Raw genomic sequence first — 57,671 nt, 5'->3', positions numbered from 1 at the left:
CTTCTTCCGCCAGCCCGTCTGAATAAATATCCGCTGTGTCAAAAAAATTGATACCAGCGTCCATGCAAATACCGATCAGCCGTTTTGCCTCTTCTGCCTGGGTGCTGCCCCAGGCCTTGAAAAATTCAGTGCCGCCCCCGAAAGTGGCGGTACCAAAGCTCAATACCGGCACCTGCAAGCCAGATGCGCCCAATTGTCTGTATTCCATCTTCAGTAGTTTTTAAGATAACGATCTGTCAAATGTACATCAGCCAGCCGGCATATTGCGGCCTACTGTAGTCCTTTCTTCCGTTAACCGCTTAACAATTTTGTGTAAATTTGGATGACCTGTATAATTCGTTTTTTAACCACACAGATGGGCCAGATGTTAAGACCATGGAACACCACGATTGCTATTGATTTCGGGCACGAACGTGCGGTTTATCAGCAGATAGCGGACGGCATAGTGACCGAAATAAAAAAAGGCCGCCTGCGGCCCGGTACGCCTTTACCCGGCAGCCGCGTACTGGCGGCCAACATTGGCGTAAACCGCAAAACGGTAGTGTTGGCTTATGAGGCGCTGATTGCCGAAGGCTGGCTGGAAACAACCGGCAAAAGCGGCACTTTCGTTTCGGCAGAGCTGCCGCGGTTCAAAGACCAGCCGCCGGTAACGGGCCACCGGTTCGAGTTCAACCACTATGCTATCCAGCCGCTGCAGGGCCCTGTAATGGCCAACCTGATCGCCTTTAACGACGGGCTGCCGGATGTGCGGCTGGCGCCTATGGAGGAACTGTCCAGGGCCTACAAACGCATATTCCAGCAAAAGGCCCGCTGGTGCATGCTGGGTTATGGGCATGAAAAGGGTGAAGAGCGGCTGCGCGCCGCGCTGGCGGCCATGCTGGCGCATAAAAGGGGTATGAACGTAGGCACGCACAACATCTGCATTACCCGTGGCAGCCAGATGGCACTCTACCTGGCCGCACATACCCTCATTGCCAGCGGAGACACGGTAGCCATGGAATGCCCCGGCTACCTGCATGCCTGGCAGATATTTGCAAAAGCTGGCGCCAAAATGGTACCCATACCGGTAGATGACAAGGGCCTGGTAACAGACGCGCTGGAAAGGCTTTGCAAAAGCCGCCGCATCAAAGCCGTATACGTAACCCCGCATCACCAGTTCCCTACCGCGGTGAGCATGAAAGTGGAACGAAGGCTGAAACTGATCGAACTGTCTAACCGCTACGGTTTTGCCATCATTGAAGATGATTATGACCACGAGTTCCACTTTGAAGCCAAAAGCATGCTGCCGCTGGCCAGCATGGAGCATGCGCAGAACGTTATCTATATCAGTTCGCTGAGCAAGCTGGTAGCCCCTGCTGTCAGGATAGGCTATATTACCGGGCCCGCGGCGTTTGTAGACTCGCTGGCGCAACTGCGCGCTATTATTGACCGGCAGGGAGATACCATCATGGAACTGGCCGTGGCGGAGCTGATGGAAGACGGCGCCATACACCGCCATGCCAAAAGGGCTTTTGGCATTTATGCGGAAAGGCGCGAGCATATGGACCAGTGCCTCCGCGCCTATCTCTCCCGCCAGGCCAGCTACCTGAAGCCCGAAGGCGGCCTTGCATACTGGGTTACTTTCAACCAGCCGCTCAACACCGAAGCGCTGCAGCAAAAATTATTGAAAAGGGGCGTGTCTGTTATTTCCACAGAACGGTTTGCGTTTGATGGCAAGCCTCTTAATGCGCTGCGGCTGGGTTATGCATCGCTTACGCCTGCCGAGCTGGAAGAAGGTATAAGGACAATAGGGGCTGTGGTGAAAAAAACGGGTGTGTCAAAAGCCTGACACACCCGCTGTTCACCTGTACAACAGGCCGTTCCTTATTTCAGATCATTAATACCGGCACCGTAGTTGATATGCAACACATTGCCGGAAGGAGCCACCAGTGCGGGTACAGACTTCACGCCATATTTTTCCGCCTCCCCTATCCTGCTTTTGTCTTCTCCAAGGTGTACTACCTCTACATTGTCTGTACCAATCAGGGAAATAATTTCCTGCTCAGCGGTTACGCATACCGGGCAACCTGCATGATAAAATTTTGCTTTGCTCATAGTGAAAATGTTTTTAAATGCAATTGCAAATTAAATCACGCGCTACTCCGGTGGGCCATCCAGAAAAAAGTGATACGGTAAAAAGAGGCCCATCTGCCGCTACAACAAGATGCCGGCCAGCAAAGCCGTAATGGCCACGCACCAGACGGTATATTTTACCACTACCGCGCTTACACCAAAGTAGGCAATGGTGCGCTTCTTCAGCAAATAAGCCACATAGGCCACGTTAAGCAGCCCGGACGTGGCGAGCGCCGGCAGGTTGGCAAAGCGAAGCGTATCTGTTCTGACAAACGTGGTCACCAGCCCCAGCCTGAAAGCAACAGCCGCCACACAGCCAGCCGTTACCAGTATCCAGCCCCAGCGGTTCCTTTTCAGCAACAGGTAAAACAGTACGGGGATGTATGCGAATTTGAACATGTAGTCAACATACGTAACCACGTCTCCCGGGCAATTGCCGCACTGGAGAAACCGGCCAAAGGCCGGCAACGAATAATAGAGGGTCCACACATATTGCAGGCCCAACACGAACAGGAAAATGTACAGCCATTTATCAGGCCTGACAGCTGCGCCTGGCTGTATCATGGGTTCCAGCAGGTCTTTCGCCTTTTCCTTGTAGGCAGCTGCTTTTTCCTTGCGCACCTGCTTTTTCTGCCGTTCTGCTTCCACGTATGCCGAGGCTTCATCTATTTCAGCATCTGACACCCGCCGGCCTTCCAGCAGCCGCACGGCCGCCTCTACCGCCTGCGGCTGGTAGGCGTCAGGCTGCAGCGTTATTTGCAGCAACTGTGCGGTGGTGTAGTGTTTGTACTGCTCCGTAAAGTTGAAAGACATAGGTATATATTAGCTGTGATTTCACGCTATTTCCGCTGCACCACCATTTCCGCCGCCGGTATGTTGATGGTGATCCTCGGCCCCATCCAGTTGATCCAGATAATGCCATCATAAATAAGCCCGTCCACAAACTGTGCGGGAATGCCGGTAACGCTTATTCCGGCCCCTTCCGAAGCCGCCAGTTTTTTCACCGGCGCGTAATAGGTATGAGACACAAAATCGGGGTTGATCTCGCTCTTTCTGGCGCGCCGCTTCACCTTTACGGTGTCCGTAGCATCAATGCCCAGGCGCTGCATGTATTTTGCGTTGAATTTATACACATCCTTGCCCGCGCCGCTGTCTAGCGCCAGCTGCAGCGTAAGGGAATCGTTAACGGAAAAACAGGCGAATATATCCAGCGCACGGCCCCTGGACTGCTCAAGCTGCAGCGGTATCACCGTTCCTGTCTTGCGCAGGGCAGCCAACTGCGCCGGCGTTTCGAACCGAAGCACCTGCCGGTCAAAATCCATCGTGAAAGGCTGCGTTTCCAGCAACTTCAGGGAAAGGATGCCATCCAGGCCGCCGAGGTTAAAATCCAGGTAACTCACTGTTTCCTGCGCTTTCTTCAGGCTGCCCAGCACCATATCCGGTACGGTATAAAGGTCTACGTCAATACGCTCCCCCGTTGCGCGGAACGCCGTATATCCGCCGTCCTGCGGCTTTGCATGACGCAGCTTGTCAAAAAAAGTTTTGGTGAACACGGTGAGACCGGCGCCGGTGTCCAGTATAAAATTACCTTCTACCCCGTCTACCGAAGCCTTGACCTGCACATGGCCCGATGGCAGTACGGTCAGCGGTATTTCCCGCTGCGCATAGCAGCAAACGGTCATCAAACACAACAGCAAAGAAAAAAACGAACGGCTCATGACCGTGAAATTAACTGCTTTTTATATATTTAAGTAAATGTTCTTTAACACGCCCCTGCTTTGAAAAAATATCTGCCTGTTATTATACCCCTGCTGCTGGTAAAACTGGCCGTACACCTGGTTGGTAACGCCAACTACGGCTTTCACCGGGATGAGCTGCTGCACCTCTCCGCGGGGGAGCACCTGGCCACCGGCTACATGGAGTTTCCGCCTTTTATTGCGTTTGCGGGGCGGCTTTCCCACCTGCTATTTGGTTATGACCTTTCCGGCATGCGCATATTTGCCACGCTGGCCGGGCTGGGCATACTCTGGTTATGCTGCCGCATGGCCATGGAAATGGGCGGAAAAAAAATGGCGGTGCTGATAGCCGGTATCAGCATATTGGCCTTTCTGCCGTATTACCGCAACCACCTGCTATTTCAGCCGGTGGCTTTTGACCAGTTTTTCTGGACGCTGGGTTTCTTTTTCCTTATCCGCTATATCAACACCGGGGAGCCGCGTTACCTGGTGCTGCTGGGCCTTACCGCGGGCCTGGGGGTGATGAACAAATACACCATGCTGCTTTGGGTGGGGGGAGCGCTCACAGGCCTGCTGTTTCACCGGCAGGGCAACACCTTCAAAAACAAATGGCTGTACCTGGCAGGCGCGCTGGCATTACTGATAGTGCTACCCAATTTCATCTGGCAATGGCAGCACAACTTTCCGCTGGTCCTGCACGTGAAGCGGCTGGACGAGCTGTCTGCTCCCAATACCTTTGCCCGTGACCAGCTGCGGCTTCCATTTACACTGCTGCTGAGCCTGGTGGGGCTCTTTGCCTTGTTCTTCCACCAACAGCTGCGTAAGTACAGAAGCGTAGCGGTAGCGGTGCTGTTCATCTTTTTTATGCTGTGGCTCCTCAACAGCAAGGGATATTATTTTTTTGCGGCTTATCCTGTACTGTTTGCCGCCGGTGCCGTACAGGTAGAGCAGTGGCTGGCGCGGCGCCCCGCCTGGAACTACGGCGTGGCGGCATTTTTGCTGCTGCCCGTGATGCCGTTTGTGCCAGACGCTATTCCCATATTGCCCGTAAAAACTTTTGTGGAATACAAACAGCTGCAGCCCGATGCGGAGGGCCGCTACCAGCTCACCAGCGATTATGCTGACATGTTTGGATGGGAAGAGCAGGTACGGCTGGTAGACAGCCTGTACGCGTCGCTTTCTGCGAAAGAGCAGGCGGAATGCGTATTGTGGGCAAGTAATTACGGGGAGGCCGGCGCCATTAAAATACTGGGCGGTAAAGAGCCGCTGTGCCGCCATGGCAGTTTCTGGCTGTGGGGACCGGGCCGTAAAAGCGGGCGTATTGCCATCAGTATCGGCAATAGTAAAGAAGTGGTGGATAAAGTGTACGAACAGGCACAGCTTGTTAAAACCATCCGTCATCCATATGCCATTGATGAAGAAAACAACATTGGCCTTTACCTTTGCCGCGGCCCCAGAATAAGCCTGCCCATCATATGGCCCACGCTGGCCAACCAGGTATTTGAATAGCCGCTTTTACCGTGTACTGCTGCCACGGGGTATCAGCACAGACGGGATCACCATTTCAGCGCTCATGACATTGTTCCCCTTAATAGCTTTCAGCAGCAGGCTGGCGGCCGCGCGGCCCATTTCAAACGCAGGCTGGGTAATGGTGGTCAGGGAAGGATGAAGGATGGTGGCAATTTCGAGGTTGGAGAAACAAACTACTTTCACATCTGAGGGAATGCGCAGCCGGAGGTCGTTACAGGCCTGGTACACGGTAGTGGTAAGTTTTTCCACGGAGGCCACAATACCGTCTGGCCGGGGGGCTTTACGCTGCAGCATTTTTTTTACGGTCTTGTAATTCTCCGCGGCATCGTTGGTGCAGGCCACTACGTTGCCGGTGCGGAATGGCAGCCGGTGGTCTGCCAGGGCCTGGCGGTAGCCTTCCATGCGGCGGTTGCTGATAGAAAGGCTTTCCGAAATGCCGAGGTACACGATCTCGCGGCAGCCGTTCTCCACCAGGTGGGCCGTGGCGGCATAGCCGCTCTCAAAATCGTTGGTAACAATGCGGGCCGCCTGCACCTCATCCAGCACCCGGTCAAAAAACACTACCGGCACATCTTGCGCCGCCAGGTCACGGATGTGCTCTCCGGAAAGGGTTTCCCGGGATACAGATAGCAGCACCCCGTCTACCCGCCCGCTCTGGAACTCCTTCAGGATCAGCTTTTCGTTGTCAAACTGCTCATGCGTGAGGCAGATCAGCACATGGTAGCCCATCGCTTTCATCACGGATTCTATACCATTGATGGCCAGGGAAAAAAAACTGTCTGCCACCTCGGGCACCACCACGCCTATAGTACGGCTTTTTTTGCCACGTAGGCTGCTGGCATAAGGGTTGGGCGTATAATTGAGGGTAGCGGCCAATGCCAGTACCCGCTGCTTTGTTTCAGCGCTTATTTCATAACTGTCCCGCAACGCCTTGGAAATTGTGGAAACAGATAAATTCAGCTCCCGGGCCAGCGCCCTGATAGTGACATGCTTCATGGAAAAGACGAAAACGGTTTCGTAAATAAAACTACTGTTATTCTGGAAAGAATCTGCAAAAAACCTGATATTTAGGAAAGTACCTCACCGTAAATTCTCACGTCATGAACACCCGATCAAACGATTTTACTGCCAAAGAGATCAACCCGCTGAACAGTCTTGATGAATGGGAAGACGCCGTGTTGCAGCGCTACCCCGAGCCGGGTACTATTGCCAAAGAGAAAACCGAGGCTGAGTTCCGGAACTACGAATCTCCGGAAAGGGATACGGTGAAAGAGTTTTACCGCCTGAACCATACTTACCAGACATACGATTTTGTGCAGGAAAAAAGAGCCGCCTATCTTTCTTTTGATAAAAAGGAAATGCCGGTATGGGAAGCATTTGACTTCCTGAACCAGTTGGTAGACGATTCCGACCCCGACACCGACCTGGACCAGTTCCAGCACTTGCTGCAAACCGCGGAGGCTATCCGCACAGACGGGCATCCTGACTGGATGGTGCTGGTGGGCCTGATGCATGACATGGGCAAGGTACTTTGCCTCTTCGGGGAACCGCAGTGGGCCGTGGTGGGAGACACCTTCCCCGTGGGCTGCGCCTACTCCGATAAAATAGTATACCCTGAGTTTTTCCATCATAATCCTGACTTTGCTAACCCCAAATTTCAAACCCAGCTGGGCGTATACAGCAAAAACTGCGGGCTGCGCAATGTGAACATGTCATGGGGGCACGATGAATACGTGTACCAGATGATGAAAGACCATTTGCCGGAACCGGCCCTCTACATGCTGCGGTACCACTCCTTCTACTCCTGGCACCGCGAGGGCAGTTATGACTACCTGCTGGATGACCACGACCGGGAAATGCTGAAGTGGGTAAAACTGTTCAATCCTTACGATCTTTATTCAAAATGCCCGGTGCCCCCGGATTGGAAGCAGCTGCGCCCGTATTATGAAGACCTGGTGGCCAAATATCTTCCCCGTAACTTAAAATTCTGACCTTTATCAGCCAGGCTAACTGATTCCACTGCGTATGAATAAACTGCAAGCTGCGGATTACATTGTATTCTTCATATACTTCATTGCCGTTGCAGCCTACGGGTATTACGTATACCATAAAAAAAGAAATGCCTCCGCCAGCGCCAGCGAATTTTTCCTGGCAGAAGGCTCTCTTACCTGGTGGGCCATTGGGGCCTCCCTGATAGCTTCCAATATTTCCGCGGAACACTTTATTGGCATGTCCGGTTCCGGCTTTGCACTGGGCCTGGCCATTTCCACCTACGAGTGGATGGCGGCCGCTACACTGATCATTGTGGCGATATTTTTTATCCCGCTCTACCTGAAGAACCGCATCTTCACCATGCCCCAGTTCCTGGCCAAACGGTATAACGACAAGGTAAGCACCGTGATGGCCGTATTCTGGCTGCTGGTATACGTATTCGTGAACCTGACCTCCATCATCTACCTCGGCGCGCTGGCCATTGCTTCCATTTCTACCATTTCATTTGAATGGTGCATTGCCGGCCTGAGCATATTTTCAGTGATCGTAACGCTGGGCGGCATGAAGGTGATAGGCTACACAGACGTGATACAGGTGCTGGTACTGATCATTGGAGGCCTGGTTACCACCTACCTGGCGCTGTCTCTGCTGGCAGACCATTTCGGGTTTGACGGCAACATCCTGAAAGGCTTGTCTGTATTGAGAAAGGAAGCCCCTTCTCATTTCCATATGATATTCGACAAAAGCAACCCTTACTACAAAGACCTGCCGGGCCTTTCCGTATTGATAGGCGGCATGTGGATCAACAACCTGGCCTATTGGGGTTGCAACCAGTACATTACGCAACGGGCTTTGGGCGCCGACCTGAAAACAGCGCGGAAGGGCATCCTGTTTGCCGCATTCCTCAAACTGCTGGTGCCTGTTATTGCGGTGCTGCCGGGCATTGTGATGTTTGTGCTGCACAAGAACGGCCTCTTTGCGCAGGAAATGCGCGATGCCAACGGGGTGCTGAAGCCTGACCATGCCTATCCCACCCTCATGAACCTGCTGCCTCCCGGCCTCAAAGGCGTGGCCTTTGCCGCGCTCACGGCCGCCATTGTAGCCTCCCTGGCAGGTAAGGCCAACAGTATTTCCACCATTTTTTCGCTGGATATCTACAAAAAGTATTTCAATAAAAATGCTACCGAACGCCAGCAGGTGCTCACCGGGCGGTGGGCCGTTGTTATTGCCATGCTGCTGGCGGCCATTGTAACGCCGGCCCTGCGCTCGCTAGACCAGGCTTACCAGTTCATACAGGAATATGTAGGGTTTATTTCTCCCGGGGTGCTGGCCATTTTCCTGATGGGCTTCTTCTGGAAAAGGACCACCGCCGCAGCCGCCATGACGGCAGCATTGCTGACCATCCCTATTTCCACGGTACTTAAATTTTTACCGGCATGGACAAGCGGCGCGTTCCCTGATTTTCCTTTCCTTGACAGGATGAGCATCACCTTTGGCCTGCTCATTCTATTGATGATCATCATCAGCCTCTCCAGGCCCTACAAAGCGCCTGAAAAGCCCATTATAGAAATAGACACTTCCATGTTCCGCACTTCGCCCGGATTTATTGTTGGCTCCGTGATCATTATCGGTATTCTGACGGCCCTGTATACGGTATTCTGGTAACCGGTCATGCTTTCCTGAGCAACGCCCTGATGGTGGCCAGGTGGCTGAAAAGCACCAGCGGTACAATGCAGCCCGGCAGCCATACAAAGGGGAAATACAACACCGCCCTGTTAGGCTGGTCAAATGCCAGCTGTTGAATGGGCGTGGGCGCGGATAGTATGGCATGTATCACCACGTTGAGCAGCAGGCCCAGGCAAACCAGGTTCCAGCCGATCAGCACTCCCTTTGGCAGCCGCGGGCGCATATAACCGTACCAGGCAATGAAAGGCGCTGTGAGCCCGCTTAGGATGTCAAAGTTGCGGCCTTCAAAAGTGATGATGGCCGGTACCAGTTGCCGGCCGTACAGCCAGAACAGGATCAGCTCCACGGGTACCCGCACCACATGCAGCCAGGTAAGCCGCTGGTAGTCAAGCCCGTTCATCCACGCCCGGCCGGCGCCGGTAAGAAAAATAAGGAGAATGCCCAGCACCGGCGGCAGTACCAGCAACAGGAACCTGAGCGGGCGTGTATCCGTTACCGCATAAAAGCCGTTACGTGTCAGAATACCTTGCAGCGCCAGCCACAGCAGCAGGATGTACAATACCGCCGCACTTTGGCCCGCGCGGTAAAAGAAGAACAGCGCCGCAAAGGTGGTAAGCATGAAAGTGAAAGGTATGTAAAAAGGAATATCGAGCATGGCGGTGCATATTTTTGCAGGTTGAAAGTACGGCTTTCGCGTTCTTTTTCCCGCCTTTGGCCACAAAAAACCGCCCGCCTGTTGCATGCCTGTAAAATTGCTGCTAACTTCCCCCTGCTAAAAAATGAACCTAATCCACTTTCCATGATACTACAGTTCTTCAGGCGCAGGCTGCGCCCGGCGCTGCTCTTGTGCGCCACCCTGCTGGCTTTCTCCGCAACGGCCCAGCAGCCATATACCGCCCCGGCCCTGAGCCGGCCAGACTCCTGGTCTATGATACTGGTGCCTGACCCGCAGACTTACAACAAATTCAGCCGCAACCAGCCCCTGTTTGAGCTGATGACGCAATGGGTAGCGGAAAGCATCGACTCCCTGAAGATCAAACTGGTGCTTTGCACCGGCGACCTGGTGGAGCAGAACGAATTTATCAACCCCGATGGCAAGGTGGGCAACCAGCCCAGCAAAAACCAGTGGGAAGCGGTAGCGCGCGCATTCAGCCACCTGGACGGGAAAGTGCCCTACATAGCGGCCACCGGCAACCATGACTATGGCTACAAAAGCGCGGAGATACGCATTACCCGCTACAACGAATACTTTCCGGTAGACAAGAATTTCCTCACGCAAAAAATGCTGCGCGAGGTAACGCTGAACGGGCAAGGCATTCCAACGCTGGAAAACGCGGCTTTCGAATTTACGTCTCCCCACGGCAAAAAAATGCTGGTGCTCAACCTGGAGTTTGCGCCAAGAGATACGGTACTGACCTGGGCTGCCGGTGTGGTGAACCAGCCGAAGTATAAAGATCATTTTGTAATAGTGCTCACCCACTCGTACCTCAACGCCAAAAATGAGCACATTGTCAGGGAAAAATACCTGCTGAAAGACCGCAACTATGGCGCGGCTATTTTTGAAAAGCTGATCAAGCCGTCAAAAAATATCCGGATGGTATTTGGCGGTCACATTGGCGCGCCAGACGATCCCAGGGCCCACATTGCTTTCCGGACAGACCTGAATGCCGCGGGCAAAAAGGTACACCAGATGGTGTTCAACGCCCAGGCGCTGGGCGGCGGCTGGTTCGGGAACGGCGGAGACGGGTGGTTGCGCATACTGGAATTTACCGCCAACAATACCGTAAAGGTGCGGACCTTCTCCCCGCTGTTCGCCATTTCTCCCACCACGCAGCAATTTGCATGGAGAACGGCAGATTATGACCAGTTTGAGATACAGCTTGACTAAAGGGCTGCTTTGCAAGCAATTGATAACACAAAAGGCCGGACATCCGGCCTTTTGTGCATTATTCCCCGCCCGTAAACAATTTGGCCCTACTGTTGTTTAAACTGCAACCAAACCTCAATCTACATGGAAATCAAGTCTTCAACAAAGTACTTCGCCGAAATGGTGGGAACTTTCTCCCTGGTATTGTTTGGCTGCGGAGCCGCAGTGGTGGCCGGCGTTAACGCAAGCGGGCCGGCCGGCCTGGGGCTGCTGGGCATCTCTTTTGCCTTTGGCCTGTCTGTAGTGGCCATGGCATACGCCATAGGCGGCATTACAGGTTGCCACATCAACCCTGCTATTACCGTTGCCATGCTTACTGCCGGCAAGATCAAGGCTAATGAAGCGCTGGGCTATATTGTTGCCCAGTTTATCGGCGCTACCATTGCCGCCGGGGTGCTATACCTGATCCAGTCCGGCCACCCTGACTGGTCACTGGGAGAATATGCACTGGGCGCCAACGGCTGGGGCGAAGGCTATGGCGGGGGCTACAACCTCACTTCCGCTTTCCTGGCTGAAGCAATATTTACCTTCCTGTTCCTCTTTGTTATTTTCGGTACTACCTCCAAATGGGGCAATGGTACCATGGCCGGCCTTGCCATAGGCATTACGCTGGTATTGATCCACATGGTGTGCATTCCCATTACGGGCACCTCCGTAAACCCCGCCCGCAGCTTTGGGCCGGCGCTGTTTGCAGGCGGCAAGGCATTGCAGCAGTTATGGCTGTTCATTGTTGCCCCGCTGGTGGGCGGTATTGCCGCCGCCATTGTGTGGCGCATGCTGGAAAAGAAATAAAGTCAATAAAAAAGGGGCGGGCCAACTTCATGGCCCGCCCCTTTATAGCTTACACCTTTACATTTGCCCCTATTCTCAATCTTGCTTCCCTGGCAGCGGCTACCATGTTCTCCAAAGCCGCCTTTGTCTCCGGCCACTTTCTCGTTTTCAGCCCGCAATCAGGGTTCACCCACAGGTTCCGCACCGGCAGCAGCTCTGCCGCTTTTTGCAGCAGCGCCGTCATTTCCGCAACGGCGGGTACACGCGGGGAGTGAATGTCATACACGCCCGGGCCTATCTCATTGGGATAGCGGAAACCCGCAAAGGCCTGCAGCAGCTCCATCTGCGAGCGAGACGTTTCAATGGTGATCACGTCCGCATCCATATCGGCAATATGGGCTATTATATCATTAAACTCGCTGTAACACATGTGCGTGTGTACCTGCGTTTCGTCTTTCACCCCGCAGGCCGCTACCCTGAAGGCCCTTACGGCCCATTGCAGGTACGCCTCCTGGTCTGGTTTACGAAGGGGCAGCCCTTCCCGGATAGCGGGTTCGTCTATCTGTATAATGCCAATACCCGCCTGTTCCAGCGCCAGCACTTCATCCCTGATGGCCAGCGCTATCTGGTAAGCGGTATCTGAACGGGGCTGGTCATCCCGCACAAAAGACCATTGTAAAATAGTAACCGGGCCGGTGAGCATGGCTTTCATGGGGAGCTTTGTCTGCGCCTGCGCATACTTCGTCCACCGTACGGTCATATCCTCCGGGCGGCTCACATCTCCGTATATTACCGGCGGCTTCACACAGCGGCTGCCATAGCTCTGTACCCAGCCGTTTTGTGTAAAAACAAAGCCGTTCAGCATTTCGCCAAAATACTCCACCATGTCGTTCCGCTCAAACTCGCCATGCACCAGCACGTCCAGCCCTATTTCCTCCTGCCAGCGGATGGCATCCAGCGTTGCTGCTTCAATAGCAGCATCGTACTGTGCGGCCGTGATGGCGCCTTTACGGCGCTGCGCCCGCAGCTGGCGCACTTCATCTGTTTGCGGAAATGAGCCGATGGTGGTAGTAGGCAGCAGCGGCAGTTTCAACCTGGCCGCCTGCACATGCTGCCTTTCCGGGAAGGGGCTGCGGCGGCACGCATCCTGGTCTGTAATGGCGTGCGTGCGCGCCTTTACCACCGGCACATGTACCCTGGCAGAGGCCCGGCGCAAGGCAATGGCCTGCCTGTTTGCTTCCAGCAGGGCGGTATTGCCGGCGCAGATCTCATCCAGCTCAAATACTTCCTGCAATTTCTGCTTTGCAAAAGCCATCCAAGACCGGATGTCCGCATCAAGCGCCGTTTCGAGAGAGAGGTCTGCCGGAGAATGCAGCAGCGAACAGCCCGGCGCAATCATCACCCTGTCCTCTCCCAGTGCCCGCACCGCTTTCCGTATGTGCAACAGGGATTGTTCGTAGTCATTCTTCCAGATATTTCTTCCGTCTACAACCCCTAATGACAGGGATGTTTTAGGCGGCAGCGCCTGCAGTACTGCATCCAGCTGCTGCGCATCCCGGGTAAGATCCAGGTGGAGGCAGCATACCGGCAGGCTTGCGGCAAGCGCCGCATTATCCCGCAGCCCTTCAAAGTACGTGGCCACCATTAGTTTAAGGCCCTTGCATTGCCGCGCAATTTCCGCATAGGCGTGGCGGAAGGCCGCCGCTTCCGCTTCGCTGAGGTCCATGGCCAGGAAAGGCTCATCCAGCTGTACCCATACCGCGCCCGCCTCCTGCAGCTTTTTAAGGGCGGCTATGTATACCGGCAATAACCTTTCCAGCAGGGTGATCCGGTGAAAACCGCCGCCTTTCTCCTTGCCCAGCAACAGGTAAGAAACGGGGCCTATCAATACAGGTTTGGGAATAGTACCCAGGCAATGACGGGCGGCATCAAACGCGTTGAACACTTTGTTGGACAGCAGGCGGAATTGCTGGTTGGCCGTAAATTCAGGTACAATGTAGTGGTAGTTGGTGTCAAACCATTTGGTCATTTCCATGGCGGTAATGTCCAGCCCATGTTGCTGGTAGCCCCTGGCCATGGCAAAGCAGAGGTCTATTTCCGCATTGCCCGGAATGTCTGTGACCACGGGGGCATAGCGGTCCGGCACGGCGCCCAGCAGCAGGCTCATGTCCAGCACATGGTCATAAAAACTGAAATCGTTACAGGGTATGAGGTCCATCCCTGCCTGTTGCTGCAGCAGCCAATGGTCTTCCTGCAGCCGTTTGGCGGTCACAAATAATTCTGTACGGCCAATACGGCCCTGCCAGTACTGTTCACAGGCTTTTTTAAGCTGGCGGTGTGCTCCCATACGCGGGTAGCCAAGGTTGTGTTTAAGCATACGCATCAAACTTTTTAAGTGAAACATTAATGTGCATTAATGTTCCTTACAGTTTCCGGTACGCTTTCAGGAATTGGGTAGAAGATAAGGAATGATGGGCACAGCGGGGCATGCCCTTCCGTTCCCGACTACTGCTTCAAATCGCGAAAGCATTGGTCTTACACAGCGGGGCAAGTATCCTGGCTTGTAACATTACCGCCGTTCTTCTCGTATTGTTCAGGTCAATACAATGAACATGTATGGCAGTAACCGGGAAGTTACTTACAGTTGCGCGACAGCCCGTGATTTGCACACGGTTCCTTATTAAAGACGGCTTTCACCGCCTACCACGCTGTGGAAAGAAAGAAATAAGTAAAGAACTCGGGAGCAAATATAACAAGTTCCGTATAAAACAAGCAGCCGGCCTCAAAGTAGAGACCGGCTGCTTGTTGATGGCATGCTTTTGTTACATCGCCTTAATGTCGTCTATCAGCTTCTGCGCCAGCCCCTGTATTTTAGATGTTTCTTTCAGGGCCAGCTGGTAAGATCGCTCTGCCGCCTTCAATGCTTCCTCTTTATAGCCCATCTCCTGGCAAACCTTTGCAAAGGTGCTCTGGTTGCTGTATTCCTCCGGGTTGATCTCTACCGCGCGTTTGGCCATTTTGTAAGCCTGTTCCAGCACGCGGCGGTTTTTGCCGGCTTCGTACTGGCTTCTGCGGGCAATGAAGCTCAGGCCCATGTCATCGTTCTTCAGCAGGTCTGCCAGACCTTTGTCTGTAACCCGCACAAAACCGTCTATGTTCCCGCTGCCCAGGTAATAGTCTGCTTCCATTTGCAGGGCCCTTTTTTGCAGCTCCCGTTCTCCGCTCTGCTGCCAGGGCGCCAGCCGTGTAAAGAAGGCCAGGGAATCTTTTTTCCGTATAAGACCGTACAACGTGGAAGAGGTCAGCCTGTCCTGCACCTTGCGCACAGCCGCCTCACCGTACAGCTTTGCATAGTCTGCCCGGTGCTGCAGAAAATAGGCGCCCAGCCTGTCTGTTTCGCTCCAGGCAAACTGCTGTATCGTTTTCCAGCCGGTTTCCTTCAACAGGTCCGCATCCGTCATCTGCGCAATCAGCAGGCGGCTTACGGAGTCTGATTTCTGCCGGTTAAACTTGCTTACGGCTATGGCATACTCCAGCATCACTTCGTTGCTCCGGTCCCCGTTCTCGAATTTCTTTTCCAGGGCAAAAAAGGAACGTTTGGGATCAAGCGCTTTATGCGCTTCTTCCATGAACTCGGCCACTTCCATACGGGAGGTAGACTTGTGCACCACTTTGCCCTTCCCGTTCAGGAACAGGTAGGTGGGGTATACCTTTACGCCATAACGCTTTGCCAGCTCCGGCCCTTCGCCCTTTTCCATGTCCATTTTATAGTTCACGAATCGGACATTGTAAAAATTGGCCACGGTGTCGTTCACAAACACATTTTTCTCCATCCATTTGCAGGGAGCGCACCAGGAGGTGTAGCAATCCATAAACACCAGCTTGCCGGTTTTTTCGCTTTCCGCCAGTACCTTTTTAAAAGCACCCTGGCTGTTGAAACGGATACCTTCCTGCGCCCAAGCGTTCGCAAATATGCAAACGCTCAGGATGGCAGAAAGAGAGATGGTTTTCAATGATCGGTTCATACGTTTGGTTTTTTAGTACCCGGGATTTTGTTCCGTAACGCCGTTTGACAAACGCACAGTTTCAATCGGCAACGGCAAAATGTAACGGGTCTCATTCAGTACATTGGGTTTATAGTCAGATACTTTCAGGTCTCCTTCAGTGGCGTAGCGCACCAGGTCATACCAATCTTCTCCGCTTTCAGCGCCCAGTTCCAACATTTTCTCCAGGCGGATGGCTTCCAGCAGGGCCGCCTTGTCTGTGGTAGTTACTTCCGGCATGTCTGCACGTTTGCGGATGGCATTCAGTGCGGCCAGGGCATCATCCGGCAGGTTGAGGCGGGCTTTGGCCTCAGCCAGAATGAGGTACATTTCGTCCAGCCGCAGGAAATATTCGGTGTCTGCGGTGAGCGACTGGCCACCAAAAGTGGAGCCGTTGTACTTGTTATTCCGGAAAGTGCCGTTAGACTGCACGGCTATGGCCGCGGCATACCGCTTATCGGTTTTCATCAGTTCCGCATAGTAATCAGACGGGAGATAATATGCGCGAAGCATAAAAGCCTTGTTGTTACGGTCTTGCTTGTCGTCAAACGGTAACTGGAATATTACTTCTTTGGTGCCGATGATCTTTTTAACGAAGATGTCCGCATAGCTGGCCTCCAGCGCATACTTGCCTGATTTGATCACTGCCTCCGCAGCAGCAGCGGCCTCCGCATACTGGCGGTTATACAAATGCACCTTTGCTTTCAGCGCCAGCGCCGCCTGGCGGGTGGCATAAATAGCCACACGGGTTTTGGATGCAGAATCCGTCATCTGCGGGCCTTTTTCCGCTGCGTAGGCCAGGTCTGCCAGTATATGCGCATATACGGATTTGACATCCGCACGCGGTTCCGCCTTCACTTCTTTCAGCGGCACATCCCGCAGCGCAATACCGTATTTTGAATCCTGCTTGAAAAACTGCCCGTAGCGGCGCAGCAGGTAAAAGTGGCTCAGGGCGCGGATGAAGCGGGCCTCCGATACGATCTCTTCCTTGCGCGGCTCATCAGACTCCAGCTTTTCCGTTTTCTCGATAATGTGAGCCGCATTGTTGAGTATTTTGTAAGACGCGGTGTACAACTGGTCTACATGATAGTCTTCCGCATCCACGTCATTATTGAAATAATTCTGCTCCGAGCTGGCGCTGGGGCCGGGTTTCATGGTAAGGCCCAGCAAAGCGGCATCGCAGCCGAAGTACGTCAGGTACTCCGTTCCTTTCAACTGGCCGTAAGTGCCGTACAGCACGCTCTGAGCTTTTTGTACGCTGGTAATGGCATTTTCTTCAAATATCTTGTTAACAGGCTCCACGTCTGTTACATTCACCAGGTTGCAGGCGCCGCAAGCAACCAACAGCCCCGCCGCGATCCATATGTTATGATATAATGTTCTCATGGTTCAGTTTTAAAAATTCAGGTTAAGGCCCAGGGTAATTGTTCTTGTTTGGGGGTAGATATTGCTGTCAAAACCCTGTGCAAAAGTATTGGCCGCAGCAGTGTTCACTTCCGGGTCAAGCCCTTTGTAACCCGTAAAAGTAAGCAGGTTGGTCACTGAGGCATATGCCTTGATGTTATTGAGATAAGCCCTGCGCAGGAAAGGTTTGCGGAGTACATAGCTGAGCTGGATGTTCTTCAGGCGGAAGAACGAAGCGTTCTCGATAAAATAATCAGATGCGCGCCTGTTGTTATTCGGGTCTCCATATACTACGCGCGGTAATTCCGCTCCCGTATTGTCTGGCCGCCAGGCATTCAGGATGTCCGCTCCATAATTGGAAGTATTGGAATTAAATACCAACAAGCTCTTCCGGCCGCTATTGTCAAGATAGTTGCCCACGCTGAAATTGAAAAACAGCGAAAGCTCCAGATCGCGGTAGCGGAGAATATTGTTCCAGCCGCCGTAGAAGTCAGGTTCCGCCTGGCCCAGGCGTACATAGTCAGATGAGTTGATGGTACCGTCTCCATTCACATCTACAAACTTGAAATCACCGGGAGCGGTACGTGCAGCCTGGTAGAGGCCATTCGGCGCTTTGTTGTTCAGGGCGTCTATCTCAGCCTGGTCCTGGAAAATGCCGGCTACTTTATAGCCTTCAAAATAACCGATGGGCTCGCCTACTTTCATATTCCTGTACTCGCCGCCGTTCAGGCTCGCCACCTTGCTGCGGTAGCGGGTAATATTAAAGTCCGTCAGCCAGGAAAAGTCTTTGCCGGTAACCACATCGCTACCTATCTGCAGCTCCCAGCCTTTATTGGAAAAATCGCCGAGGTTGAAAGCCTGCGTGCTCATACCGCTTTCACGGATCACATCGCGGTTCAGCACCTGGTCTTTCGTGAACTTGGAAAAATAGCCGATGGAACCGCGCAGCTTGTTGCGGAAGAAAATGAAGTCTACCGCTACATCCAGCTGGTATGTAGATTCCCAGCGTGCATCCGGGTTAGGGATGCCTATTGTGTACACGCCATTGTTATTGTTATAGAAGCTGCCGGTCTCAAACATACTGGCATAAGGGAAATCAGCAAAGTTGGCGGACCCCGTTTTACCGTAAGAAGAACGCAGCTTGAGGTCTTGCATCCACTTCACATCCCTCATAAAGTCCTCTTCAGAAATACGCCATGCCAGCGCACCGGAGGGAAACAGCGCCCAGCGGTAGTTGGGGCCGAACTTGGTAGACTCGTCCGCCCTGCCGGTAAATGTTGCATAATACTTGCCGGCCCAATTGTAGTTGGTACGCAGGAAGTAAGACTGCAAGCCGCTATTGGTACCGCCGCTGCCGTATTTCTGGATAGATGCGGCGCCGCCCAGGTGGTTCAGCACATCATCATTCTGGAAACCGGTAGACTCAATGGAACTGAAGCGGCTGCGCAACGTGGTGAAGCTGGCGCCGCCCACAATGTTCAGGTTGTGTTTGCCAAAGCTGTTAAGGTAAGTAAGGGTGTTTTCAAACAGGCGGGAAAAAGAGCTGTTGCTGTTGTCTTTTCTGCTGCCTGTTCTGAAGTTGCGCGCCTCAAAGGGATCGTAACTGGGCGTATAGTTCTCGTTCTCGCCTTTGTTCATGTTGAGGGCAATGCTGCTCCTGAAACGCAGGCCTTTCAGCAGTTCCAGCTCGCCAAAAAAGGTGGTCATCAATTGCTGGCTGGCAATGGAAGAAAGGTAACGCGTGCGAACGTAAGGGTTGGCCGTTACGCTATCCGGCGCGGCGCCGTATTTACCATCTTCCTGGTATACCGGTACATCAGGGCGGTACTGCATGATGCTGTAGAATTGGCTCTGGCTGCTGCCGTTATTGTTGAGCGCACTGAAATTGATGTTGGTACCAATGCGGATCTTGTCAAACAGCGTAGTTTCCAGGTTGGTGCGCAGGTTATACCGTTTAAAGCTGGAGTGCCGTATTACACCCTGCTGGTCTGTGATGCTGCCGGAGAAGGAATACAGGGTATTGCCGTCGTTGGTGCCCCCGTTGATGTTGAGGTACACGTTCTGCGAGCTGCTGGTGCGGGTGGCGGTTTTCACCCAGTCTGTATTGGCGCCGGGGTAAGCAATGTAGCGTTCGGGCAGGGTAGCATTGGCATTTTTATAGGCCTGCTCTACCACGCTGTGATACTGGTCCGCATTCAGCAGGTTGTATGTTTTGGTGAAATCGTCAAACGCAACGTTATAGCCCGCGGTAATATTGGGTTTAGGCCCGGCCTTGCCGCGCTTGGTAGTGATGATCACTACACCGTTGGCGGCGCGGGAACCGTAAATAGCGGCAGAAGAGGCATCTTTCAGGATGTCTATTCTTTCAATGTCTTCCGGGTTAAGGGAAGAAAGCGGGGAAATCTTGCTTGAAAAATCGGAGATGTACCGCTCGTTACCGTAGCCATCTCCCAGTTCTACCGGAATACCATCAATCACGTACAGCGGTTCATTGGTACCAAACGCAGAGGTACCGCCCCTGATGCGGATGGAAGCTACGGCTCCCGGCGCGCCGGAAGATTTCACCACCTGCACGCCTGGCGCACGGCCTACCATGGCTACATCAAAATTGGAGGCATTCAGCTTGTTCATTTCTTCCGGGTTGATGGAAGACACGGAGCCGGTGAGGTCTTTCTGCTTCACCGTACCATACCCTACTACCACTACGCCTGAAAGCGTTTTGGTATCTTCTTCCAGCGCTACATTCATTTCCGTTCCGGTGATCACTACTTCTTTCGTTGTCATGCCAATGGCAGAAAAAACCAGCGTGTGGCGGTCTGCTGGTACGGCCAGGCTAAAGGTGCCGTCTGTGCCGGTGCTAACACCCTTGAAGGTGCCTTTTACCAGTATGGACACACCCGGTATAGGCGTCTTTTCCTTACTGCTGGTTACCACGCCCTTAATGAGCTGGTCTGGCGCTTTGGGCTTCTGCTCCTGCAGTTTGGCGAAAATGGCTATCCCCTCCGGCATGGTACGGTAGGCCAGGTTGGTGTTCCTGAACAGGTCATCCAGAATACCGGTGATGGTGGTTTCGTTAAAACTTAGTGTGTTAATGGAATACTTCTTCACCTCATTCTCGTTGTACGAGAGGTTGATGTTGCTTTTCACCTGCAGTTTTTTAAGGCAGGAAGCAATTGTTTCGTAACTGAAGGCAATGGTCACGCGCTTGTCCAGGTAATCCTGTGCGCGCACCTCCATGTTGAAGCCTGCCACCAGCAGGCAGGCCATGATCCATAGTTTCACCGGCATACGGCGGAGCTTTAGGTTGGTTGATTCAGATGCTTTCATCAGCGGGATGTGTTGATTTTGATTTTGGAAAAAAAGAGGGCATGCTTAGCATCCGCTGCCCTGCAGTGTGATTTCTTTGTCTTTTATACGGTACTGCACTTTGTTGATCAGCTTCAGCAGCTCCAGCACTTTGGTAACGGGCTCTTGTTCGGAAAAACGGAGACTGTTCACACAGTTCTTAAGCCCTTTATTGGCAAATATGACCTTGTAACCGTAGATTTGCTCCAGGCGGATGGCCAGCTCTTCCAGGCTGATGTTGGTCAGGTAAAACTCCCCTTTGCGCCAGCTGTCTGTTTGCTGCCCGTTGGCGGCCTGTTTTATGAAGTTGCCAGCGCCGCTGTACACAATTTCTTCATTGGCCTGGAGCGTTACATTGCAGGCGGCGGAATCGAGCACCTGCACCTTGCCGCCGGTCACCGTGATCTTTTCTTTCTCTAGCTGGCTGTAGGCGGCTACATTGAAGGACGTACCCAATACTTTAATGGACAGGCGGCTGGTGAATACGGTAAAAGGATGCTGTGCGTCCGGCACCACGTCAAAAAAGGCCTCCCCTTCTGTAAGGCGGCACTGGCGGTTCTCTTCAAAATTGCTGCTGTAGGTAAGCCTGGCGCCGCCGTTCAGCCAGATGGAAGAGCCGTCAGGCATGGTCACCTTCATTCTTTTGTGCGGGGGGCAGTCTACCACCGTCCAGCTTTCGGCGGTGGCGGTTACCGGGGCCGGCCGGCGCAATAGGGCGGCGGCGCCCAGCAGCAGTATGCAGGCAGCGGCGGCAGACAGCGGCCAGCGCAGGCGGCGCAGCAGCGGCCTGGGCCGTATCTCTTTTTCAAGGTGCTCCCAGCTTTCCAGCTGCAACATGGCGGCAGCAGGCACCTCTTCCGCCGGCAGGGCGTCAAGGCTCTGGTACCACGCGTCCACTACGGCTGTTTCTTCCGGCGTGAGCGGCTGTTCCTGCTGCTTTTTAAGCAGGTATTGAATATATTTTTCGTTGAGCATATACAAGGCTATGCCTTAAGTACAGGCTGCATGCCCGAACGTACCATGCTTTGCAAAAAAATAATTTCAGGAAGCGGCCACCGCGGGCAATACCAGCAGCAGCAAGGAAGGGTTAACGTGTATGCCCACCATCCGGCGCACTTTTTCTGTAGCGCGGTTGAGCTGGTTCTTAACGGTTTGTACGGAAAGCGACAATTGAGCGGCTATCTGGGCGGGCGCCATCTGCTCTTCGCGGCTCATGCGGAAAATCAGCTGCATTTTGGGCGGCAGCTGCTGTATGGCTTTTTCAATCAGCTCCTGCACCTCCTTGAGGGCAAGCGCCTGAGAGGTGTTTTCATGGGCCATAGCGGAGCCTTCCTGTATTTGCAGGATATATTTCAGTTTTACTTCGTTGCGGGCGTATATGTTGAGAATGCGGTTCTTGAGCAGCACCTGCAGGTAGGGAAGCAGGGATTCCCGCGGTTCCAGCCCAGGCAGTTGTTTCCAAAGCGTCATAAATACCTCCTGCACCACATCTTGCGCCTCCGCCGCATCCTGCAGCCGTTTTACCGCCATATTGAAAAGCAACGCCCAGTATCTGTCATATATCAGTCTGAAGCCGGCCACCGGTTCCTCTCTTGCCAGTGCCACCAGGTCTCTGTCCGTTTGAGTAGCCATAACACGCACAAATGTACGGCAGATAAGCTGAAAGCGCAAGCCAGGTGGGCTTTCGTTAACAGGGGCATTAACATTTGCAGGCGGTTATTTACCCAGCCACTCCTTGAAACCGGCTACCCTGTCCCGGCTCACCTCCAGCTCTACCGCAGGGGCGGGCTGCAGCTCCAGCTTCAGCCGGCCGCTGAACCAGGGGTGTATGCGGCGCACGCTTTTTACATGCACCACCAGGTGGCGGCTCACCCGGTAAAAATCCCTGGGCGGCAATTGTTGCTCCAGGCCGGCCAGGTTGCCGTCCATCATATGCCGTTTGCCGGCAAAGTCAAGCCCATATACGAGCTTGCCGTCTGCATATACGCAAGCCAGGTCTGCCGTGTTCACATAATACAGCTGCTGCCCGGTTTTCACCAGAAAGCGTTCTTTGTAGGCGGGGGGCTGCACCTGCTGCAGCAGCAGGTTTATTTTTTCTTCCCATCCTCCGCCGCCACCCTGCGGCCGGCAAAACTGCCTGAACTTGGCCAGGGCCTGCTGCAGCTCCTGGGCATCCAGCGGTTTCAACAGGTATTCTATGCCATTGTTCCTGAACGCATGCAACATGTATTGGTCATACGCGGTGGTAAAGATCACCGGGGCGCTGATCTTTGCGCGACTGAAAATTTCCAGGCTCAGGCCGTCTGCCAGCTGCACGTCCATAAACACAAGGTCCGGGGGCGGGAACAGGTTGAACCACTTCTCAGACTCCTCCACACTGTCCAGCACCGCCAGCACTTCAATTTCTTCCTCCTGCTTTTCCAGCATGGCCCGGAGTTTTCTGGCCGCGGGGGCTTCATCTTCAATAATAACCACTTTTATCATGTTGCCGGGAATAATGGTAATGTAACAATGTAATGGTCTGCTGTAACAATATACTGCATTTCAGGATGGTGCAGCAGCCTGATGCGGCCGTTGATATTTTCCAGTCCTTTGCCGGTAGAAGCCACGGGCTGGAGCTTGCGCTGCAGGTTATTGGTCACCACTAGGCGATCCCCGATGGTTTCTATGCGTACGGTGAGCGGTTTGGCGGTGGACACAATATTGTGCTTGATGGCGTTTTCCACCAGTATCTGCAATGCAAAAGGAATGATCTTTTTTTCATGGCAGGCGTCCGGCACATCGAGGCTCACGCGCAGGCTTTCGCCAAAGCGTGTCTTTAAAAGATAGATGTAGGCCTGCAGCAGGTCCAACTCTTCCTTCACGGTAATAAGCGTGGTTTCCTGCATTTCCAGGATGTGGCGGTACAATTTAGAGAGCTGCTGGATGAACTGCTCCGCCTTCTTCGGATCATCATGCACCACAGAGCTGAGCGTGTTGAGATTGTTGAACAGGAAATGAGGGTCTACCTGGCTTTTTAATGCCCGTATCTGCGCCTGCAAACTTTCATGCCGCAATTCTTCCTGCCCTTGTATGGAAAGGCGCAATTGGGCCTGGTAGTAGATCACCTCGTAAATACCTGCTATTACCAGGGTATTGATAACGCCCAGTACGTTCAGGTCCGGATAGGGCACCGGCTCCGCTTTCCAGAAAGGCGGGCTGATGCCGTTGAAATTAGCTACTACCATTACAAACAGCAACATCAACACGGCGGTAAGCACTATGCGTTTACGTGACTGGGTAAGCTGCGGGTATTTGCGCCGCAGGAGGATAATGATCCACCGGTTGCCCAGCCAGAAAACAGTGGTGATACCAATGGAAAACACCAGCGCCTGCCAGGGGTAGTAAGGCTCCCGGTGCAACCGCACGCCCAGGTAAATAATAGGCGTCAGAAAGCCCAGCAGCGGGATGCCCAGCAGCACAAACCATTTATCGTTGAAACCCAGTTCCGCATAATTTTTACGCATAGGCCGGCAGTATGTTAGAAAGTAAACTGGTAGTTAACATTCGGAAAGAGCCCCATCTGGTTAACACGGCTGATAACACCTGTTTCCGTGTTGATCCTTCTGGTATAGATATTCTCTCTCCCTGTCAGGTTCTGTAAATCTATAAAGAATTTCTGAGTGGTTTTTCCCAGTTCCCAGGTAAATGAAAATTTCAGGTCCCAGCGGAAGTAAGCATCGTTCCTTTCGGAAAAAGCCTTGTCTTCCTGGTACACGGCGTAGTTGGCCGCCACCGTGGCCGGCACGTCAAAAGGCGTGTACCACTGGCCGCCGGCGTAACTCAGCTTGCTATCCAACCCGATATTAAAGCCCGGCTTCAACGTCCACTCCTTGCCGGCCAGTACATTGGTAACATATTGGGAATTGAAGGGGGTATTGCGCCATATATGATCGCTGCCCCGGTATTTTGAACTGAACAGACTTTGGGTGAAAAGGAAATAAAACCCTTTGTGGAGGTATTTCTCCAAGGTAAGTTCTACACCGTAGTTCCGGCCCAGCCCGGCATTTAACAGATTGGCCTCATTAGGGAAACCAAAGCCCTCCCCGGCGGTGAGCAGGCTGAAAGAAGAAGGGGTCTGCTCCACTGCCGCATTGAACAAATGCTGGTAATAGGTTTCCGCTTTCAGGCGCAGCTTTTCCGCGAGCTGCACATCATAGCCCAATACAGCATGCCAGGCCCGCGTGGCGGTGAGGTTTTTGTTGGTAAGTTTGTCTTCCGTTTCATAAAAGTATATTTCAAGCGGCTGCAATTGGCTATGGAGGCCTACGCCCAGGCTCAGTGCCTGTCCCGGCAAAAAGGCATACCGCATGCTGAAACGGGGCTCTACGTTGTAAGTGCCATTCAGCGCAAAGTATTGCGTATATACGCCGGCGTTAGTAACCAGCGTATTGCTGAAGCGATGCTGCCAGTTGGCCCAGCCTTTCAAAAAGCCGGCAGACGCTTTGGTGTTGACGAGCGTTGACCGTTGCGTATCTCCATTCCTGATCAGCTCCTTGTGCAGGGCCAGTTGCAGCTGCTCCGCAGATACGCCGCCGCTGAGCTGGTTGCGTGCGCTGAAGCGGTGTACCAGTTGGTAGCCGGCGCTGGCTTTGGTGAGTTTGTAATTCACCAGCAGGGTACGCTCGTCACGCTGGGCGTCTTTCACCGTAAATTCATCCAGCTTGCTTTCTGTAGACGAGATGGCCGCAAACGCACGGCCATAGGTATTGGGTGAAAGGTTATAACTGTGTGTAAGCCCCACTACCCCCGTATTGGAAACAGAGTTCAGCTCACGGTCTCCCGTATTATAAAGACTGGTAGAATCTTCTCCGGGCATGAAATTGATATTGCTCAGGCCGCCCATGGCAAAGAGGTTAAAGGTACCGGTGCGTTTGGTGGGCAGGTGTATTTTCATATTCAGGTCCTGGTAATTGGGTACGTTGCCGCCGGTACCTACGCTGAGGCCCAGTGCCTGCACGGCCGCCAGCAAGGAATAGCGGTAATCTACCATAAAGGAGGCCTTGCCGGGTTTGCCCAACGGCCCTTCCGCGGCCGCCTCAAACCCGTTGAAACCTACCTGTGCCAGAAATTCATATTTGTCTTTGTTACCGTTGCGCAGGGTCAGGTCAAAAGCGCCCGCCAGGGCATTGCCATAGCTGGCGGGGAACGCGCCGGAAAGGAAATCGGAGTTGCGCAGCGTATTGGTATTGAGGATGGTCACCGGGCCGCCGGTAGCGCCCAGGGTACTGAAGTGGTTGGGGTTGGGAACGTCTACGCCTTCCACGCGCCAGAGCACGCCGGTGGGGGAATTGCCGCGGATGATGATGTCGTTGCGGGCATCGTTGGCGCCGCTCACCCCGGCAAAATTTTGAGCCATGCGGGAGGGGTCGTTACGCGTGCCGGCATACCGCATGCCTTCTTCCATGTTCAGTTGCCGCGCGCTCACCTGCGCCAGGGGATTGATGGCGCCCTGCTTGCTATTGCCCACTACCACGGCATCCGCCAGCTTCACAACCGTTTCAAGCAGGGTAATTTCCAGCATGGTTTCCTTGCCGGCATTCACTTCTATATTGGGCAGCAATACCACCTCATAACCCAGCATACCGGCTCTGATGGCATGGCGGCCTACGGGTACGGCCGCTATCCTGAACTCGCCCTTTTCGTTGGTAACGGCGCCCATGGCGGTGCCGGGAATGGAAATGGTAACGCCTGGCAGCGGCCGGTGCGTGGTATGGTCCATCACCAGGCCCTTCACCGTCTGGCCCGGCAAAGGCTGGGCCATAGACGGGAGGGCAACAAACAGGCAGCAGCAAAGTAAAAACGTTCTCATTGGGGGTTTTTCTGCAAAAATGCCGATACCGGCGGCGGCGGGAAAGGAGAACGGACTGAATGGTTGTAAAAGGCGGCTGAATGGTGCGCGTGAAATACCGGCCGGGGCGTGTGCTCTGCAAACGCAAAGTCCTCTGAATGCCATAGCACCGTATCTTTGTTCTACATGGAGCCGTTTTCAGTAACAATAGGAGACCATACATACGAAGTACAACCGTACGCCAGGGGCTACAGCGTTTCTTTTCACATCACCTGCGGGCCTTCCACCATTATTTTTGAGCTGGATGAAGAGGACAACCTGCGGGCCCGCAGCAGCGGCGAACCGGCAGATGCTGCGCTGGTAGGGCAACTGGCCGAAGCCATTACCCGGCATTACGGCGGTGCCATATAACTTAACAGGCGCCTTCGGCGAGCGCTTCATCCAGTACAGCGCTGCTGAAATATTTGTCTATCACCCTGCGCAGCTCGTCAAACTGCACAGGTTTGATGATATATTCGTTCACGCCTTCCCGTAAAGCCAGCTCCTGCTGTTCCCGGAAGGCATCTGCAGAAATAACGATCACCGGTACATGTTGCAGCACAGCGTCTTGCCGTATGGCGCGGATCACCTCGCGGCCATCCAGCCGGGGCATATGCATGTCAAGAATGATCATGTCCGGCAACTGCCGGCGGGCCATCTGCAAGCCTTCTTCGCCGTTGTCTGCCATCAGGAGGGGCAGGCCCAGGTACTGGAAAAATTCCTGCATCACCATACGGTTTACCGCACTGTCTTCCATCAGCAGCACTTTTTTATTGGCCTGCGGGCGCTTTTCGCCGGTTGCCGCCGGCTCGCCGCCGGGAAGTTGTGCCGCTATGCCCTGCCGCAACGGAAGGGTAACGGTAAATGAGGTGCCCAGCCCTTGCTGGCTCCATACGGCAATCTGTCCGCCCAGCAGCTCCGCTATGCGTTTGGAAATGGTCAGCCCCAGACCGGTACCGCCAAAGCGCCGGTGAATGGACGCATCTGCCTGTTCAAAAGGCTGGAAGATCAGCGCCTGTTTTTCTCCGGGTATGCCCTCTCCTTCATCCGTTACCCTGATGCACCAGGCGTCTGCCCCTTCCCGGAAACAGGAGAGCGTTACTTTTTTATGTGCCGGGGTGAACTTGATAGCATTGGCCAGCAGGTTGTTCACCACCTGGGTAAGGTGTACACGGTCTCCCAGCAACTGCGCGGGCAGCTTGTGGTCTACCTGCACGTGAATGCTCACTTCCTTCAGCCTGGCCGCATGCTGGTACACGCTGGCCACGCTTTGCACCCACTCCTGCAAGACAAAGGGCGTTTCGCAGATATTGTCTGTTTTGCCGGCCTCTATCCGCGCCAGCTCCAGCACGTTATTGATGATCTCCAGCAGGTTATGCCCGCTGGTGCTGATGTTCTCTATATAGTTCACAATGCTCAGCGGTATCTTGTTGCGGTTATGCTGATCGTTCAGCAGCAGGTAACTGATCCCGATAATGGCATTGAGCGGGTTCCTGATCTCATGGCTCAGTTCCCGCAGAAATACGGATTTGGCGGTATTGGCCCGCTCTGCTTCATCCCGGGCCTTTACCAGGCTGGCTTTCAGTGTTTCCAGTTCCCGAACGTAACTTTCCAGCTCGGCATCTTTTTCCCGCAGCTGGTCCATGCTCCGGTTCAGGTCTACCAGCATTTTTTCCTGTATGAGGTTGTTAGCTTTCAGCTCCCCGGTGCGCTGCTCCACTTCCCACTCCAGCTTTTCATTATAGTGTTCCAGCATACGGTTGGCGGCTTTCAGCTCGTTCTCCTTCTGCAGCACTACCTGGTTCCTCCTTTTCAGCGACTCATGCCGCCGGTGCAGGCGGTGCAACAGGTTGCTGATGTTTTGCTGATGAAAGGTGATCACCATAAAGTTCAGTATCACCACTACCGTCATGATCAGCCAGCGGAACATGTAGGTGGTATTTCTGTCCATTTCCATGGGCGTAAGCACCTGGTAGTAATAGTTGGTTTCCAGCAAAAACAGGGTGAGCAACGGCATTGCCAGGCACAGGCAGCGCAAGGCATGCTCCTTTCGGGAACAAATGAGCAACGGCACGCCTATGAGGAATAACCCCAGGAAATGTACCTGCGTGCTTTCCCCGAAAAGGCAGCCGTAATAAAGCATAACGGAACAGAATACGAACTGGAGGCCGAATTTGGCCGTGGCAAAGCGCCCCCTATAATTGAAGAGCAGAATGGAAAGAAAACCGCATACAAAGGCCATGGCCGTATACAGGATCATCCAGTAACCGGATATAACAGAAAGGGATACGCCGCAAAAAGTACACAACAAGGCCGTCAGGAAGCTGAAAGAATTGACCACCATGATCTTCCGGGCATCGTCCTCCCCTACCGCGGTGGTAAGCCCCGTTCTCTTGATCCTATTTAAGCTGTGGCTGAACATATTCCTTCTGTTTTAAACCGCTGCGCAACAATTGATTAACAAAATTCAGGAGGGCCGGCACAAGAAAAATTGAGCAGGTAGTGGCTGCCATACTATCTGAAACACTGAACTTTTCAGGTGATTGGTTTTGGTTGACCGGGCGTAATGCCCTGCCTAAATTAATAACACAGCATGGATGGAATTGTTAAATACTCGTTAATGAAAGATGGCCTTGCAAATGCAAAAGGGCCCGGGGAGAACCCCAGGCCCAACAATACGCTCCAATTTAATTCATTGCCGCCCTTGCGGGGTGGCAATTGTTCCAAATTTATATGCGCCCGCACCGGATAGGTGTTAAAAATTTGTTATTGATCGTAAATGAAAAGGCCGCGGCAGCCTAAAAAGAAGCCCCGGCAAAGAATTGCCAGGGCTTTACCATTTAACCTAACTATATGCTGTAACAGCAACTAGTACTTTACAACCGTTTAACGGGTTGAATATCTTTGAGAATGGTTGTTTTTAATGTTAGACGCCATACTTCGCAAATACATTCGTGTTGAAACATGTTTTTTTACCGGGTCACATAGTTAGACAGGTGGCCACCCGGCAAGTTTAAATACGAAGAAAAAAAAGGCGGCGTTTGCTCTAGCCGGGGAAAATGTACATTTGGCATATGAATCGAATTGACCGGCTTACAGCCATTCTGATACAGCTCCAGGGCAAAAAAATAGTGAAAGCCCAGGAAATTGCGGACCGTTTCAGCATCAGCCTGCGCACGGTATACCGCGATGTGAAGGCGCTCACAGAAGCCGGCGTACCCATAGGGGCTGAGGCCGGCACGGGGTATTACATAGTGGAAGGCTATCACCTGCCGCCGGTAATGTTCAACCGTACGGAAGCCGCGGCCCTGCTGACGGGAGAAAAACTGATGGAGCAGCACAGTGACCATTCCAACCGCCAGCAGTTCAGCAACGCCATGCAAAAAATACGGGCGGTACTGCGGGGCAGCGATAAAGACTTCCTGGAGTCCCTGGATGAAAATATTGCCGTATTGCGCGGCCGAAGGGGAGATTCACAGTTCCCCAACCGCTTTTTGAGCGATATACAGGATGCCGTGGCCCGCCAGCGGGTGCTGTCTATCGAATACTATTCTTTTTACAGTGACTCCATAAGCCGCCGGGAAGTGGAGCCCATCGGCATATTCCACATGCACAGCAGCTGGCACCTTATCGGCTTTTGCCGCCTGCGTAATGATTACAGGGATTTCAGGGCGGACCGTATCAAATCCCTGTCACTCACAGAGCAGGGGTTTGACAGGAACAACCGTATCAGCCTGCAGCAATATATTGCCAACGAGTTTCAGGCTGACCCGGACCAGCCAACGCTTATCAGGGTGCAGTTCCGGCACGATGTAGCCCGCTACCTGGGAGAGCAGAAATATCACTACGGCATGGTGCAGGAACAAACGCACGATGAGTACGTGGAAATGACATTCATGTACAACAGCCTCGGCTACTTCTCCCGTTGGCTGCTGATGATGGGCAACCGGGCCACCGTTGTGGAGCCGGAAGACCTTAAAATAATGGTGCGCCAGCATATTGAAGAATTGCGCGGCCATTACTCCTGACATAGGGCTGTCATACCCGGCTGTTTACTTTGCTTAAAAATGCAAACAGTCATGCAAAAAACAGACCTCTCCAAAGAACAGAAACATTACTACCGCTCCAAACCCAACCCCGAGCTGGTTACCATAGCTGCCGCCAATTACCTGGCCGTGGAGGGCAGCGGAGACCCCGCCGCCGCGCCGTTCAGCGCAAAGATCAAGGCATTGTACGCAGCGGCCTACAATGCAAAAAAGATTTGCAAACTACAGGGAAACGACTTTAAGGTGCCTGCCCTGGAAGGCCTGTGGTGGACACCCGGTGGAGAACAACTGACGGAGGTGCCGAAACAGGAATGGTACTGGAAACTGCTCATCCAGCTGCCGGCCTTTGTAACGGTAAACGACTGCAAGCAGGCCACTGCCCTGGCCGGCAACAAAAAGCTGCCTTACCTGGACCAGCTAGGGTTTGAGCGCTTCCCTGCCACCCTGGCCGTACAATTGCTGCATACAGGCTCTTACCACGACGAAACGCCTTCCCTTCAAAAACTTTACGGCTATATTGACCAGCATGCACTGGAGGCAAGCAGCCCTCACCGCGAGGTATATATTACAGACCCCAATAAAACGCCGGCAGAGCGGTTGAAAACGATCTTAAGAGTGGATGTGAGATCGAAGTGAAAGCACGGGGTTATTTCCCGTCATCAGACCCTATGCCCAGCAGCTCTATGGCCTGGGAGGCGGCTATCTGGCTGGCGTCTTTCTTGTTGAAGGCCTTGCCGGTGCAGATCAGCTCGCCGTTCAGCATGGCGCCTACGGTAAAAATGCGGCGGCCGTTGTCCATTTGTTCTTCTATCAGTTCAAACTCAAGGGTTTTGCCGTTTTTATTGGCCCAGCCATAGAGCTTGTTCTTGTGGTTCATTTCCACGGTCTCCAGCGCCTCCAGGTCTATATACGGCACCAGTATGCGCTTGTGAACGAACTGTTTGGTCTGGTTATACCCCCGGTCAAGGTAAACGGCCCCTACCAGCGCTTCCAGCGTATTGCCGAATATCTGGCTGATCTTGAGGAAGGAATTGTATTTGTCGTAAATAGTGAGCTTGCGCAGGCCCATTTTAATGGCAATATCGTTCAGCTGCTGCCGGTTCACTATTTTGGAGCGCATCTCTGTAAGGTAGCCTTCTGTTTTGTAGGGGTATTTTTTGAAGAGGTAGTCCCCGATAATAGCGCCCAGGATGGCATCGCCGAGGTATTCCAGCCGCTCGTTGCTTTCCAGGAATTTTTCCTTGCTGGAGCGGTGGCTCAAGGCTACTTCATACAATGCCAGGTTACCGGGGTGAAACCCCAGCAAGTTGTAAAGGTCTTTGTACAATTGCCTTTTGCCGTAGATGAGCTTATATAAATATCCTGGAAGTATTTTCACACCGTCAAGGAACAAATTTTTTGAAAACTACAGAAGCGTTGTGCCCGCCAAACCCGAAGGTATTGCTGAGGCCTGCCCTTACTTCTCTTTTTTGTGCAACGTTGAAGGTATAATTCAACCCGGCATCTAGTTGGGGATCGTCTGTGAAGTGGTTGATGGTAGGCGGAACAAGGCTTTCCAATATACTTTTGATAACTGCAATAGACTCTACAGCGCCCGCTGCTCCAAGCAGGTGCCCGGTCATGGATTTGGTGGAACTGATATTCAGCTTGTAAGCCGCTTCGCCGAAAACCTGCTGTATCGCCTTCACTTCCGCTATATCACCCAGCGGTGTAGAGGTTCCGTGAACGTTGATGTAATCAATGTCTTCCGGCCGCAAACCGGCATCGTTCAGTGCCTGCGTCATTACGCTGCGCGCGCCCAGCCCTTCGGGGTGGGGTGCCGTAATGTGATGGGCATCTGCCGTTGCGCCTCCGCCGGCCAGTTCTACATAAATTTTTGCGCCGCGGGCTATGGCATGTTCGTAGCTTTCCAGCACCAGTGCGCCGGCGCCTTCGCCCATTACAAACCCGTCCCGGTCCAGGTCAAACGGCCTGGACGCCGTTTTGGGATCCTCATTCCGCTCACTCAGGGCCTTCATGGCGTTAAACCCGCCAACACAAGGCTCGTTAATGATGTTTTCAGACCCCCCGGTAATGATCATGTCCGCCTTACCATAGCGGATGGTGTACATCGCTTCAATAATGGCATTGGTAGCAGATGCGCACGCAGACACCACCGAGAAGTTTGGCCCCCTGAACCCATGCCGCATGGATATATGCCCGGCGGCTATATCCAGTATAAGGCGGGTGATCAGAAAAGGGCTGAAACGCGGGGTGCCGTCTCCGGAATGGAACTCTTTTAACTCGTTCGTGAAGTTGATCATCCCACCAACGCCGGTTCCCCATATCACCCCCACCCGGTCCACGTTAATGGAGTTCCGGTCCACTTTAGCGTCAGCCACTGCCTGGTCTGCCGCTATAACGGCTGTTTGGGTGAATGGGTCCATTTTGCGCGCGTCCTTCTTGTCCATATACTGGGCAGGATCGAAATCTTTCAGTTCGCAGGCAAAACGGGTCTTGAACTTGGAGGCGTCAAACTGCTTGATATAATCAGCGCCGGATACACCGCTCGCCAACCCCTGCCAATAAGCATCAACGGAATTGCCGAGCGGTGTCAGCGCGCCTAAACCTGTAACGACTACTCGTCTTGGTTGCATTAAAACAGTTCTGGTTTGTTGGATTATTTTACGTGTTCTTCCAGGTAAGCTACTGCCTGGCCAACAGTGGTGATGGTTTCTGCTTGTTCGTCAGGAATGGAGATGTTGAATTCTTTTTCGAATTCCATGATCAGTTCTACCGTATCCAAAGAGTCAGCGCCTAAGTCGTTGGTGAAGCTGGCTTCAGGAGTTACCTCGGCCTCGTCAACGCCTAATTTGTCAATGATGATCTTTTTAACTCTTGATGCAATGTCTGACATAATTTTAAGTGTTTTTGGTTTAAAACTTGACTGCAAAAATATAATTTTTATTCAATTGCCAAGGAGATCGCCAAATTTTAACCCAGATTTTCCAATCCAGTAACATATATATTTCCCCTGCAAATCACGCGCATAGCGGGTTACAACCTTATTGGCCGCTCCCCTGGCATGCCTAAAAAACATCATATTTGGCCCCTTTTTCACACCTTTATATATATAAGCCCCTTTTGCGGCCCCCATATTCCATGTTATGACATGTAAGTTGACCATTCAAACCCGTATTCAGCCACTTAACCATAAATAAAACCGGAACGGGAGCGGCTTAACGTCCAATTATTAAATTTGTCCGCCCGCGAAATCACGTAATTTGCAATAGTCTTTATATACACACGAAACATGCGCAATAAGACCTTTAGAATCGTTCTGCTATTCCTGGCGCTGGCCCTTGCCGGCTTCCTTATTTATAAAATGACGGCCAAAAGCGGCCCCAATGAACCCGATGCCGCTACCCCGGCCAAAGCTCCCGCCCGTGGCGGCCGCAGCACCCTTTCCGATGCCTATGTGGTAAAACCTGTTAAGCTGGACCAGGCCATTGAGGCCAGCGGCACCCTGCAGGCCAACGAAGAAATTGAAGTAAAGCCCGAAATTTCCGGCCGTATCACCGGCCTGTATTTTAAAGAAGGCACCCAGGTGAGCAAAGGCGCACTCCTGGTCAAGATATATGATGAAGACCTGAAAGCCCAGCTCCAGAAACTGCAGCTGCAGCAGCAGCTGGCCAAAACCACCCTGGAGCGCCAGGAGAACCTGTTGAAAATAAACGGCATCAGCCGGCAGGACGTGGACGTGACCCGCAACCAGGTGAGCGCCTATGATGCGGATATTGCCTATACCCGCACCCAGCTGCAGAAAACCGAGCTCCGCGCCCCGTTCAACGGTCGCCTCGGCCTCCGGAACATCAGCCTGGGCGCTATTGTGGCCCCCACCACCATTATTACCACCCTGCAGCAGATAGACCCCCTGAAGGTAGATTTTTCCATCCCTGAAAAATACCGCACCATCGTAAAACAGGGAGATGCGGTGATGTTCAGGGCCGCGGGAGACACCAATACCTACAAAGGCAGCATTTACGCGCGGGACCCGCAGATTGACGTGGCCACCAGGACCATCCGCATCAGGGCCATGGTGCCCAACCCCGGCAATCTGCTGCCCGGCACCTTTGCCAGGGTCACTATTTTCCTCAAGGATATGCCTGACGCCATCATGATACCCTCCCAGGCCGTTATTCCCGGCACCCGCAACAAAACCGTCATCGTGGCAGACAGCGGCAAGGCCAAAATGGTGGTGGTGGAAACCGGCATCAGGGATGAGAACAACGTGCAGATCACCAGTGGCCTGAATATTGGGGATACCATTATTACCACCGGCATTATGCAACTGAGAGCGGGCATGCCCATCAAATACAACAAGGTACAATAGACTGTAGAGAACAGAATGCTATTTGCGGACCAGAGAATTATCGGATCTACAATCTTAAAAGACTAACTAATGAGCTTACCTTCCATATCTCTTAAACGGCCGGTGCTGGCCATTGTGATGAATATCATCATTGTGATCTTCGGCCTGGTGGGGTTCTACTTCCTGGGGGTGCGTGACTTCCCGGCCATTGACCCGCCTATTGTAAACGTGCGTACCGCCTATGCCGGCGCCAACTCCGACATCATTGAAACACAGATCACGGAACCGCTTGAAAAATCCATCAACGGCATTGCCGGTATCAAGAACATATCTAGCTCCAGCAGCCAGGGTACCAGCAGCATTACGGTAGAGTTTGAGCTGAACATAGACCTTGAAGCGGCGGCTAACGACGTGCGTGACAAGGTATCCCAGGCGCAGCGCAACCTTCCGCCAGACCTGGATGCACCCCCCGTTGTATCCAAGGAAGACGCCAACTCGGACTATATCATTTCCATGACGGTGCAAAGCAATACCCGCAACCAGCTGGAAGTGACCGAATATGCCAATAACGTACTGCTGGAAAAACTGCAGACCATTCCCGGCGTTAGCTCCATCCGTATATGGGGCGAAAAAAAATACGCCATGCGTATCTGGATGGACCCGGCCCGGCTTTCCGCCTACAGCCTGGCGCCTACAGACGTACGGGATGCACTCCTGAAAGAAAACGTGGAGCTGCCTTCCGGTAAAATAGCGGGCAACGCCACGGAGCTGACGGTGCGCACCTTTGGCCGGCTCGATACAGAAGAGGAATTTAACAACCTCATCATCAAGAACGTGAACGGCAACGTGATCCGGCTGCGAGACATCGGCCAGGCAGTGCTGGGCCCGGAAAATGAAGAGACCATCCTGAAGGAGTCCGGCGTTCCCATGATCGCCCTGGCGCTCACCCCTCAGCCCGGCTCTAACTACGTGGCCATTACAGACGAGTTCTACAAGCGGTACGACCAGATCAAGAAAGACATGCCGGCTGATATTACCACCAACATCGCCATTGACAATACCCGGTTTATCCGGAAGTCTATTTCGGAAGTGGAAGAAACGCTGGTGATCGCGCTTACGCTGGTGATCCTCATCATCTACCTGTTCTTCCGGGACTGGCTCATGGCCTTCCGCCCGCTGATAGACATCCCCGTGTCTCTCATTGGTGCATTCTTTATCATGTACGTCTGCGGGTTCACCATCAACATCCTGACGCTGCTGGCCATTGTACTGGCCACGGGGCTGGTGGTAGATGATGGTATTGTGGTAACGGAGAATATCTATAAAAAAATAGAAGCGGGCATACCGCGTATGCGCGCGGCCAAAGAGGGTTCGGAAGAAATATTCTTTGCGGTAGTAGCCACGTCCATTACCCTCGCCTTCGTATTCCTCCCCATTGTATTCATGCAGGGCTTTGTAGGCCGCCTGTTCCGGGAGTTCGGCATTGTAGTGGCCGGCGCGGTATTGATATCCGCCTTTGTATCCCTTACGCTCACGCCCGTGCTCAACGTAAAACTGGGCCGCAAAACACATTCACATTCCTGGTTCTACACCAAAACAGAACCTTTCTTCAACTGGATGGACAACGGGTATAAAAACTCGCTGGCCAAGTTCATGAAGGTGAGATGGATAGCCATTGTGATCATTTTTGGCTGTCTGGGCATCATCTACATCATATTCAGGAACCTCCAGTCTGAGCTGGCGCCTATTGAAGACAGAAGCCAGTTCCGCCTCACCGTAACAGCGCCCGAAGGTACTTCGTTCGACTATATGGATAACTATGTGGACCAGCTTGCGCAGTTCATGATGGATTCCATTCCCGAGAACAGGATCGTGCTCACGGTTACATCTCCGGGCTTCAGCGGCGGCGGCGCCGTAAACAGCGCATTTGCCAACATTGCGCTGACGGAACCGAACGAACGTACCCGCTCGCAGAAACAGATCGTAGACATGGTGAACCGGAACATGTACCGCTTCCCGGAAGGCAGGGTGTTTGCCATTGAGCAGCAAACCATACAGGTAGGGCGCCGCAGCGGCCTGCCGGTAGCCTTTGTACTGCAGCATATCAATTTTGACAGCCTGGCCACGGCCCTGCCCGTTTTCCTGGAAGAAGCCAATAAGAACCCGGCTTTCCAGGCGGTAGACGTAGACCTGAAATTTAATAAACCGGAACTCCGTATCAGCATCAACCGGGATAAGGCCAGCGAACTGGGCGTTTCCGTAGGGGATATTTCCTCCACGCTCCAGCTGGCGCTCAGTAACCTCCGGTACGGCTACTTCATCCGCAACGGTAAACAATACCAGGTAATGGGCCAGGTATTCCGTGGCGACCGGGATGACCCGAACGACCTGCAGAACATCTATGTGCGGAACAACCGCGGCGAAGCCATCCAGCTGGATAACCTGGTAACCATTCACGAAGAAACGAGCCCGCCTATTATCTACCACTTTAACCGGTACAAGTCCGCCACCATTTCGGCCAGCCTTGCTCCCGGTAAAACGGTGGGAGATGGTATTGACGCCATGTACGGTATATTTGCGAAGCTGAAAAAAGACGGCGTGCTGGATGATTCCTTCAACACGGCGTTGAGCGGCGCCTCCCGTGACTATGCGGAAAGCGGCTCCAACACTTCCTTTGCGCTCATTCTTGCTTTGCTGCTTATTTACCTCATCCTGGCGGCGCAGTTTGAAAGCTGGGTAGACCCGCTCATCATCATGCTTACTGTGCCACTGGCATTTGCCGGCGCGTCGCTTTCCTTGTGGTTATTCAACCAGACCTGGAATATCTTCTCGCAGATAGGGGTGATCATGCTCATAGGCCTCGTTACCAAAAACGGTATCCTTATTGTGGAATTTGCCAACCACATGCGAGACGCCGGGAAGGAAAAAACGGACGCCGCCGTGGAGGCCTCTGCCCTGCGCCTCAGGCCCATTCTCATGACCAGCCTGGCCATGGCCCTGGGCGCATTGCCCATTGCCCTGTCACTAGGCGCGGCCGCCACCAGCCGTATTCCGCTGGGTATCGTAATTGTAGGCGGTATCGTCTTTTCATTGATACTGACGCTATATGTGATACCCGCCATGTACACTTTCCTCAGCCGCAGAAAAAAAGCCACGGACGAAGAAGAGGCAGGTTTAGAAAACCCGGAAGCTGCAGCCGCTGCAGCCCACGCATAACATATTTAATACAATGACTTTGACAGGAAGAATTTTAACAGGGCTTTTCATCTTGCTGGCTTCCGGGGCGCAGGCGCAACAGGTGCTTACGCTGGAGCAGGCAATAGACCTGGGCTTGAAAAATAACTACGACATCCGCCTGGCCCGCACCGATGCAGAGATTGCGGCCAATGATTTTGACTATGCCAACTTTGCTTTTGCCCCCCGCCTGAATGGTACTGCCACCAAAACCTGGAGCAACAACGCCACCAAGCAGGAGTTCGGCAACGGCAGCAAACGGGATACCAGCGGCCTCAAGAACAGGCAGGTGCAAGCCGCTATCAACCTCAACTGGACACTGTTTGACGGTCTCAAAATGTTTGCCACACGCCAGCGCCTCCAGGCCATTGAAATACTGGGTGAGCTGGGCGTAAAAAGCCAGGTGGAAAATTCCATAGCAGACATCATCAACGCCTATTACAATATTGCCCAGCAAAAACAGCAGCTGCGCGCTTTTGCAGAGCAGATGTCCATTTCTGATGAACGGGTAAAACTGTCAGACGCCAAGTTCCAGACAGGCCTGGCGCCCAAAACGGATTATCTGCAGGCCAAGGTGGACTATAACGCGCAACGTGCCATGTGGCTGCGCCAGCAAACGGTCATAGAGCAAAGCAAGGCCGCGCTCAACCAGTTATTGGCCATTGCGGACGAAAGCACCAATTACGATGTGATGGATACCATTCCCGTTAACCTGTCCCTGGCTTTCGGAGATGTGATAGCAGACATCCAGAACACCAACCCGCAGTTGCAGGTGGCGCGTCAGAACGTGGAAGTGTCCCGGCTGACCGTCAAGGAACGGAAAGGTGATTTTTACCCGGTCCTTTCCTTCAATTCCGCCTACAACTTCAACCAATCACGCGCCAGCGCGGCCGTGAACCAGTTCAGCCCCGTGTTCAACCAGAGCCGTGGCTTTAACTACGGCTTTTCCGCTACAGTGCCCATTTTTAACGGCCTCAACGCTCACCGGGAACTCAAAAATGCAAAGCTGAACATGGCCTACCAGCAACTGTCTCTGGAAAACCAGCAGAGCCAGGTAGACCTGCTGCTGAAAAATGCCTTTAAAGATTACGAGTATTATAAAACGGCGCTCAACCTGGAAGAAGAAAGTGTGGAGCTGGCCCGTGAAAATACCATGGTGGCGCTGGAGCGTTTCCGCGAAGGGGTGTCTACCACGCTGGAGGTGAAAGAGGCCCAGCAAAGCCTTGAACTGGCCGTTACCCGCCTCATCCAGGCCCGCTATAATGCCAAAATAGCTGAAACGGAGCTGCGCCGCCTGAAGGGCGACCTCCTGAAATAATTAACAGGAAAGTATCAACGAACTAGCCGGTTGCAGTATGTGACCGGTTTTTTTTCTTTATGGAGCAAGCAGCAGTATGCTGATCGGCCGCCGTTGTGTCACTCCCTTCAGCGGCAGTGCGGGGCCGGGCGGTGATTATTGTTGCGGTTCCGCAGAATCTTTCGGCAACAGGCCCTTCTGCCGGGCAAATTTTTCGTATGCCTGTTTGATGAACAGCATCAGGTCATATTCTGAAGCATTGGTCAGGAAGGCGTAGCTGGGCCGGTAGGCATACATGAAAGAGTCCAGCATAGGGCTTTCCAGCTTGGTAATACGGGCCACCAGGTCCGGGTTATACCGGTAATCAATATGTTTTTCCGCTTCCCAGTAACGCAGTTGTTCCCCAAATTTTTCCCTCCGTTTGCGCGTTTTGCTGGGGATCAGGTAACTGAGCGCGGTAATAGGGTTGCTGGGCAAGGTTTTCAACACGTCCATAGCGCCGGGCCGCTTGTAGTCAAATATCCTTCCGTACTCGTCACGCATGGCCAGCGAGTCTCTCCGGTAAATACGGCCCTTTACGTTAACGGCCTGCAGGCCAAATACATGCCGCTTCAGCGCCACGTTCTGCGTGGTAGACACAACGCCCACCACAATGTGCGTGCGTACATAGCTGATCATGGAAAACTCAATAGTGTCTCCCGGCTGGGCCTCAATATAATAACGGCCGGTTTCATTGCTTACAGTGCCATAACCGGAGCGTTTGTTCCAGATACTCACAGAAGGCAGGCCCGTACGGGTATCCGCATCGGAGACCATGCCTGATATGCGCACCTGTGCCGCAGCCTCCTGGAGGGCGGGCACAACAAAGAACAAAAGTGCAACAGTGTATCTGAACAGAACATGCTTCATACTAATCTCTCAAAATTAGCGTTCCAAGCTCAAAAAAAACGTTAAATAATTTCCTAAAGCAACCCAAACATCCAGAAAATTTATATTTTTTATTTCCTACGGCAGTTTTCTCTATTTTCGGGTACTTACACCCGAAAATAGTGCTCATGCCTCAAAAGATACTGTTTTGCACCCAGCGGTACCAATACCTGAAAGACAGGGTGCTGGCCCTGGCCAACTGGGAAAATGGCAACATTACCATCCGCGATTTCCCTGACGGGGAACACTACCATCGTATAACCAGCAACGTTAGCGGAAAAGAGGTGGTGCTGATTGGCGGCACTATAGACGATAAGGAAACCCTGGAGCTGTTCGACATTGCCAACGGCTGTATCCAGAACGGGGCGCAGTGCCTCAATATCGTTATCCCCTACTTCGGCTACTCCACCATGGAAAGGGCCGTCAAAACCGGGGAAGTGGTAAAGGCCAAGAACCGGGCCATATTGTTCTCCGCCCTGCCTACCACGGCCGCCGGCAATAAAGTGATCATGATAGACCTGCATGTGGACGGCATTACCTACTATTTTGAAAGCAATGTGCGCCCCGTACACCTTTATGGCAAGCTGATAGTGCGCAATGCCGCGCTGGAGCTATCGCAGGGCCGGCCTTTTGTAATGGCCAGTACAGACGCGGGCCGCGCCAAGTGGGTAGAGTCTCTCGCCAATGACCTGGGCGTGCAGGCGGCTTTTGTGTTCAAACGCCGCCTCTCCGGCGAGGAAACACAGATCACCGCCATCAGCGCCAATGTGGAGGATTGCATGGTTATCATTTATGACGATATGATACGCACCGGCGGCTCCCTGCTGCACGCCGCCCAGGCTTACGCAGACGCGGGCGCCAGCAGCATTGCCGTTATCACCACTCACGGTATTTTTGCGGGAGACGGCTTTGAAAAGATCCGCAGCAGCGGTCTTGTGCAACAGGTAGTGTGTACGGATACCCACCCTAATGCGCTGCAGATCAATGATCCCATGCTCACCGTAAAATCCGTGGCGCCGCTGATCGTGGATTATTTTCAAAGCATTCCATAGTACATTTGCCATATGAGCACCCTGCGTACCATTGAATTTGGCAGTTGCGACTACCAGGCCATGATTGCCCTGCGAGACAAAATACTGCGCCAGCCCCTGGGCCTTACCTTCTCCCCGGAATACCTGCAGCAGGAAATCAACGATGTGCTGATCGGCTGTTTTGAAGGCGATGTCCTGCTGGGCTGCTGCATATTAAGCCCCCTGAACGAAGCAACCGTACAATTGCGCCAGATGGCCGTAGACAATGGCTTGCAAGGTAAAGGTACCGGCAGTGGCATATTGGCTTTTGCGGAAGGACAGGCGCGGGCCGCAGGCTTTACAGAACTGATGATGCATGCCCGCAAGGAAGCCCTGCCTTTTTATGCCAAAAACGGGTATCAGGTAAGAGGGGAAGAATTTGTGGAAGTGGGTATTCCACATTACGAAATGTACAAGCAGCTTTAACCGGCCTCAGGCGCCGTTCAGCCGCCGGTAATCACTAAAAATGGACTGCATCAGCTTGCTGAACCCGTTCAGCGCTTCTTCATTCTCAAAAGCGCTGGTAGGTATCAGGAAAAAACTCCGCTTGTCACGATACAGGAAAAAGAAAGATTTTGTTTCAATGATCTGGGAGAATTTTTCCCAGGGCACCGCCCGCTCTCCCTGGCCGGTGGCAATGGCCATGCCTTCTTCATTGTAGCGCAGGCGTATATTGTCTTTAAATGTAGCAGCTTTGTTGTAAGTGGAAACGGGCAGCAGGTACCAGAAGGCCCAGCCCAGTATCACCATCATGAGCGCAATGCCCAGCAAGGCGTTGAAGTTCACTACCCTGAACAGGTAACCGGCTACGGTGGCTATCAGCAAAATAATAAGGGTATTACGAAATACCTTTATTTCGCCGCGCCGCAGAAAGTGGAAACGTAATGCATGAATAACCTCTTCCTTGTTGTAAGTGAACTGCAGAAAATGCATTCAACGAACTTACGAAATTATTTTGAAGCGCTCAAGGATACCGGTGCGTCCAGGTCAGGAGAATAAGACACCGGCGCGGCTTTACGGTTAGCGGAAGCAGCATTGCTTTTATCCATCAGGTCCTCTTCATTCAGCCCGGGGAAATTCTTTTTGATGAATTTCAGGTACTGTTGTAACACCTTGCGGTCTACCTTGAAAGGAGCAACTATGTTATCTTCCTCTTCGCCATTAACGGAGGGACTATTATTGATACGGGTTTCGTTCTGCAAATACCATTTGTACAGGTCTACAATAGCTTTTTGTACGTCAGACTCATCCACTTTTTCAACCCTGCCTCCTTGCGGAAGGGTCCATATGAACTCTTCCAGCCTGTTGGCAGTTTTGGCTTTAGCCCCTTTGTCGGTTTTATCGCCGTTGTTAAATCCTTTTTCGCCATTATTGGCGAACGCTGCAGTAGTGGTTACCATACCCAGTACCATCAAAAACAACAGCTTTTTCATAAGGGTAAATTTTAATGACCTAAAAATACAAAATAAATAATATAAAATACTGTCAGCGTTACAAACAGGCGTTTTCACGGTACCAAATGCTGATTTTACAATGTTAACCGGAGCAGTATACTAAAAAGACGAGCCGGTTGCCGAAAAGTTGCAAATTTCAGCAAAAATCTTTCGGGGTAGGGCCGAAAACCAGGCGGACAACACTTTTTTTGCTGCTGAACGCCGCTTACTGCCCGGGGTATTCGCTTCCGGAAGGCACTACCGTGCAGGCCTATCCCCTGCCTGGCCCACGTTCTTGCCCCTGCTGCGCCATCTGCCAAAGGCCCGGCCACGGGGCAGCCGGCGGGAATTGGCCTTTTTATGGCCCTTTCCTTTATTTTTACGGCAATGAACGCTTACATAAACTGGAGCGGGGGAAAAGACGCCACTTTTGCCCTCTGGCAGCTCCAACAGGAAGGCAGCTGGCAGGTCCGGTACCTTTTTACCACCCTTAGCGGGGCTTTCCGGCGCGTATCCATGCACGGCGTGCGGGAGGAACTGCTGGATGAACAGGCCCGGCAAACAGGCATTGCCCTCAAAAAGGCGTACCTGCCGGAAAACGCTTCTATGGAAGATTATGACCGCATCATGACGGAAGAACTGGCCGCCCTGCGGGCGGAAGGCATCCGCCACGCCGTTTTCGGGGATATTTTCCTGGAAGACCTCCGCGCCTACCGGGAAAAACAGCTCGCCAAAGCCGGCATGGAAGGGGTTTTTCCCCTGTGGGAACGCAATAGTGCAGCCCTGGTGCGGGATTTTATCAGGGCCGGGTTCAAGGCCATTATTGTATGCGTCAATGCGCGGTACCTGCCGGCTTCTTTTGCGGGGCGGCTGATCGATGAGGCCTTTCTCGCCGATCTCCCGCCCGGGGTAGACCCTTGCGGCGAGAACGGCGAGTTCCACAGTTTTGTGTTTGACGGCCCCCTCTTTGCCGCACCTGTGCCATTCCAGGTAGGTGAAACGGTTGAAAGAGCGTACACCCCGGCCTCCAGCCAGGGAGGTAATTGCTATAAAGATGATGGCAAAGAAAACAATACGGTAAAAGACGAACCGGCCCATTGGGATACCCGGTTCTTTTTCTGTGATCTGCTTCCAGTCTGAGGGACTTCGTTTTAGGGTTTCGTTTAATTCCTTCCTTCAGTTTACGCCTCTTTCTAAAAAACAAAAGCAATGGAAAAATCCATTGCTTTCGAGAGTCATTTACTTTGCAAGAAGATTCTCGCGGTGTAGGAATATTTGGTTTTTCATAGGACAGTAACCATATAAAAAATTAATACTTTAACAAATATAAAATAAATTGAATAAATAGTACAGGACTGCTATGAATATTCAAAAACATCAAAATAAGCCGCCGAAAATTAAAAACAACAAATTAAAAGCGCATTTTTTAAACAAAATCGAACTAAAACGTAAGTTTTGGTAGTGCTCTGCCACAAAAAAACAGCTCATCGCCCTGTTCTTATTAACAAATGAAAGATCCGGAGGCCGCCCCGGCCGCGGCAATCTTATCTGCCTGCCAGGGAGGTACGTACTATAAGACAGCCGGGTAAGGTTGCCGGGCCGGGGAGCCAAACGGGGAGCTGCTACCTTCCCGGCAGAGTAAAAAGACCATTCAGAAAGAACCTGTAACGAAGCTCCCCACGGAGATGGACGAACAATTGCCAAAAGTTTGATTGTTCGTTGCAGGTTTGTTCAGAACGGCCTAAAGTCCTTGCTGTAGCGGGATACTTCCCAAAAAGCCCTGTAGTAGCGGGAAAAGGCGTAATTTTCCGGGTATTAAAGCTGCTGAAGCTGCGGATAAATTCTGCAAAACCGGTTCAGGTAAAATAGACGCCTTATCCGGTGTTTCAATTCACGTCACATTCTTCCGGAAAACAAATGATACAGACCTGTTGAAGAGCACGTTTGCGCAGGCCGAAGGGCATAAAAAAAGGAAACATCCCTGTTTCCCCAAATCCTTTACCATAGCGTAATTAAAAAGAGAAAGGGCACTTAGAAAAGCGCCCTCAATTTGTTACTATCCTATGAAAACCCTATTTGTATACAAAGGTATATCAGTGTTAACTTTATTTGAAATTTTCAGGGTTGAATAACAAATAATTAACAAAGTAATTGCTTGCTTCAATCCCCAGAAACTCCCTGCCACCGCTGCTTTCAGAGAAGCGGTCTTTTGCTCTTTCCGCGCGGCGTTTGTTAAGCACTCCTAAACACATCAGCTACAACCCATGCTGTTGCCGCAATTCAGGCATTTGTAGCAGGTACCGGAGCGCACTGTGATATGGCCGCAGGTGTTACAGGCCGGCGCATCGCTCTGCATGCTGCGCATGTAATCCTGCGTGCTGCTTTCTCCGCTGGATGCCGCTACTGCCTGCGGTTTGGCCGCTTTGGGAGTAGCCGACGCCGGAGCCTGGCTAACCACCCTTATGTTGGAAAGCTCGGGTTTTACTACCGGCTCGTCCCATTCTTCTTCACCGGTATTGCCCGGTGCGTCCAGGATGTGTACAAGATCAGTTCGCCCCAGGTATTCATAACCCAGCACCCTGAAAATATAATCTATCAGCGAGGTGGAAGAACGGATGTTGGGATGGTCTACCATACCTGCCGGCTCAAACCGGGTGAACACGAACTTGTCTACAAACTCTTCCAGCGGCACGCCGTACTGCAGGCCAACAGACACTGCTATGGCAAAGCAGTTCATAAGGCTGCGCAGAGTAGACCCTTCCTTGGCCAGGTCTATGAATATTTCTCCCAGCGTACCGTCATTATACTCCCCGGTGCGCAGGAAGATGGGCTGGCCGCCTACTTTTGCCTTCTGGGTAAAGCCCCTGCGCTTGGCCGGCAGGGTTTTTCTCTCCACAATGCGGGAAAGCGCCCTTTTCAGCGAAGTGTCCGCGCTGGCAATCATGCGTTTGTTCAGCTCTTCCAGCAGCTCGTCTATGGTGAGCTTGTTCATGTCAATGATCTGGGCCGCCGCTGCTTCAGACGCAGTGTCTGCCCCTTCGGCCGATTTTTTCTTTTTGTCGCTTTTGTTGCTGAGCGGCTGGCTCAGTTTGGACCCGTCCCGGTAGAGCGCACAGGCTTTCAGGCCCAGGTCCCAGCTCAGTTTGTAGGCATCCGTAATTTCTTCCACTACAGCCTCGTTGGGCAGGTTGATGGTTTTGGAAATAGCCCCGGAAATAAAGGGTTGCGCGGCGGCCATCATGCGGATGTGGCCATGCGGATGAATGTAACGCTCTCCATGCTTGCCGCATTTATTGGCGCAATCAAACACCGGCAGGTGCGCCTCCTTCAGGTAGGGCGCTCCTTCTACCGTCATGGTACCGCACACGTAATCATTGGCGGCCTCTATCTGCTCATCTGTAAAGCCCAGCTCGTGCAGCAGGCTGAACTCGAGGCTGAAGTACTGTTCCGGTTTGAAACCAAGCCGCTGCAAGCACTCTTCACCGAGGGTGTATACGTTGAACACAAAACTGATATCGAAAGAAGAGGCCACGGCCGTATCCAGCTTTTTCAGTTCTTCCGAAATAAAGCCTTTTTCGCTGAGGGACTGTGTGTTGATGTAAGGTGCGCCGGCAAAGTTGCCGGTACCTTTGGCGTAATCCACAATGGCGCGGATCTCGTTCTCCTTATACCCCAGGTTGCGCAGGGCGGTGGGAATAGACTGGTTAATGATCTTGAAATAACCGCCGCCGCTCAGTTTTTTGAACTTCACAAGGGCAAAATCCGGCTCTACGCCAGTGGTATCGCAATCCATTACCAGGCCAATAGTACCGGTGGGGGCAATTACCGTGGCTTGCGCATTGCGGTAGCCATGTTTTTCACCCAGCTGCACGGCATCGTCCCAGGCCTTGGTAGCGGCAGACAGCAGGTAGTCAGGGCAGAAACGGGCGTTGATGCCCTGTGGTTTTATTTCTATGCCTTCGTAGGCGTCTGCTGCATCATAGGCGGCCGCGCGGTGGTTGCGCATTACCCGCAGCATGTCTTCCCGGTTTTCTGCATACCGGGCAAAGGGGCCCAGATGGCTGGCCAGCTCGGCGGAAGTTTTGTAAGAAATACCGGTCATGATAGCGGTGATGGCGCCGGCTATGCCGCGGGCCTCATCACTGTCATACGCAATGCCGCTCACCATCAGCATGGAACCGAGGTTGGCATAGCCCAGGCCAAGGGTACGGTAGTCGTAGCTCAGCTGCGCTACCTCTTTGGAGGGGAACTGCGCCATGAGCACGGAAATTTCCAGCACCACCGTCCACAACCTCACCGTGTATTCAAAACCGGGCACGTCAAAACGGTTGTCTCCCTCGTTGAAAAAGCGCCGAAGGTTCACAGACGCGAGGTTGCAGGCCGTATTGTCCAGGAACATGTATTCGGAACAGGGGTTGGAGGCGTTGATGCGCCCGCCCTGCGGACAGGTATGCCATTCATTGATAGTGGTATCGTACTGGGTACCGGGGTCTGCACAGCGCCAGGCGGCGTACGCGATCTGGTTCCAGAGGTCGGTGGCCTTTACCGTTTTAACAGTTTTACCGTTCATACGGCCCTTCAGCTCCCATTCGCCATCTTCGGCCAGGGTGTGGAAGAAGCTGTTGGGTATTCTCACCGAGTTGTTGGAGTTTTGCCCGGAAACGGTGCGGTAGGCCTCCCCTTCGTAGTCTGAAGAGTAACCGGCGGCAATAAGGGCGGCCACTTTCTTCTCCTCCTCCATTTTCCAGTTAACGAACTCCAGTATTTCGGGGTGGTCCAGGTCCAGGCACACCATTTTGGCGGCGCGGCGGGTGGTGCCGCCGCTTTTGATGGCGCCGGCGGCGCGGTCCCCTATTTTCAGGAAACTCATCAGGCCGCTGGAAGTACCGCCACCGCTGAGTTTCTCTCCTTCCCCGCGTATCTGGGAAAAGTTGGTGCCCACGCCGGAGCCGTATTTGAAGATCCGGGCTTCCCGTACCCAAAGGTCCATGATACCGCCATCGTTCACCAGGTCGTCACTCACACTTAATATAAAGCAGGCGTGCGGCTGCGGCCTTTCATACGCGGAGGTGGATTTTTCCAGCTTGCCGGTGTTCTGCTCCACATAATAATGCCCCTGCGGCTTGCCTTTAATACCATAGCTCTCGTGCAGGCCCGTATTGAACCACTGGGGGGAGTTGGGCACGCAGGCCTGGTTAAGCATGCAGTACGCCAGCTCTTCGTAAAACACCTCGGCGTCTGCCTTGGAGGCGAAATAATCGTACTTTTCGCCCCAGGCGCGCCAGCAATTGGCCATACGGTGTACTACCTGTTTCACAGAGGTTTCGCGGCCCAGGGAGCCGTCTGCCTGCGGCACACCGGCTTTCCTGAAATATTTTTGCGCAAGTATATCCGTCGCTATCTGCGACCATGCTTTGGGCACTTCCACATTATTCATCTCGAACACCACGTCTCCACCGGGGTTCCGGATCACTGACGAACGCATTTCGTACTCGAACTGATCATATGGGCTCACACCATCCCGTGTGAAGTGACGGGTAAAGGCGAGGCCGCCAGCCTTCTTAACTTGATTTTTCATATGCCCTAGAAAATTTAACAGGATTAAACAAATTGAAAATATTCCTACTCTCGATGCGGGATTACTAAAATAATTTTTAATGACGTCCGTACCCATTTTTATTATCCACAGCGTGTGCATAATGGCGGCAGTCAGCTTCATTAACAAATGGCCCCTTTTTTGCCCTCTTTTTCCTCTCTATCAGTTGCAAAATCAATACCATGCATATTTATTTCACACTGTGGCTTATTAGAAAAAAATTTATACATTTGCCTCAACCGGAACAATGCATAATTAATGTACAGAAAAATATACAGTTCCTTTATTGACAGAAAGGCAAAAGGTACAAAGTCATTCGCAGTTCTGATCGATCCGGACAAGGTAACCCCTGTCGGTATTGCCGATCTCGCTGCTAAATGTACTGAGGCGAAGGTGGATTATATTTTTTTGGGCGGCAGCCTGGTGATCACTGACCATCTTGACGAAGTGGTGCAGCAGATCAAGGCCAGTTGCTCCATACCGGTGATACTCTTTCCCGGCAGCCCTTCGCAGGTTTCCCGGTACGCCGATGCCTTGCTGTACCTTTCCATGATCTCCGGCCGCAACCCCGAGCTGCTCATTGGCCAGCATGTGGTATCTGCCGCGGCCGTTAAAAAAAGCGGGCTGGAAGTAATTTCCACCGGCTACATGGTGATTGACGGCGGCGCCCCCACCACTGTTTCCTACATCAGCAACGCCACGCCCATACCAGCAGACAAGGATGATATTGCTATGTGTACCGCCATGGCGGGAGACATGCTGGGCATGAAGGTGATCTATATGGATGCCGGCAGCGGCGCCCGCAAACCGATCACCGAAAGCATGATCCACCGCGTGGCCAGCCAGGTGGATGTGCCTGTAATTGTTGGCGGCGGCATCAGGGATGCTGAAAAAGCATACCTGAACTGCAAGGCCGGTGCAGACATCATTGTGGTAGGCAACGCTATTGAAAAAGATATTTCGCTCATCAAGGAAATTGCAGACGCCGTACACCGCGCACCGGTTACAGCCAGCCGTTAACCCCCGTCCAGCGGGCTTTTTGCGCCGCATCCACCTAAATTATCCTGTACGGCCCCTTCAGCCCGAAAAAATACCTATAAATAAGTATTTCTGCACCTTTGCCCATAAAGTTGTATGAAAAAAGGAAACCGTTGCATATCTTGCAGCGTGCTTGAACGCAGCTTATTCCGGCACACCAGAAACCAACCAAAACCAAAGTATCCCTGGTATACCGTGTAATATGATGTTGTGAACAACGATTCCATCCCAGCGGCTTATTTTCCGTTTTGTACCACTATTGCTTTTCTTCCAGGCTACCATTACCGAAGACATGGACAGAGTTGCCGCCGCATTGGCATGCCCGGTAAGAAAGGTCTATTTACATTGGTTAATTGGCCCACAAGGCCTTTTTTCATAAGCATAATTTAGCCGGGCCGTCCTTTCCAGGACGGCCCCTTTTTCTGGGCTTCACGGCTAAAAAAAACAGGGAACATGGAAGCGCCGCCTCCATTATTCCCTGCCTTCCGATATTGTACAATGGCCCTTAAAGGCTCATCATTTCCTTAAACTTCACCGCCTGCCTGCGGCTCACCTCAATTTTTTCCCCTCCCCGCATTTCCAGCAGCAACCCCCCGTTGAAATAAGTGTCAATCCGCTCAATCATCCGGAGGTTTACAATGTGCTTGCGGTTGGCGCGGAAAAACACCCGCTCGTCCAGCCGCTCTTCAAGAGCATTTAAAGATTTGAGTATCAACGGTTTATTAGTCTCGAAATACACCCTCGCGTAGTTCCCCACGCTTTCAAACAGCCGTATCTCCTGCAGTTTTACGAACCAGCAGCGGTCACCGTCCTTTACAAACACCTGGTCATTTTCCCCCAGTATGTTCCGGATGCCGGATGCGGCGGCCAGGCGTTCTTTCTCCTCTACCTGGTGCAGCTTGTGAATGGCGTCTGCCAGCCGCTTGGGCTCTATGGGCTTCAACAGGTAGTCCAGCGCATTATATTCAAACGCCTTCAGGGCATACTCGTCATAAGCAGTGGTGAATATCACCTGCGGAGATCTTTCCAGCTCCGCCAGGAGGTCAAAACCCGTTTTGTCCGGCATCTGGATATCGAGGAACAGCAGGTCTGGCCGCAATGTTTCGATCTTCTCTATACCGTCTTTCGCATTCACCGCCTCTCCTACCACCACAATTTCCGGATGGTCTGCCAGCAGCTTCTTCAACTCGCTTCTGGCCAGTCTTTCATCATCTATGATCAATGCTTTTTTCATACTGACTTTACGTTATTGGTTGATGACATTTATGGATTACAGCAAGGGCATCTGCACTCTGGCTTCTACCGTTGCCTTGTCAAAATTGTATATTTCAAAAAAGGCGCGGCTGCCAAACAGCAGGCTCAGCCGCTGCCGCGTGCTGGCCAGGCCCAGGCCCAGCCCGTTCATATCTTCCACTATCTGCCCCGTATTCCGGATGGTGATCTCATGTTGCATATTGTGCACATGGGAACTGATCACGATCAGCCCGCCCCTTACCTCCCGGGAAATACCGTGTTTAATGGCGTTTTCTACCAGGGTTTGCAGCATCATTGGGGGTACGGGCAGTTCCAGCGTTTCCGGGTCTATATCGTACTGCACCTTCAGCCGTTCCTCAAACCGGATATTTTCCAATGCAAGATAATCTTTTACGATGCTCAGTTCGTTTTCCAGGCTCACGGTCTCCGCCTTGTCTGCCTGCATGGAATTGCGGAGTATGTTGCTCAGTTCCGTAATGGCCGTACGCGCCCGCCGGGGGTTTTCATCCACCAGCGCCCTGATGCTGTTGAGCGCGTTGAAAATGAAGTGCGGGTTCAGTTGGGATTTGATGGTTTTCAGCTCCAGCGTGCGCACGGTGGCTTCCAGCTTTAATTGGCTCACCTGGGAGTTACGGCTCTCCTCCACATAGTGCCAGAGGAAATAGATCACCGCCCAAAGGGCCATAAACACGGTCTGCGAGAAAAAAACCCTCAGCCAGCTATCCCTGAAATCCGTTTCCGGCGGCCCTCCCGGCAGCAAAAAATGCGAAATGCACGATAGCAAAAACGAATCTACAATGGAACATACCAGGATACCGAAGAAAAAATAAACCGCCACGCTCTCGAACGGCTTCTGTATCCATCTATATTTGACGATAACTGTTCTGAATCCATGTGTGATGAGTATCCCGAAAAGGGAGCTGAACAGGATGTACTGCACCTGGGAGGTCTCTATCTTGTAGAAGAAAAAGCCGAAGAACAAGAAAAGAAAGGCATAGGCTCCCCACCCCAGTATCTGGCACCACCAATATTTTGATATGCGTTTAAACATCCCTATAAGTTAGCAAAGTCCTCCGACTTAAAAAAAACCTTGCGATTGCTCCAAAAATACCACCTGTGTGGGATGGCGGCCAGCCAATTTTTATCAATGGCCGTATAGGCGGTTAAATGGGGGGCTTCAAATAGCGTAAAAACATGTATTTTTGGGCATTAAACCCTAATGCTGATATGGAAATTACGGCCGGTCAATTACTGAGTCAGATCGAATACCCATCAGATCTGCGAAAACTGAGCAGGGAGCAACTGCACCAGGTGTGCGACGAGCTGCGCCAGTTCATTATTGACGTGGTGAGCGTGCATGGCGGCCATTTCGGGGCCAGCCTGGGGGTAGTGGAACTGACGGTAGCCCTCCATTACGCCTTCAATACTCCCTATGACCAGTTGGTGTGGGACGTAGGCCACCAGGCATACGGCCACAAAATTCTCACCGGGCGTAAAAATGTGTTCCATACCAACCGTAAGTACAAGGGAATCAGCGGTTTCCCCAACCGTGGCGAGAGTGAATATGACACCTTTGGGGTGGGGCACTCCAGCACCTCCATCGGGGCAGCCCTGGGCATGGCCATTGCCTCCAAGAACAAAGGCGAGCATGACCGGCAGCATATTGCCGTAATTGGAGATGGGGCCATGACGGCCGGTATGGCTTTTGAGGCCCTCAACCACGCGGGCGTGTCCAACGCCAACCTGCTGGTGATCCTGAATGACAATTGCATGTCTATTGACCCCAACGTGGGCGCACTGAAAGAATACCTCACAGACATCACCACCTCCCATACCTATAACAAGTTCAGGGACGATGTGTGGAACCTGCTGGGCAAGCTGCCCGTGGGCAAAAAATTTACACGGGACATGGCTTCCAAGCTGGAAGCCAGCGTAAAAGGCATGGTGTCCAAATCCAGCAACCTGTTCGAAAGCCTCAATCTGCGCTATTTTGGCGCTATAGACGGGCATAACATCACCAAGCTGGTAGATACCCTGCAAGACCTTCGCAATATTCCCGGGCCCAAACTGCTGCATATTGTCACCACCAAGGGCAAAGGCTACGCGCTGGCGGAAAAAGACCAGACCAAGTGGCATGCGCCGGGCCTGTTTGACAAGATAACCGGCGAAATATTCAAGAAAAATATTGAGGCCCCGCAGCCTCCCAAATACCAGGACGTTTTTGGCCATACCATCATTGAGCTGGCCGAACAGAACAAGACCATAATGGGCATTACGCCCGCCATGCCTTCCGGCTCTTCCCTCAAGCTCATGATGGAGAAAATGCCTGACCGCGCCATAGACGTGGGCATCTGCGAACAGCATGCCGTAACGCTCTCCGCCGGCCTGGCCACCCAGGGTATGACGGTGTTCTGCAACATTTACTCTTCTTTCATGCAACGGGCGTATGACCAGGTGGTACACGATGTGGCCATCCAGCACCTGCCTGTTATTTTCTGCCTTGACCGGGCCGGCCTGGTAGGGGAAGACGGGGCCACCCACCACGGGGCTTACGACATCCCGTATATGCGTTCCATTCCCAACATGATCGTGAGCGCGCCCATGAACGAGGAAGAGCTGCGCAACCTGATGTATACCGCACAGCTGCCAACCAACAAATCTCCCTTTGTGATCCGCTATCCTCGCGGAGAAGGCGTGATGCCTGACTGGCGCAAACCTTTCAGCGCCATCCGCGTAGGTACCGGGCGAAAGGTGCAGGACGGGCGGGACCTCGCCATCCTTTCCATAGGCCACCCCGGCAACTTTGTTACCGAGGCCATGAAAGAGCTGATGACAGACGGGCTGCAGCCGGCGCATTACGATATGCGTTTTGTAAAACCGCTGGACACCGAGATGCTGCACGATATTTTCCAGCGCTTTGACCGCGTGATCACCGTGGAAGACGGTGCGCTGCAAGGCGGCTTTGGCAGCGCCGTACTGGAGTTTATGGCAGATAACGATTACAAGGCGGACGTAAAACGGCTGGGCATACCGGACCGCCTCATTGAGCACGGCAAACCCGCCGAGCTGCAAAGAGAATGCGGGTACGATGCGGCGGGCATTGCCGCCGCAGTCAGGGAAATGCTCCGGTCAAAAATTACCGTTACCGCCAGTTAATAAAACACTTTCCGCCGCAGCCATGGTCAGAACAGGCCATGGCTGCGGCTTTTCTACCATGCGCGATCTCTACATACAATTACGCATCACTGACATCATTCCGGAAACACCGGACACCTATACCTACCGGCTAGAGCCCGCAAACGGTCAACCTGTTCCCTACCAGGCAGGGCAGTTCCTCACCTTTCTGATCACCCTGCACGGTACAGAGTACCGCCGCTCCTATTCCTTCAGTTCCACTCCCGGTGTTGACCCGCAGATGTCTGTTACCGTAAAACGGATCGCCAACGGGGAAATATCGCGGCATATTCACCGCACCTGGCAGGTGGGGCACATTGTTACGTCCCTCCTGCCCTCCGGCCGCTTCACGCTGGATGCAGCGCCAACCGAAGAAAGAGACCTTTTTTTCCTGGGCGCGGGCAGTGGCATTACACCCCTGTTCTCCCTCCTGCAGCATGTGTTGTATTTTGAGCCGGCGGCCCATGTTACCCTCATCTACAGCAGCCGTAACGCACAGAACACCATTTTTTACCAGCGCATACTGGCACTGCAACAGCAGTTTCCCCAAAGGCTGGTCATACTCTGGTTCTTCAGCGACCCCGGCAATGAGCCGGTGGCCTACCGCCGCATGAGCAACAGCCTGCTGGAAATGCTGGCCCCCAGGCACCTGCAGCACCCGCAGGAAAAAGCGCAATTCTATATCTGCGGCCCGGCAGACTATATGCGCATGGCGCAGTTTACCCTTACTTTCATGGGTTTCAGGCCAGATCAGTTGCACAAGGAAAACTTTGTGGTGAACACCGCCGCCAAAATTGCCCGCATACAGGTACCGGACGATACTGGCATCAAGCAGGTATTGCTGAAACATGAAGACAAAACCCATCTACTGCCGGTACCCGGTAACGAAACCATACTGAACGCCGCCCTGCGCCAGGAGGTACCCATGCCCTACAGCTGCAAGGGCGGGGTATGCGGCTCCTGCATTGCCCGGTGTACCCGCGGCAAGGTCTGGATGACGGTGAACGAAGTATTGACAGACAAGGAACTGGCACAGGGCCTTGTGCTCACCTGCACAGGATACGCACAAACAGATGAGGTGACGCTGGAATGGTAAATGAAATTGGCCGTTAACCGGAATTTCCATACATTCATTTCAAATTATGGCTATGAGCGCTACTGCTCTGAAAGCAGCAGGCCTGTACCTCCTCCTGGGTTGTGTATGGGCCGGCACTTACAGCTCGTTGTGGCTTTCTCTCGCAGCACATTTTCCCCAGGTTAATCCCGCTTTGCTACCATACATCATGCATGCGGCCTTTGTTACGGTATCTGCCGTACTTGTTTTCGTGCTCGTAAGAAACAACAGCAGGCAAAACAATTACCGGTTGCTATTTTATGAGCACCCGCTGCCCATGTGGATCTACGAATGGGGCACCCTGAAATTTCTGGCGGTGAACAATGCCGCCATAGAAAAATACGGTTACAGCCGCAAGGAGTTTTTGGGAATGACCATTCTTGACATCCGCCACCCCTCTACTGTGAACGAAGTGCTGGAAGATGTACGCAAAACCAGCAAACAATCCGTTTACCGCGGGGTATGGCAGCACCAGAAAAAAAACAGGGAGATATTTCCGGTTGAGTTGTACGCGCATACTACGCGCTACCGCGGGCATGAAGCCCGGCTGGTGATGGCGGTAGATATTGATGCGGAAATAAGGTCTACAGTTATGGCAAAAGATATAGGCACCCGTTACGAATTGCTGGCGCAGGTCACGCCAGATTATATTTACTATTGGGATATGTCAGCAGACCATGTAACCCGTAACCACGGCCCTTCTTCCCTTTTTGGCTACAAAGAGGAAGAGATCATGCCGCATGGCAACTGGTGGTATGAAAAAATACATCCGGACGATGCGGAAACCGTGCAGCAGCGTTTCCAGGCCGCATTGCGCAGCCATACGGTGCAATGGAGCGCGGAGTATCGTTTCCGTTGTGCAAACGGGCAATACAAGTTTGTGCATGACCGCGGGCATATCATCTACAACGAAGAAGGACAGCCGGTCAGAATGATCGGCGCCGTGCAGGACATTACGGAGAAGCAGCAATACGTACAGCAGTTACAACAGCAAAACGCGGTGCTGCAAGACATTGCGCGTATCAATTCTCATGAAATACGAAGGCCCGTGGCCTCCATCCTCGGCATTATGTCTATGTTTGACCTGGATAAAAATGAACCGGCGCTCAATAGCCGCCTGCTGGGGCTGTTGCAGCAAAGCACAGCCGAACTGGATGGCCTGTTGCACCAGATCCAGCATAAACTCAGGTCACTCAATAAACAATAAATAAACGTTACCGGTAAGATTCGAACCGGTTAAATTCTCCTTTCAACTCATCGTGTAATTTGTGGAAAACCTGCATACGGTCATGCAGGGTATCGTAATCATCCACCGGCCTGTCCAGGTGAACTATAGCCGGACGCCCATTGGCGAAGGTTTTCGCAGACTGTTTTAAATCGTGGAACATTTCGTCTGCTACTTCCAGCTGTCTGATAAACTGGTTTTGAAAGTGCTCAATTTCCACCATTCTTTCATGGTTGGTATGCCGCCCCGCGGCCATTTCTTCTAACCTGCCCCGCATCTGCCGCAGACTTCCGCGTACCTGTTCAACCTCACTTTTCCATAAACTGCACTGTGCCTGCAGGTCAGTAGACTGTGTTGGTACTTCCATGATATATTGATTTAAGTTAAATGATGACGATAGCTGTAGGGAAGCTGTATCTATCATGCATTCCATGCTTTTGGTCAATATGCCTTGTCCCCTCCCTTCTAATTTACGACACTTTTTAATACTACCGCGCAAACGGGCGGCAGAAATTATCCACCGCCCCCGCTGTTTTTCAGTTATTGAGAAAGAGGGTTTGGGTAGGATGTGCAAAGCGGATACCTTCCTGTTCAAACCGCTCCATCAGCCGCAGGTTGATCTGTTGCTGCACGTCCATATACAGCAGGTAATCACTGGTGGCCACAAAATATACGCATTCAAATTCAGGCCCGTGATCCCCGATAGTGGCCATATGTGCCCGGTCAAACGTAACGTGCTCAATATTGTTAACGATCTCCTTCATCATACCTCCCACGCGGGCCAGCACGCCCGCAGGGGTCTGGAAGGTAACCCTCACTCTGAACACGATACGGCGGCGTTCCATGCGCTTGTAGTTGTGAATGCGGGAATTGGTCAGGTCCGTGTTGGAACAGATAAGCTGCTCGCCGGTGAGGCTGCGGATGCGGGTGGTTTTAATACCGATATACTCTATCCCCCCTATTTTATCTCCCACAATGATAAAGTCACCCACTTCAAAAGGCCGGTCAAACAGTATCACAAAGTAGCTGAACAGGTCTCCGAGTATATGCTGCGTGGCCAGCGCAATGGCAATACCGCCAATACCAAGCCCCGTGATGATGGTGGTCACGTCAAACCCCCAGTTGTCCAGCAGGAATACCGCGCCAACTACCCATATAACAATAGACACAATGACCATTACGCCACGCACCTGCTTTTGTTTTTCCGCACCGTTCTCCTGCCGGGAGAGGTATTGCATCAGCATAAAACGCAGTAGGTCCGTAATGAGCCGCACTACAATGAAGGTGAGATAAAGAAGGGAGGCCACGTCTATCACCCGCGCCGCTTTGGGGTGAAGATTGAGATATTGTACCGCCCCGAAAAATACACCGTAGTACAACAACGGGATGATAGAGCGCTGCATTTGCCTCACAATAAAATCGTCTGTTGTACCGTCTGAATTGTCTGCCCAGCCTTTCAGCCTGGCCAGCAATACTTTTCTCAATGCCATGATCAGC

The 57,671-nt window shown here is 52.7% G+C and carries 46 protein-coding genes and 1 riboswitch (2 of these 47 running past the window's edge); of the genes, 19 read left to right on the top strand and 27 right to left on the bottom strand.

Features of this window, described 5'->3' with window-relative positions:
• On the bottom strand, positions 1-208 hold the beginning of the coding sequence (locus D3A97_RS09135) for an aldo/keto reductase (protein ID WP_119078055.1). It extends 833 nt beyond the left edge of the window; only the first 208 of its 1,041 coding nucleotides appear in the window; its start codon is at positions 206-208; the stop codon falls past the left edge of the window.
• Positions 209-364: 156 nt separating this feature from the next.
• Between D3A97_RS09135 and pdxR the strand changes: the two genes are divergently transcribed.
• Positions 365-1,828, top strand: a complete 1,464-nt coding sequence (gene pdxR / locus D3A97_RS09130) for a MocR-like pyridoxine biosynthesis transcription factor PdxR (RefSeq protein ID WP_198673906.1) — start codon at positions 365-367, stop codon at positions 1,826-1,828.
• Between the two features lie 35 nt (positions 1,829-1,863).
• Here pdxR and D3A97_RS09125 read toward each other — a convergent pair whose 3' ends face one another.
• The 3 genes from D3A97_RS09125 to D3A97_RS09115 form a co-directional block, all read right to left on the bottom strand.
• Positions 1,864-2,094 carry a thioredoxin domain-containing protein gene (locus tag D3A97_RS09125; protein ID WP_119078053.1) on the bottom strand — a complete coding sequence of 77 codons (231 nt, stop codon included), beginning with the start codon at positions 2,092-2,094 and terminating at the stop codon, positions 1,864-1,866.
• Positions 2,095-2,193: 99 nt separating this feature from the next.
• Positions 2,194-2,925 (bottom strand): hypothetical protein, encoded by a 732-nt coding sequence (locus D3A97_RS09120; protein ID WP_119078052.1) that lies wholly within the window; start codon positions 2,923-2,925, stop codon positions 2,194-2,196.
• A 26-nt stretch (positions 2,926-2,951) separates the two neighbouring features.
• Complete coding sequence (locus tag D3A97_RS09115) at positions 2,952-3,830, bottom strand: retropepsin-like aspartic protease (RefSeq protein WP_119078051.1); 879 nt, start codon at positions 3,828-3,830, stop codon at positions 2,952-2,954.
• Positions 3,831-3,890: 60 nt separating this feature from the next.
• On the opposite strand from D3A97_RS09115, the gene D3A97_RS09110 reads away from it, so the two are divergent.
• Positions 3,891-5,357 carry an ArnT family glycosyltransferase gene (locus tag D3A97_RS09110; protein WP_119078050.1) on the top strand — a complete coding sequence of 489 codons (1,467 nt, stop codon included), beginning with the start codon at positions 3,891-3,893 and terminating at the stop codon, positions 5,355-5,357.
• Positions 5,358-5,363: 6 nt separating this feature from the next.
• On the opposite strand, the gene D3A97_RS09105 is transcribed toward D3A97_RS09110, so the two are convergent.
• A complete protein-coding gene (locus D3A97_RS09105) occupies positions 5,364-6,374 on the bottom strand; it encodes a LacI family DNA-binding transcriptional regulator (RefSeq protein ID WP_119078049.1) in 1,011 nt (336 codons plus the stop codon).
• Positions 6,375-6,478: 104 nt separating this feature from the next.
• Between D3A97_RS09105 and D3A97_RS09100 the strand changes: the two genes are divergently transcribed.
• Positions 6,479-7,369 (top strand): inositol oxygenase family protein, encoded by an 891-nt coding sequence (locus tag D3A97_RS09100; protein ID WP_119078048.1) that lies wholly within the window; start codon positions 6,479-6,481, stop codon positions 7,367-7,369.
• A gap of 34 nt (positions 7,370-7,403) precedes the next feature.
• Positions 7,404-9,035, top strand: coding sequence for a sodium:solute symporter family transporter (locus D3A97_RS09095; RefSeq protein WP_119078047.1), 1,632 nt, complete (start codon positions 7,404-7,406; stop codon positions 9,033-9,035).
• A 4-nt stretch (positions 9,036-9,039) separates the two neighbouring features.
• Here the strand turns inward: D3A97_RS09095 and D3A97_RS09090 are convergent, their stop codons facing one another.
• Positions 9,040-9,711 carry a hypothetical protein gene (locus D3A97_RS09090; protein ID WP_119078046.1) on the bottom strand — a complete coding sequence of 224 codons (672 nt, stop codon included), beginning with the start codon at positions 9,709-9,711 and terminating at the stop codon, positions 9,040-9,042.
• A 144-nt stretch (positions 9,712-9,855) separates the two neighbouring features.
• Between D3A97_RS09090 and D3A97_RS09085 the strand changes: the two genes are divergently transcribed.
• Together D3A97_RS09085 and aqpZ are read left to right on the top strand one after the other, a co-directional pair.
• Positions 9,856-10,944 carry a metallophosphoesterase gene (locus D3A97_RS09085; protein WP_119078499.1) on the top strand — a complete coding sequence of 363 codons (1,089 nt, stop codon included), beginning with the start codon at positions 9,856-9,858 and terminating at the stop codon, positions 10,942-10,944.
• A 123-nt stretch (positions 10,945-11,067) separates the two neighbouring features.
• Complete coding sequence (aqpZ, locus tag D3A97_RS09080; RefSeq protein ID WP_119078045.1) at positions 11,068-11,775, top strand: aquaporin Z; 708 nt, start codon at positions 11,068-11,070, stop codon at positions 11,773-11,775.
• A 49-nt stretch (positions 11,776-11,824) separates the two neighbouring features.
• Here the strand turns inward: aqpZ and metE are convergent, their stop codons facing one another.
• The 9 genes from metE to D3A97_RS09035 form a co-directional block, all read right to left on the bottom strand.
• Positions 11,825-14,131: a 5-methyltetrahydropteroyltriglutamate--homocysteine S-methyltransferase gene (metE, locus tag D3A97_RS09075; RefSeq protein WP_119078044.1), complete on the bottom strand. Its 2,307-nt coding sequence runs from the start codon at positions 14,129-14,131 to the stop codon at positions 11,825-11,827.
• A gap of 152 nt (positions 14,132-14,283) precedes the next feature.
• Positions 14,284-14,477, bottom strand: a riboswitch (cobalamin riboswitch).
• Positions 14,478-14,576: 99 nt separating this feature from the next.
• A complete protein-coding gene (locus D3A97_RS09070; RefSeq protein WP_119078043.1) occupies positions 14,577-15,779 on the bottom strand; it encodes a thioredoxin family protein in 1,203 nt (400 codons plus the stop codon).
• 12 nt (positions 15,780-15,791) lie between these two features.
• On the bottom strand, positions 15,792-17,183 hold the full coding sequence (locus D3A97_RS09065; RefSeq protein ID WP_119078042.1) for a RagB/SusD family nutrient uptake outer membrane protein: 1,392 nt from the start codon (positions 17,181-17,183) through the stop codon (positions 15,792-15,794).
• A gap of 9 nt (positions 17,184-17,192) precedes the next feature.
• Positions 17,193-20,489 carry a TonB-dependent receptor gene (locus tag D3A97_RS09060; protein ID WP_157986439.1) on the bottom strand — a complete coding sequence of 1,099 codons (3,297 nt, stop codon included), beginning with the start codon at positions 20,487-20,489 and terminating at the stop codon, positions 17,193-17,195.
• 84 nt (positions 20,490-20,573) lie between these two features.
• Entirely contained in the window at positions 20,574-21,521 is a 948-nt protein-coding gene (locus tag D3A97_RS09055) for a FecR family protein (protein WP_119078040.1), read from the bottom strand.
• A 66-nt stretch (positions 21,522-21,587) separates the two neighbouring features.
• Complete coding sequence (locus D3A97_RS09050) at positions 21,588-22,178, bottom strand: RNA polymerase sigma-70 factor (protein WP_119078039.1); 591 nt, start codon at positions 22,176-22,178, stop codon at positions 21,588-21,590.
• An 84-nt stretch (positions 22,179-22,262) separates the two neighbouring features.
• Positions 22,263-23,030: a LytR/AlgR family response regulator transcription factor gene (locus D3A97_RS09045; RefSeq protein ID WP_119078038.1), complete on the bottom strand. Its 768-nt coding sequence runs from the start codon at positions 23,028-23,030 to the stop codon at positions 22,263-22,265.
• A complete protein-coding gene (locus D3A97_RS09040) occupies positions 23,027-24,052 on the bottom strand; it encodes a sensor histidine kinase (RefSeq protein WP_119078037.1) in 1,026 nt (341 codons plus the stop codon). Before D3A97_RS09040 ends, D3A97_RS09045 begins: the two co-directional genes overlap by 4 nt.
• A 14-nt stretch (positions 24,053-24,066) precedes the next feature.
• On the bottom strand, positions 24,067-26,397 hold the full coding sequence (locus D3A97_RS09035; protein ID WP_157986438.1) for a TonB-dependent receptor: 2,331 nt from the start codon (positions 26,395-26,397) through the stop codon (positions 24,067-24,069).
• A gap of 165 nt (positions 26,398-26,562) precedes the next feature.
• Here D3A97_RS09035 and D3A97_RS09030 point away from each other — a divergent pair, with 165 nt between their 5' ends.
• A complete protein-coding gene (locus D3A97_RS09030) occupies positions 26,563-26,787 on the top strand; it encodes a hypothetical protein (protein WP_119078035.1) in 225 nt (74 codons plus the stop codon).
• Position 26,788: 1 nt separating this feature from the next.
• On the opposite strand, the gene D3A97_RS09025 is transcribed toward D3A97_RS09030, so the two are convergent.
• Positions 26,789-28,837 (bottom strand): ATP-binding protein, encoded by a 2,049-nt coding sequence (locus D3A97_RS09025; protein WP_119078034.1) that lies wholly within the window; start codon positions 28,835-28,837, stop codon positions 26,789-26,791.
• A 652-nt stretch (positions 28,838-29,489) separates the two neighbouring features.
• Here D3A97_RS09025 and D3A97_RS09020 point away from each other — a divergent pair.
• Positions 29,490-30,443 carry a helix-turn-helix transcriptional regulator gene (locus tag D3A97_RS09020; RefSeq protein WP_198673904.1) on the top strand — a complete coding sequence of 318 codons (954 nt, stop codon included), beginning with the start codon at positions 29,490-29,492 and terminating at the stop codon, positions 30,441-30,443.
• Positions 30,444-30,494: 51 nt separating this feature from the next.
• Entirely contained in the window at positions 30,495-31,097 is a 603-nt protein-coding gene (locus D3A97_RS09015; protein WP_157986437.1) for a GyrI-like domain-containing protein, read from the top strand.
• Between the two features lie 10 nt (positions 31,098-31,107).
• Here the strand turns inward: D3A97_RS09015 and rnc are convergent, their stop codons facing one another.
• From rnc to D3A97_RS09000, 3 genes are read right to left on the bottom strand one after another with little or no spacing between them, the layout of a single operon-like run.
• Positions 31,108-31,839, bottom strand: a complete 732-nt coding sequence (rnc, locus tag D3A97_RS09010; RefSeq protein WP_232825898.1) for a ribonuclease III — start codon at positions 31,837-31,839, stop codon at positions 31,108-31,110.
• Between the two features lie 4 nt (positions 31,840-31,843).
• The gene (fabF, locus tag D3A97_RS09005) at positions 31,844-33,097 is read right to left on the bottom strand and encodes a beta-ketoacyl-ACP synthase II (protein WP_119078031.1); all 1,254 of its coding nucleotides are present in this window, start codon (positions 33,095-33,097) and stop codon (positions 31,844-31,846) included.
• A gap of 23 nt (positions 33,098-33,120) precedes the next feature.
• Positions 33,121-33,357 carry an acyl carrier protein gene (locus tag D3A97_RS09000; protein ID WP_012788038.1) on the bottom strand — a complete coding sequence of 79 codons (237 nt, stop codon included), beginning with the start codon at positions 33,355-33,357 and terminating at the stop codon, positions 33,121-33,123.
• Between the two features lie 396 nt (positions 33,358-33,753).
• On the opposite strand from D3A97_RS09000, the gene D3A97_RS08990 reads away from it, so the two are divergent.
• The 3 genes from D3A97_RS08990 to D3A97_RS08980 all read left to right on the top strand — a co-directional run bounded on the left by D3A97_RS08990 (position 33,754) and on the right by D3A97_RS08980 (position 39,364).
• Complete coding sequence (locus D3A97_RS08990) at positions 33,754-34,833, top strand: efflux RND transporter periplasmic adaptor subunit (protein ID WP_119078029.1); 1,080 nt, start codon at positions 33,754-33,756, stop codon at positions 34,831-34,833.
• Between the two features lie 69 nt (positions 34,834-34,902).
• On the top strand, positions 34,903-38,028 hold the full coding sequence (locus D3A97_RS08985; RefSeq protein WP_119078028.1) for an efflux RND transporter permease subunit: 3,126 nt from the start codon (positions 34,903-34,905) through the stop codon (positions 38,026-38,028).
• A 19-nt stretch (positions 38,029-38,047) separates the two neighbouring features.
• Positions 38,048-39,364: a TolC family protein gene (locus D3A97_RS08980; protein ID WP_198673903.1), complete on the top strand. Its 1,317-nt coding sequence runs from the start codon at positions 38,048-38,050 to the stop codon at positions 39,362-39,364.
• 135 nt (positions 39,365-39,499) lie between these two features.
• Here D3A97_RS08980 and D3A97_RS08975 read toward each other — a convergent pair whose 3' ends face one another.
• Complete coding sequence (locus tag D3A97_RS08975) at positions 39,500-40,216, bottom strand: carboxypeptidase-like regulatory domain-containing protein (RefSeq protein ID WP_157986436.1); 717 nt, start codon at positions 40,214-40,216, stop codon at positions 39,500-39,502.
• Between the two features lie 182 nt (positions 40,217-40,398).
• On the opposite strand from D3A97_RS08975, the gene prs reads away from it, so the two are divergent.
• Positions 40,399-41,322 (top strand): ribose-phosphate diphosphokinase, encoded by a 924-nt coding sequence (gene prs, locus D3A97_RS08970; RefSeq protein WP_119078025.1) that lies wholly within the window; start codon positions 40,399-40,401, stop codon positions 41,320-41,322.
• A 12-nt stretch (positions 41,323-41,334) separates the two neighbouring features.
• On the top strand, positions 41,335-41,766 hold the full coding sequence (locus D3A97_RS08965) for a GNAT family N-acetyltransferase (RefSeq protein WP_119078024.1): 432 nt from the start codon (positions 41,335-41,337) through the stop codon (positions 41,764-41,766).
• Positions 41,767-41,772: 6 nt separating this feature from the next.
• On the opposite strand, the gene D3A97_RS08960 is transcribed toward D3A97_RS08965, so the two are convergent.
• Both D3A97_RS08960 and D3A97_RS08955 read right to left on the bottom strand, forming a co-directional pair.
• A complete protein-coding gene (locus D3A97_RS08960) occupies positions 41,773-42,273 on the bottom strand; it encodes a YcxB family protein (RefSeq protein ID WP_119078023.1) in 501 nt (166 codons plus the stop codon).
• 17 nt (positions 42,274-42,290) lie between these two features.
• Positions 42,291-42,773 carry a hypothetical protein gene (locus tag D3A97_RS08955; protein ID WP_119078022.1) on the bottom strand — a complete coding sequence of 161 codons (483 nt, stop codon included), beginning with the start codon at positions 42,771-42,773 and terminating at the stop codon, positions 42,291-42,293.
• A gap of 387 nt (positions 42,774-43,160) precedes the next feature.
• Between D3A97_RS08955 and D3A97_RS08950 the strand changes: the two genes are divergently transcribed.
• Entirely contained in the window at positions 43,161-43,913 is a 753-nt protein-coding gene (locus D3A97_RS08950) for a Dph6-related ATP pyrophosphatase (protein ID WP_119078497.1), read from the top strand.
• A gap of 1,111 nt (positions 43,914-45,024) precedes the next feature.
• Here the strand turns inward: D3A97_RS08950 and D3A97_RS08945 are convergent.
• Positions 45,025-48,351 (bottom strand): vitamin B12-dependent ribonucleotide reductase, encoded by a 3,327-nt coding sequence (locus D3A97_RS08945; RefSeq protein ID WP_119078021.1) that lies wholly within the window; start codon positions 48,349-48,351, stop codon positions 45,025-45,027.
• 276 nt (positions 48,352-48,627) lie between these two features.
• Between D3A97_RS08945 and D3A97_RS08940 the strand changes: the two genes are divergently transcribed.
• Positions 48,628-49,389 (top strand): phosphoglycerol geranylgeranyltransferase, encoded by a 762-nt coding sequence (locus D3A97_RS08940; RefSeq protein ID WP_119078020.1) that lies wholly within the window; start codon positions 48,628-48,630, stop codon positions 49,387-49,389.
• Between the two features lie 523 nt (positions 49,390-49,912).
• On the opposite strand, the gene D3A97_RS08935 is transcribed toward D3A97_RS08940, so the two are convergent.
• Both D3A97_RS08935 and D3A97_RS08930 read right to left on the bottom strand, forming a co-directional pair.
• Positions 49,913-50,641 (bottom strand): LytR/AlgR family response regulator transcription factor, encoded by a 729-nt coding sequence (locus D3A97_RS08935; RefSeq protein ID WP_119078019.1) that lies wholly within the window; start codon positions 50,639-50,641, stop codon positions 49,913-49,915.
• Positions 50,642-50,677: 36 nt separating this feature from the next.
• Positions 50,678-51,712: a sensor histidine kinase gene (locus D3A97_RS08930; RefSeq protein WP_119078018.1), complete on the bottom strand. Its 1,035-nt coding sequence runs from the start codon at positions 51,710-51,712 to the stop codon at positions 50,678-50,680.
• Positions 51,713-51,888: 176 nt separating this feature from the next.
• On the opposite strand from D3A97_RS08930, the gene dxs reads away from it, so the two are divergent.
• The 3 genes from dxs to D3A97_RS08915 are packed head-to-tail and all read left to right on the top strand — an operon-like array spanning position 51,889 to position 56,156.
• Positions 51,889-53,817: a 1-deoxy-D-xylulose-5-phosphate synthase gene (gene dxs, locus D3A97_RS08925; RefSeq protein WP_119078017.1), complete on the top strand. Its 1,929-nt coding sequence runs from the start codon at positions 51,889-51,891 to the stop codon at positions 53,815-53,817.
• Positions 53,818-53,839: 22 nt separating this feature from the next.
• Complete coding sequence (locus tag D3A97_RS08920; protein ID WP_198673902.1) at positions 53,840-54,931, top strand: ferredoxin--NADP reductase; 1,092 nt, start codon at positions 53,840-53,842, stop codon at positions 54,929-54,931.
• 52 nt (positions 54,932-54,983) lie between these two features.
• Positions 54,984-56,156, top strand: coding sequence for a PAS domain-containing protein (locus tag D3A97_RS08915; RefSeq protein ID WP_198673901.1), 1,173 nt, complete (start codon positions 54,984-54,986; stop codon positions 56,154-56,156).
• Between the two features lie 7 nt (positions 56,157-56,163).
• Here the strand turns inward: D3A97_RS08915 and D3A97_RS08910 are convergent, their stop codons facing one another.
• Positions 56,164-56,541, bottom strand: a complete 378-nt coding sequence (locus tag D3A97_RS08910; RefSeq protein WP_119078014.1) for a hypothetical protein — start codon at positions 56,539-56,541, stop codon at positions 56,164-56,166.
• Between the two features lie 169 nt (positions 56,542-56,710).
• Positions 56,711-57,671: the 3' portion of a mechanosensitive ion channel family protein gene (locus D3A97_RS08905; protein WP_157986435.1), read on the bottom strand. The gene runs 80 nt beyond the window's last position; the window shows 961 of its 1,041 coding nt (coding positions 81-1,041); the start codon falls outside the window, past its right edge; it ends in the stop codon at positions 56,711-56,713.

The organism is Chitinophaga alhagiae (assembly GCF_003568665.1).
GTDB lineage: Bacteria > Bacteroidota > Bacteroidia > Chitinophagales > Chitinophagaceae > Chitinophaga > Chitinophaga alhagiae.
The sequence above is the reverse complement of the archived record's forward strand: the minus strand, read 5'-3'. Positions and strand labels throughout refer to the sequence as shown.

Excerpts from the sequence above, each read along its gene's own strand:
- D3A97_RS08945 (WP_119078021.1), bottom strand. The coding sequence starts at position 48,351 with ATGAAAAATCAAGTTAAGAAGGCTGGCGGCCTCGCCTTTACCCGTCAC.
- D3A97_RS09055 (WP_119078040.1), bottom strand. The coding sequence starts at position 21,521 with ATGCTCAACGAAAAATATATTCAATACCTGCTTAAAAAGCAGCAGGAA.
- D3A97_RS08930 (WP_119078018.1), bottom strand. The coding sequence starts at position 51,712 with ATGTTTAAACGCATATCAAAATATTGGTGGTGCCAGATACTGGGGTGG.
- D3A97_RS09015 (WP_157986437.1), top strand. The coding sequence starts at position 30,495 with ATGCAAAAAACAGACCTCTCCAAAGAACAGAAACATTACTACCGCTCC.
- D3A97_RS08940 (WP_119078020.1), top strand. The coding sequence starts at position 48,628 with ATGTACAGAAAAATATACAGTTCCTTTATTGACAGAAAGGCAAAAGGT.
- fabF (WP_119078031.1), bottom strand. The coding sequence starts at position 33,097 with ATGCAACCAAGACGAGTAGTCGTTACAGGTTTAGGCGCGCTGACACCG.
- D3A97_RS08915 (WP_198673901.1), top strand. The coding sequence starts at position 54,984 with ATGAGCGCTACTGCTCTGAAAGCAGCAGGCCTGTACCTCCTCCTGGGT.
- D3A97_RS09105 (WP_119078049.1), bottom strand. The coding sequence starts at position 6,374 with ATGAAGCATGTCACTATCAGGGCGCTGGCCCGGGAGCTGAATTTATCT.
- dxs (WP_119078017.1), top strand. The coding sequence starts at position 51,889 with ATGGAAATTACGGCCGGTCAATTACTGAGTCAGATCGAATACCCATCA.
- D3A97_RS09025 (WP_119078034.1), bottom strand. The coding sequence starts at position 28,837 with ATGTTCAGCCACAGCTTAAATAGGATCAAGAGAACGGGGCTTACCACC.
- D3A97_RS09035 (WP_157986438.1), bottom strand. The coding sequence starts at position 26,397 with ATGAGAACGTTTTTACTTTGCTGCTGCCTGTTTGTTGCCCTCCCGTCT.
- D3A97_RS08910 (WP_119078014.1), bottom strand. The coding sequence starts at position 56,541 with ATGGAAGTACCAACACAGTCTACTGACCTGCAGGCACAGTGCAGTTTA.
- D3A97_RS09125 (WP_119078053.1), bottom strand. The coding sequence starts at position 2,094 with ATGAGCAAAGCAAAATTTTATCATGCAGGTTGCCCGGTATGCGTAACC.
- D3A97_RS08920 (WP_198673902.1), top strand. The coding sequence starts at position 53,840 with ATGGTCAGAACAGGCCATGGCTGCGGCTTTTCTACCATGCGCGATCTC.
- D3A97_RS08965 (WP_119078024.1), top strand. The coding sequence starts at position 41,335 with ATGAGCACCCTGCGTACCATTGAATTTGGCAGTTGCGACTACCAGGCC.
- D3A97_RS09085 (WP_119078499.1), top strand. The coding sequence starts at position 9,856 with ATGATACTACAGTTCTTCAGGCGCAGGCTGCGCCCGGCGCTGCTCTTG.
- D3A97_RS09065 (WP_119078042.1), bottom strand. The coding sequence starts at position 17,183 with ATGAGAACATTATATCATAACATATGGATCGCGGCGGGGCTGTTGGTT.
- D3A97_RS09070 (WP_119078043.1), bottom strand. The coding sequence starts at position 15,779 with ATGAACCGATCATTGAAAACCATCTCTCTTTCTGCCATCCTGAGCGTT.
- D3A97_RS09100 (WP_119078048.1), top strand. The coding sequence starts at position 6,479 with ATGAACACCCGATCAAACGATTTTACTGCCAAAGAGATCAACCCGCTG.
- D3A97_RS08955 (WP_119078022.1), bottom strand. The coding sequence starts at position 42,773 with ATGAAAAAGCTGTTGTTTTTGATGGTACTGGGTATGGTAACCACTACT.
- D3A97_RS09050 (WP_119078039.1), bottom strand. The coding sequence starts at position 22,178 with ATGGCTACTCAAACGGACAGAGACCTGGTGGCACTGGCAAGAGAGGAA.
- prs (WP_119078025.1), top strand. The coding sequence starts at position 40,399 with ATGCCTCAAAAGATACTGTTTTGCACCCAGCGGTACCAATACCTGAAA.
- D3A97_RS09090 (WP_119078046.1), bottom strand. The coding sequence starts at position 9,711 with ATGCTCGATATTCCTTTTTACATACCTTTCACTTTCATGCTTACCACC.
- D3A97_RS09120 (WP_119078052.1), bottom strand. The coding sequence starts at position 2,925 with ATGTCTTTCAACTTTACGGAGCAGTACAAACACTACACCACCGCACAG.
- D3A97_RS08960 (WP_119078023.1), bottom strand. The coding sequence starts at position 42,273 with ATGCATTTTCTGCAGTTCACTTACAACAAGGAAGAGGTTATTCATGCA.
- D3A97_RS09000 (WP_012788038.1), bottom strand. The coding sequence starts at position 33,357 with ATGTCAGACATTGCATCAAGAGTTAAAAAGATCATCATTGACAAATTA.
- D3A97_RS09045 (WP_119078038.1), bottom strand. The coding sequence starts at position 23,030 with ATGATAAAAGTGGTTATTATTGAAGATGAAGCCCCCGCGGCCAGAAAA.
- metE (WP_119078044.1), bottom strand. The coding sequence starts at position 14,131 with ATGCTTAAACACAACCTTGGCTACCCGCGTATGGGAGCACACCGCCAG.
- D3A97_RS08990 (WP_119078029.1), top strand. The coding sequence starts at position 33,754 with ATGCGCAATAAGACCTTTAGAATCGTTCTGCTATTCCTGGCGCTGGCC.
- D3A97_RS09020 (WP_198673904.1), top strand. The coding sequence starts at position 29,490 with ATGAATCGAATTGACCGGCTTACAGCCATTCTGATACAGCTCCAGGGC.
- aqpZ (WP_119078045.1), top strand. The coding sequence starts at position 11,068 with ATGGAAATCAAGTCTTCAACAAAGTACTTCGCCGAAATGGTGGGAACT.
- D3A97_RS09040 (WP_119078037.1), bottom strand. The coding sequence starts at position 24,052 with ATGCGTAAAAATTATGCGGAACTGGGTTTCAACGATAAATGGTTTGTG.
- pdxR (WP_198673906.1), top strand. The coding sequence starts at position 365 with ATGTTAAGACCATGGAACACCACGATTGCTATTGATTTCGGGCACGAA.
- D3A97_RS08935 (WP_119078019.1), bottom strand. The coding sequence starts at position 50,641 with ATGAAAAAAGCATTGATCATAGATGATGAAAGACTGGCCAGAAGCGAG.
- D3A97_RS08950 (WP_119078497.1), top strand. The coding sequence starts at position 43,161 with ATGAACGCTTACATAAACTGGAGCGGGGGAAAAGACGCCACTTTTGCC.
- D3A97_RS08985 (WP_119078028.1), top strand. The coding sequence starts at position 34,903 with ATGAGCTTACCTTCCATATCTCTTAAACGGCCGGTGCTGGCCATTGTG.
- D3A97_RS09095 (WP_119078047.1), top strand. The coding sequence starts at position 7,404 with ATGAATAAACTGCAAGCTGCGGATTACATTGTATTCTTCATATACTTC.
- D3A97_RS09115 (WP_119078051.1), bottom strand. The coding sequence starts at position 3,830 with ATGAGCCGTTCGTTTTTTTCTTTGCTGTTGTGTTTGATGACCGTTTGC.
- D3A97_RS09030 (WP_119078035.1), top strand. The coding sequence starts at position 26,563 with ATGGAGCCGTTTTCAGTAACAATAGGAGACCATACATACGAAGTACAA.
- D3A97_RS09060 (WP_157986439.1), bottom strand. The coding sequence starts at position 20,489 with ATGCCGGTGAAACTATGGATCATGGCCTGCCTGCTGGTGGCAGGCTTC.